Source organism: Bacteroidota bacterium (assembly GCA_040388375.1).
In the GTDB taxonomy this organism is placed as follows: domain Bacteria; phylum Bacteroidota; class Bacteroidia; order UKL13-3; family UKL13-3; genus JAAFJM01.
Genome location: JAZKBU010000003.1, coordinates 346,029 through 403,699, shown reverse-complemented (window position 1 = coordinate 403,699; position 57,671 = coordinate 346,029). Strand labels below are relative to the sequence as shown.

Genomic DNA, 57,671 nt, shown 5'->3' with positions numbered 1-57,671 from the left:
AAAAGGAAAGCCCAAAAGGCATAAAAAAACCCTATCGTTTTGATAGGGTTGGCATACTGTTTTGATAGTAAATGATTATCTACCCAATTTTAAACTCCTCTAACTTGCGGTATAAGGTAGTTAAAGCTATACCTAACAACTCCGCTGTTTTGGTTTTATTGTTATTAGTATAATTCAATATTTTTTGAATATGTATTTTTTCAGCAGAGGCCAATGAAAATGCTGACAATGCTTTTGCATTTATATCGTTACAATTTACATCCAATTGATTTAATATTTCAAAAGGCAAACTTTCTAATTTCAATTCATTGTTATCGCTTAATATCACACTGCGCTCAATTACATTTTTCAGCTCTCTAATATTACCAGGCCAATTATGTTGAATCAATGCAGCTATATAGGCATTGTTTAATACTTTAACAGCCTGATTGGTTTTGGCTGAAAACACTTCACAAAAATGCAATGCCAATGCCTGTATATCGGCTGCTCGCTCCCGCAATGCAGGCAACGGAATGGTAAAAGTAGAAAGCCTGTAAAACAAATCCTGCCTGAACTGGTTGGCCGTTATCTCTTGTTGTAAATCGCGGTTGGTAGCAGCAATTAATCGTACATTTACTTTGCTTGTTTTGCTATCGCCTACTTTAATAAATTCTCCATTTTCCAATACGCGCAACAGTTTGGCTTGGAGTTCCAATGGCATTTCGCCTACTTCATCTAAAAACAAAGTTCCCTGATGTGCTTCTTCAAACAAACCTTTCTTGTCTTTTAATGCACCCGTAAAAGCTCCTGCTTTATGTCCAAACAATTCGCTTTCTAAAAGTTCTTTGCTAAAGGCTGAACAATTAATGGCTACAAAGTTTTTATTGTTTCTATTGCTTTCTTGGTGGATGGCTTGTGCAAATACTTCTTTACCCGTTCCTGTTTCGCCTGTTAATAAAACAGTAGCCTCCGTTGTACTTACTTTTTTAGCCAAATAAATGGCTTGTTGAATAGGCTTTGACTGACCAATAATAGTATCAAATGATTGTTTAGTACCTAATTGCTTTTCTAAATGATAAACCCTTTTGGCCAAGGCTACTTTTTCCATGGCTTTATATAACAAAGGTATAATCTTGTTATTGTCATCGCCTTTGGTAATATAATCGAAAGCGCCATTTTTTATAGCTTGCACACCATCGGGAATATTGCCGTAAGCGGTTAACAGAATAACTTCTATAAAAGGGTAAACTTCTTTTATACTTTTTACAATATCAATACCACTTGCATCGGGTAATTTAACATCGCATAGCACCACGTCAACAGCAGTTTGAGCTAATTTTTTTTGTGCCGTTTTGTAATCTTCTGCTTGCAATACTTCAAAACCCTCTAAGCTAATTATTCGGGTTAGCAGTGTTCTTAGCTTCTCTTCATCGTCTATAATAAGTACTGTTTTCAAAATGTATTTAATAACGCTGGCAAATAAACATCTTATTTATTGCATAAAAAAAGCGACTACCTTTTTATGGTAGCCGCTTTTAATCTAAAACCTAAAACATGAAATTATCTTTTATGGACGTACGTATATTTTCGAAACGTCTCTGTATCCTGTACCATTGGTGTACCAATCTGCATATTGAGCTCCACCTGATTGTACCCAAGTAGCAAATTTTAAATAAGCAGTGTTAATGTCTGATCTTTCAATTGGGTAAGCAAACTTAACCGGTATGCTTATAGCCCATGGTAATCCATTACCTGTAGTAACATAATAACGGTTAGCCGTTACGTTCGAATTATCTTCTGCAGTACCAAATAAAGCTGTATTAGCTAAACTGGTTGGTACTTTACCCGGTAAATGAATTTCGTAGCCACGGCCAAAACCTGCTGTATTGTTCCATATAAATGGATTGTATTCGTTCAATCCGAATGTTGCCAATGAAGGACCTGCTGTTACATTGAAACTCATTGTATAGTTAACTGTATCTGATGCAGATGCACCCGGAACTGTATTGAAAGTAGCCATTTGTGCACGTGAGTTATTAAATAAAGTAACTACGGCTTTGATTTGCCCTGCCTCTAAAGTACCTCCTGTTAAACCTGTTGCTTTTGCTCTATCAATTGGAAATTGTACACCAAAACCGTTTTGTAAAGCACCACCTGTTGCATGTAATGTATAGTTACCTATTACTTGTGCTACATTGTTTGCAGCGTTTGTTACAATATTGTATCTGTATGTCATAACGATATCATTCATATCGTAATCACCTTTACTTGGCCATAAATCTTCGAATGAAACGGTGGCTACGCCTGTAGATGACGGGTAATAATTATTGTATGCTTTTGTTGCATCGTTAGGATAAGCATCGTTAGTGTTTGCTACGCCATCGCCATCAGTATCAACCGGAGCCGGAGCTGATCCGTTTCCTTCAGTATTACAGCTTGTAATTGGTACATATAATGAACATCCTAAAGTAGCACCGCTACCTATTGTGCCTGTATTGGTTTCAATTCCGTTTGCATCACAATATTGAATAGCGTTGATTATTTGACCACTACCATTGATTAATGTATTACCGGTTACTTTTACCAATGATGTATTGCTATAACCTTTTATTATTCCATCAACAATAATGCTTGCAGTTTTAAACATGGCACCATTGTACATACCTAACTCCGAACCGCTGTTAACTTTTGTTTCAGCATCTACACGGATGTAGCTGTAATTTTGCATTGTTTTGCTATGGTTAAAGTTTCTTTTCACCCATAATTTGCAATTATTGATAAATGTAGCCTGGCTGTTTACCTGTAAATCTGTAGCAGTAATAACAGTACCGTTATTAGTAAATATAGTAGAGCTGTTTACCTGCATTGATTGGCCAACATTAAGTGTACCATTATTGGTTTGAGTTGATGTTGTATTTAAATTATAATCACCACTGGTTGTAATTGTTCCATTATTTACACATGATCCTGCAGGAGAGAATGAACTTGAAAAATTCATGGTTCCCCAATTTTGAATTGAAGTTGAAGAGCTGTTTGTATTTAAATTTGAAAAGTTTACTGAACCTGTACTGGTAACAATTAAGGAAGCGCTATTGTTTAATGAAGCATTTGTTACTGTTACGTTGCTACCACATATTTTTAAAGTTCCGCCATTGGCATTGAAACCAATAGTAATATTGCTTCCTGTTACACAAACTACATCACCATTGTTTAAATTCAAATTGGTATTGCTTGTAGTAATAGTCGAAGTACAACCGCTACTGCAATCAGGACTTGAAGTTTTACCAAATGCACCTTTACCGGTTTTTACTACAAAGCCTAATTGTACATTTACAGTAGTTCCTTCAATTGAAACTTCTTGCGATAACTCAGAGTTATCAGGTGAAGTTTTAATAATATAAACTGATTTTAAAGTATTGGCTAAATTTAATTTAGAAGCAAAAGGAGTACTTAAAGTAGCTGAACCGCGGGCTATTAAATTTCCACCAGCCAATGGGTTAGCATCGTAAACTGAAACTACGTGCACTGCTTCCTGAAAACGGGTATCTGTAATACCAATGTTAAAATTAACATCGCGTGAGTTTTCCCATGTAAAGCCTGCAGGAACAACTAAATCATTCATATTACTGACATTGTTGTTTGGCGTAGTGTTCTGTTGTTCAGATTCTACTTTGCGGGTACAAGAAGCTAAACTTAGTAACCCAATTAAAATAAGTACGGTTTGAATTTTTTTCATTGTTTTTTTATTAGCAATACGAATATAACAAAAACTCAACCAACAAACAACATGCTGATTATCAAATATAAACAAATAAACATTGTTCAAAAAAACCTCAAAACGAAACCTTTTATTCCAATTTTGGGACACTTCCAATTGGTCAACCCTTTATACACTTGCGTTTATACTCAAATAGTAAAAAAATAAAAAAGGCGATTACCGTTTCCTGTAATCGCCTTTTTAGCTAATAAATTTCGTTTATCCTTTACGGGCGTATATATACTTTGGATACATCCCTGTATCCCGTACTATTGGTATACCAATCAGCGTATTGTGCTCCACCTGATTGTACCCAAGTAGCAAATTTTAAATACGCAGTGTTAATGTCTGATCTTTCAATTGGGTAAGCAAACTTAACTGGTATGCTGATAGCCCAAGGTAATCCATTACCTGTACTTACATAATAACGGTTAGCTGTTACGTTTGAATTATCTTCTGCAGTACCAAATAAAGCTGCATTAGCTAAATTGGTTGGTACTTTACCCGGTAAGTGAATTTCGTATCCACGACCAAAACCTGCTGTATTGTTCCAGATAAACGGATTGTATTCGTTTAAGCCAAAGGTAGCCAATGAAGGACCTGCTGTTACATTGAAACTCATTGTATAGTTAACTGTATCTGATGCAGATGCACCCGGAACTGTATTGAAAGTAGCCATTTGTGCACGTGAGTTATTAAATAAAGTAACTACGGCTTTGATTTGCCCTGCCTCTAAAGTACCTCCTGTTAAACCTGTTGCTTTTGCTCTATCAATTGGAAATTGTACACCAAAACCGTTTTGTAAAGCACCACCTGTTGCATGTAATGTATAGTTACCTATTACTTGTGCTACATTGTTTGCAGCGTTTGTTACAATATTGTATCTGTATGTCATAACGATATCATTCATATCGTAATCACCTTTACTTGGCCATAAATCTTCAAATGAAACGGTAGCCACACCAGTAGCCGAAGGATAGTAATTATTATAAGCTTTTGTAGCATCGTTAGGGTAAGCATCATTTACATCAGACACACCGTCACCGTCAGTATCTGTTGGAGCTGGAGCTGATCCATTTCCTTCTGTATTACAACTGGTAATTGGTACATATAATGTACATCCTTGAGTAGCACCGCTACCTATTGTTCCATTATTGGTTTCAATTCCGTTTGCATCGCAATATTGAATAGCATTGATAACTTCACCACCTCCGTTTATTCTTGTATCGCCATTTACTTTTACCAATGAAGTATTGCTGTAACCTTTAACTCTTCCATTAATAACGATATCTAAGGTTCTAAACATAGCTCCATTATACATACTTAATTCAGCTCCACCATTTACCTTGGTTTCTCTATCTACTCTTATATATGAGTAGTTTTGCATGGTATTACTATGGTTAAAATCTCTTTTTACCCATAATTTGCAATTATTAATAAATACACCTTGACCGTTCACTTGCAAATCTTGAGTGGTTGTAACTGAACCATTATTGGTAAAAGTAGTATTACCGTTTACTTGCATTGATTGACCAACGTTTATAATACCGTTGTTAATTTGCGATGATTGTGTATTTAAATTGTAATCACCATTGGTAGTAATTGTTCCATTGTTTAAAACTGAACCTCCCGGTGAGTATGAACTACCCATTGTTACAGTACCCCAATTTTGGAATGATGTTAATGAACCGTTTTGATTTAAATTGGAAAAACTCACCGATGCTGTGCTAGTAACAATAAGTGTAGAGCTATTATTTAGATTGGCATTGTTTACAGTTACATTGCTACCACATATTTTTAAAGTTCCACCATTGGCATTGAAACTAATACTAATGTTGCTTCCTGTTACACAAACTACATCACCTGTATTTAAGTTTAAATTGCTATTGCTGGTAGTAATAGTTGAAGTACAACCAGTGCTACAATCAGGACCTGCTGTTTTTCCAAATGCACCTTTACCTGTTTTTACAACAAAACCTAATTGTACATTTACAGTAGTTCCTTCAATAGCTACTTCCTGCGATAACTCAGAGTTATCAGGTGAGGTTTTGATAATATAAACTGATTTTAAAGTATTGGCTAAATTTAATTGAGCAGCAAAAGGAGTACTTAAAGTAGCTGAACCGCGAGCTATTAAATTTCCACCAGCTAACGGATTAGCATCATAAACTGAAACTACATGCACAGCTTCTTGAAAACGAGTATCTGTAATGCCAATGTTAAAATTAACATCGCGTGAGTTTTCCCATGTAAAGCCTGCAGGAACAACTAAATCGTTCATGTTACTTACATTGTTGTTTGGTGTAGGGATCTGTTGTTCACCAGATTCTACTTTGCGGGCACAAGAGGCTAAACTAAGTAAGCCAATTAAAATAAGTGCAGTTTGGATTTTTTTCATTGTTTTTTTATTAGCAATGCGATTACGGTTCAAGTAAGCGCTTTTTTTAAACTGAAATTTTATCTATAAGTTTATGGACGCACGTACACTTTTGAAGCATCTCTGTATCCGGTACCGTTTGTATACCAATCAGCGTATTGAGTTCCGTTTGATTGTACCCAAGTAGCAAATTTTAAATAAGCAGTATTAATATCTGATTTCTCAATTGGGTAAGCAAACTTAACTGGTATGCTGATAGCCCAAGGTAAACCATTACCCGTAGTAACATAATAACGGTTAGCTGTTACGTTTGAATTATCCTGGCTTGTTCCAAATATATTTGTATTAGCTAAACTGGTTGGCACTTTACCAGGTAAATGAATTTCGTATCCGCGGCCAAAATTAGCTGAGTTATTCCATATAAACGGATTGTATTCGTTTAATCCAAAGGTAGCCAATGATGGGCCTGCTGTTACATTAAAGCTAAAATTATAATTTACCGAATCAGAAGTCGGTAAACCCGGTTTAGTGTTCCAATTAGCCATTTGTGCACGTGAGCTGCTAAACAAAGTAACTACTGCTTTGGTTTGTCCTGCTTCTAAAGTACCACCTGTTAAACCTGTTGCTTTTGCTCTGTCAATTGGAAATTGAATACCAAAACCATTTTCAAATGAACCACCTGTAGCTTGTAAAGTAAAGTTACCTATTACTTGTGCTACGTTGTTTGAAGCATTTGTTACAATATTGTATCTGTATGTCATTACTACATCGTTCATATCGTAATCACCTTTACTTGGCCATAAATCTTCGAATGCTACTGTAGCCACACCTGTAGCTGAGGGGTAATAATTGTTGTATGCTTTTGTTGCATCGTTAGGATAAGCATCGTTAATGTTTGCTACGCCATCGCCATCAGTATCAACCGGAGCCGGAGCTGTTCCGTTTCCTTCGGTATTACAACTGGTAATCGGTACATATAATGTACATCCTAAAGTAGCACCGCTACCTATTGTTCCATTATTGGTTTCAATTCCGTTTGCATCGCAATATTGAATAGCGTTGATTACCTGACCACCACCATTTATTCTTGTTTCACCGGTTACTTTTACTAATGATGTATTGCTATAACCTTTTACTGTTCCATTCAAATCAACATCCTTGGTTTTGAACATGGCGCCATTGTACATTGACAATACTGAACCACCATTTATTTGACTTCTGTTATCAATTCTGATATAACCATAGTTTTGCATAGCACCATTTTGTTGGTAATTGTTCTTAGCCCATAATTTGCAATTGTTTACAAATGTACCTTGTCCATTTACCTGTAAGTCGCTGTTAACGGTAATTGAATTATTGTTAGTCATTGAGCAATTACCATTTACTTGCATTGATTGGCCTACGTTAATAGTACCGTTATTGGTTTGGGTTGATTGTGAGTTTAAATTATAATCACCAGTAGTAGTAATGGTTCCATTATTTAATACGGTACCTCCCGGTGAGAATGTTCCACCGATACTAACAGTACCCCAGTTTTGGAATGAGGTTGACGTTCCGTTTTGGTTTAATTGACTAAAGTTTACCGATGCAGTGCTGGTTACAATAAGTGTTGAACTGTTATTTAAAGATGCGTTGTTTACTGTTACATTGCTACCACATATTTTTAAAGTTCCGCCATTGGCATTGAAACTGATACTGATATTGTTTCCTGTTACACAAACTACATCGCCTGTGTTTATATTTAAATTACTATTGCTGGTAGTAATAGTTGAAGTACAGCCTGTGCTGCAATCAGGGCCTGCTGTTTTTCCAAATACACCTTTACCTGTTTTTACTACAAAGCCTAATTGTACGTTAACAGTAGTACCTTCAATAGCTACTTCTTGCGATAACTCTGAATTGTCAGGTGATGTTTTTACAATATAAACTGATTTTAAAGTATTGGCTAAATTTAATTGAGCCGCAAGAGGTGTGCTTAAAGTAGCTGAACCGCGGGCTATTAAATTTCCACCGACAAGTGGATTAGCATCGTAAACTGAAACTACATGTACTGCTTCCTGGAAACGGGTATCGGTAATACCAATGTTAAAATTAACATCGCGCGAGTTTTGCCATGTAAAGCCAATAGGAACAACTAAATCATTCATATTGCTTACATTGTTGTTGTTTGGTTGCTCTTTGGCTGATTCTACACTAGGTAAACAAGAAGTTAGACTTAAAAGACCAACTAAAATAAGCGCAGTTTGGATTTTTTTCATTGTTTTTTGCTTTCATGGCAAACATAACAAAAACCAAACCAACAAACAAATAGCTGATTTACAATGCCAATAAAAAACAAAAAAACAAAAATAGCCCCAATAAGGAACGCATAGTTCCAATTTTGGGATAAAGAAGTGTACTACTTAATCCTAGTATCCAGTTTCAATCATTTATCTCTTTAATTAATTGAATGGCTTTGTACTTATTTATTTATATTATCTATCCATAATCAAATTATAGAATACAAAAAACCAACCATCAAATTAAACCACTGAATAGCAGATGCTTAATTTGTTCCGCTTTAGGGAATGAAGCCCAAAATAATAAATTAAAATCATTTTGGGACAAAATAATACTTGTTTTTCGAATTCAAAGATGCAACCATTCGACATAAACATCTAATAATTTAGGTAAAGACACCTTATCAAAAAGATGATAGAGTATTACCAATAAAAAAGAGGTTAGTATATAAACAACACTAACCTCTTTCTAGTTCACGTTACATTAATTAATCGTGGTGTTCGCCACGTTTTAAATTGTACTTCTCTATTTTGTTATACAAATGGCTTCTTTGTATATCTATCTCTAACGCAGTTTTAGCCACATTCCAGCCATTTTTCTTCAGCTTTTCTTCAATAAAAATACGTTCTACATATTCTTTAAAATCTTGCAGGGTGCTAAAGCGCTCGTAAATATTTTTTTCTTCTTCGCGTGCGCTTAAGGGACTTGCAAATTTCTGAACATCTTCCACACTAATGCGTTGTTGACCTAATATAACCAATCGTTCTACTACGTTTCTTAATTCTCGTATGTTTCCATAGTAATCCAGCTTTTTCAATTCATCTAAAGCTTGTGGCAAAAACATTTTACGCGTTAAACCATTGTCTTCACATACTTCTTTTATAAATTTTTCAGCCAGTGTTGGTATATCTTCTTTCCTGTCATTTAACGAAGGAACATGAATTAATATAACACTTAAACGGTGGTACAAATCCATTCTAAAATTACCTCTTTCAATTTCCTGTAACAGGTTTTTATTGGTAGCCGCTATTACGCGTACATCTACGTCTATATCTTTATCGCCACCTACGCGGGTAATTTTACCTTCTTGCAAAGCTCTTAAAACTTTGGCTTGTGCAGCCAAACTCATATCGCCTATTTCATCTAAAAATAAAGTTCCTCCGTTGGCTTGTTCAAACTTACCAATGCGTTGTTTAATAGCCGAAGTAAAAGCCCCTTTTTCGTGCCCAAACAATTCTGACTCGATTAGCTCAGTAGGAATGGCCGCACAGTTAACCTCTATCAATTGATTCTTAGCACGGTTACTTTTTTCATGTATCCAACGTGCCACCAATTCTTTACCAGTTCCATTTTCGCCCGTAATCATTACCCTTGCATCAGTAGGAGCCACTTTTTCAATGGTGCCCATAATATTTTGAATAGCGGGACTATCGCCTATTATTTCGCGGGTTTTGGTTACTTTCCTACGTAATACTTTTGTTTCAACCGTTAGCGATTTTTTATCAATAGCATTGCGAAGGGTAATTAATAGTCGGTTTAAATCAGGTGGTTTTGAAATAAAATCGTAGGCTCCTTTTTTAGTGGCTTCTACGGCTGTTTCAATCGTACCATTTCCCGAAATCATAATAAACGGTAAGTCATCATCAATTTCATGGGCTTTACTCAATACTTCAATACCATCCATTTTAGGCATTTTTATATCACATAAAACGGCAGCATACTCATCGTTCAATATTTTTTCTAAGCCCTCTTCTCCATTTGCAGCCTCATCTACCTGATAGCTTTCATACTCTAAAATCTCTCTTAACGTATTGCGAATAGCCTTTTCATCATCAATAATTAAAATTTTACTCATCGTGTATTTCGTTATTTGCCTGCAATGTGAGCATTTTATTAGACAGTAAAAAGCGTGTTGATATTTGGTTGATTTTTTTGACCTTACAGCAAACTTTTATCCTTAATTATTTGTCTAAATACTATTCATTTTCAACCCAAACAAATGGATTGGCAGCCCAAAAGTTTTCATTAAAATTACTTTGTATTAATAAAAATGGGATTATTTTTGGTCGGCCAAAATTCATACATGCACAGTTTCAGAATTTATATATTTATATTATTGAGTGTTATAAGCAAAATATCCTACAGCCAGGGTATTAACACTACTTTTGGTCAAAACAGGGTGCAGTATGGCAACTTTGACTGGAACTACCTGCGGTCTGAAAACTTTGATGCTTACTATTACAGCGGTGGAAGGGAATTAGCTACTTTTAGCATCAAATATATTAACGAGCATATTCAGGAACTGGAGAACCGATTGGAGCATCCATTAAGTGGTAGGGTTGAGATTATTTGTTTCAATACTTTATCTGATTTGAAACAAAGCAATTTTGGATTGGAGGACTTGGCTCAGAACACCGGTGGTTACACGCAGGTAAACAATAATAAAATTTATATTTATTTTAATGGTGACCATGCTGATTTGGCGCGCCAGATTAATGAAGGCATTGCTTTGGTTTTGTTAAACGAAATTGTGTATGGCGGTACTTTACAGGAGCGTTTGCAAAATGCTGCTTTGTTAAACTTACCGGAGTGGTTTTTACGTGGCCTTACTTCTTACCTTTCTAAGGAATGGGATGCTGATATGGATAACCGCATGAAGGATGGGGTGCTGACTAAGAAATTTAAAAAATTTAATCGTCTTAATCAAAAGGATGCTGTATTTGCAGGCCACAGTATATGGAAGTATATTATTGAAACAAGTGAACGTCCTGATGATGTAATAAAGGAAGTGGTGTATGCGGTTAGGGTAACCCGAAATTACGAATACGCGCTAAGCTATGTTTGTAATAACCGTTCGTTTAAACAAATTCAAAAGGATTGGTTTGAGTATTACCAAAAACTATATATAAAGGAGGATATTGGACGCAGTATGCCTTTGGTTAACTTAAAAATTAAACGTAGGGTTGCCCAATATTTAGAGCCTCAACTGAAAGCTTCCAGCAAAGGTGATTATGTAAGTTTTACTACCAATAAAAATGGTAAATACAAAGTATGGTTGTTAAATACTAAAAACAATAAACTTAAAAAATTATTGAAAGGTGGTTTAAAATACTATCAATTGGAACTGGATCATAGTTTCCCCATTATAGCTTGGCAACAAGGTGGCGATAAACTAGCCATGGTATACGAGAAAAAAGGTAAGCTATTAATTAAAACACTTGACCTTGTTACCAAACAAAAGGAGATAGTTGAGTTTACCAAGTTTGATAAAATAACCGGTTTTGATTATAGCGATAACGGAAGAACAATTGTAGTAAGTGCCATTAGAAAAGGCCAATCGGATTTATATACTTTTGATATTCCAAGCAGAAGGGAAAAACAACTGACCAATGATATTTATGACGATGCACAACCACGCTATACCAATGGTTCTAGTCGTATTGTTTTTAGCTCCAACCGCCCTACTGATTCATTGGCAATGGGTGTTAACCCAAAATTAAGTGTAGATAACAATTATGATGTTTACTTATACGATATTGAGGAAACACCTAAAACGCGTATGTTAAAAAGGTTAACCAAAACACCTTATATAAACGAAACCAATCCTATTGAATATAACAGAACTTACTATGCTTATATAAGTGATTATAACGGTACTAAAAACAGGTATGCAACACGTTTAGAGGAAGAGTATGACTTTACTGAAATAAACATTAAATATTTAGATTATACCGAAAAGCCTAACGATACTTTGCGTTATGTAGATACGCCTAAATGGAGTGGCTCTTCTTTCGACTATTTTGGTAAAACGATTGTATTGGACTCGACCGTTGAAAAAATAGATACGATTGTACACAATAAGGATTTGGTTTATACTTACCCGCTTACCAATTTCCAAAGGGGTATTATATCGCACGATGTTTCAGCGCAAGCCAGACAGGTTTACGATTTAATGTTATTTGAAAACAAATACTATGTAAAGTTAAGTCCGCTGGAGAAAAACATTGAGGAACTAAAAAACATTGAAAGTTACCCGAATATGTTCCGGTTAAAAAGTGGTGTAACCAATAAACAATATGTGAGTGGCTTACACATTTTCAGAAGCTTTGCCGAAAGCATTAACAATACTGATTCGTTTGCCAATATTAAACCAACAACGGAACTACCTACTGAAGAAAGAATAGCGCAGGATACTAACTTGTTTTTCTTTTTAAGTGAGTTTACTGCCGAAGATTATAAACGCCCTGCTTACATTGTAGTTCCAAAAGTAAATTTAGCCACAGAAACACAAAAGCAAGGTTTAAAAATAAGCTCACCTAAGTTTTATAATGTTACCTATTTTGCTGATGAGGTGGTAACGCAGATTGACAACTCTATTATTAATAGTTATTACCAACCTATAAGCCCTGCGGCTGCTCAATTATTTAACCCGGGTTTAAATGGTATGTTTAAATTGGGTATGATTGACTTAATGGAAGACTACCGTTTTACAGGTGGCGTACGTGTAAGTTTTGATGGAAGTGGTTTTGATTATTTTGCTTCGTTTGAAACGTTAAAAAAACGTTTGGACCATAAGTTTGTTTTTTATCGCCAAAGCAGAAGCGGTGGTTCTGCTGAAAACAATTCGGCTGTTAAAAGCTTTAGCCATGAAGCCCGTTATATTTTAAAATATCCGATTAACCAGGCAAGCAGTTTAAGGTTAAACTTTTTCTACCGTCAGGACAGGGATATATTAAGAGGTTCGAACACTGCAACGTTAGAAGTACCTGACAGGGTTACTAACTGGGTGGGTGGTAAGCTGGAATATGTGTACGACAATACTACACCTAAAGGATTAAATCTTTGGAACGGTACACGTTTAAAAATATTTTACGAACGTTATGCCAGTGTAGACAATTGGGACTTACAATTAAATGCCCTTGGTTTTGACGCAAGACATTATGAAAAAATACACCGCCAGATTATTTGGTGTACGCGCTTTACAGCCAACACATCATTTGGACCCGGTAAAATTGTTTACTATTTAGGTGGGGTTGAAAACTGGATTTCGCCTAAATTCAATAATGAATTCAGTACTTCGTCAAGCGAGAATTATGTGTTTCAGGCATTGGCAGCCAACTTAAGAGGATTTGAGCAAAACATCAGAAATGGAAACAGCTTTGCTTTAATTAATACAGAAATACGTGTTCCTATTTTTCAATATGCCTTTAACCGTCCGCTGCGCAGCGAGTTTTTAAACAACTTTCAAATAGTGCCTTTCTTTGATGTTGGAACGGCATGGATTGGCTCAAACCCCTATAGCGATGACAATACTTTTAACCAGAAAACCATTAATATAACACCTGTTATAGCGCGAGTAACCAATGTACGCGACCCATTGGTAGCAGGGTTTGGTGGTGGCTTACGTACTAAACTATTGGGTTACTTTATTCGTTTTGATACGGCTTGGGGTATTCAGGATGCGGAAGTAGCATCCAAACCGATTTATTATTTTGCGCTTGGTTTAGATTTTTAAACTACATGAACGCTTACTGTTTGTTTCAAAACATAAACCTATAAAATGTATACTGAAGACACTCTTTTTGAAAACGAAAACTATACTTTAAATCCTCTTCCTAAAGGCGAATACGAGCATTGTACATTTATTAATTGTGATTTTTCGGAATCAGATTTAACACAAATGTTATTTATAGAATGTAGCTTCAGCAGTTGTAATCTAAGCTTAGCTAAATTAAATAAAACAGCTATCAGGGAGGTAAAATTTAAAGACTGTAAACTGTTAGGTTTGCGTTTTGAAAACTGTCATCCTTTTTTATTTGCCGTATCGTTTGAAAACTGTTTACTCAACTTATCATCCTTTTTCAAACTAGGTTTAAAGAAAACTCTATTTAATAATTGCAGTGTTAGAGAGGTTGATTTTACCGACTGCGATTTAAGTTTATCTGTATTTAAAAATTGTGATTTGGGTGGGGCTATTTTTGAAAACAGTGTATTGGAAAAAACCGATTTCAGAACGGCCTTTAACTACTCTTTTGACCCGGAGCTGAACAAGATAAAAAAAGCAAAGTTCTCTGTTGCAGGTATTGCAGGCCTGCTTAACAAATACCAAATAGACATTGAGCAATAATATTAATGGCTTGTATTAGCTTGTCGTAATCAGCCTATACGATTGTCGTATTTACACATTGTTGGTATTTATTTTTAACCCTATGTTTGTTTAACCAAATTAAAACAAAACTATGGCAACAAAAATTTTCATAAACTTACCCGTAAAAAACTTACAGGCTTCTATCGACTTTTTTACTCAGCTAGGCTTTACTTTTAATCCTCAGTTTACTGACGAAAAAGGTGCCTGTATGGTTATAGTAGAAAACAGTATTTATGCTATGCTTATTACCCATGATTTTTTCAGTACGTTTACTAAAAAAACCATCAGCGATGCTACTAAAACCACTGAAGTATTAATATGTATTGATGCTGAAAGCAAAGAAGCTGTACAAAACTTAGTAAAAAAAGCAGTGGCAGCAGGTGGCAGCACTTATATGGATGCACAAGACCACGGCTGGATGTATCAACACAGTTTTGCTGACATTGACGGGCACCAATGGGAAGTAGCCTATATGGACATCAGCAAATTTCCAAGCAATTAAAACCAACATAACCATATGAAAAAAGATAAAATTATTTACTGGGCAACTACCATTTTCATCTTCTTATTTGAGGGTGTAATGCCTGCGCTTACCTCGCAAACTGAATTAGCCAAACAAGGCATCAGCCATTTGGGTTATCCTGAATATTTTGGAAACACGTTGGTTGTTTTTAAAGTAATAGGTACGCTATTATTAATTATTCCTCAAGTTCCCCGCAAATTAAAAGAGTTGGCCTATGCAGGATTTGCATTCAGCTTTACTTTTGCTTTTATAAGCCATTGTGCGGTTGATGGATTTAGCGGTATGGCACTGTTTCCATTGGCAATATTAGGTATTTTAATTGTTTCGTATATTTATTACAACAAGCTAAACAAAGCCACAGTATAAGTTATAAGCAATATCTTATTTAATCACCACTATCAATCATAATTTGGTAGTGGTGATTTTTATTTAAAATCTTTTCATACAACTTTATTTTAAATGCCGTTGACTAATAAATAGAGCGCGCTATTTCCAACCATTTAAATTTTATTGTTATGAAAACTAAATATACAATCGGATTATTTTTTTTACTATTAGCGACCGTATTACAAGCGCAAAATAAAACCTATCCGGTTTCGGGGACAATAATTAGTAGTTATTATTGTTTGGGGGCTGTTGTTGGTATTGCAGATGTTACAGTTACTATAACAGGCAACTCAAAAGTTTATCAAACAAAAACAGATTCAAATGGCAATTTTCTCCTTCCCGCAATTGAAAACGGTTCATATAATTTAATTGCTAAATATGAAAACAAAAGTATTGACCTCCACTTTATTGTATTTAATCAATTTATTGCAAAGAACTTTTTAATCGATTTAAAATCAGACATTAGAGCATTTTGCATCTCCTATTCTTTAGAACAAAATTTGTTAAAAAACTTTTATCCAATTGCAACAAGTACTTTAAGCGTAAATATTAAAACCAGTGAATGTCCAAGTATCAAAAAGCTTACACAGGAAAAAACTGTAAACTATTTTGATGGAGTTAGACTTGCCGGTATAAATGAAGAGAGAATAATTGGTAAACAGCAACTATATTAAATTATGAAAACTAAATATATCATTGGCTTACTATTTATCTTTATAAGTAGTTTAGCAATAGCACAAAATCATACCATACCTAGATATAGTGTAAAAGGTTATGTTAATTACCATAGAAAAAGTGTAGACCCTACTTCTATTTACGTTACTGTTTATGGTAACAATAAATTGTTTCAAACCAATATAGATTCAAACGGGTATTTCTATTTAGAGAATATAGACTCCGGGTATTATCATGTTATTATAAGTTCAAATGATGGAGCGAAAACATTCTCTCATGTTATTATTGACCATGAAGGTACTGAAATCCATCTTAACTTACCCAAGTTACCTTATTATTGTGTTGTTCAATCTTATTCAAAAGGTAAAGTTATAAACTACCCCCCAATACAAAAAGCACCTAACCAACAAATTGAAGCATTGGCCGCTTATTCAATAATAGTTGACTACCGCTATAGCAATACTATAAACTTTGGAAATAGTAATGAAATAATAATTGGCAAGCAGTAATGAACTATTACAAATACCTATTAACTACTGTTTTGTTATTTATAACTATCATTTTGCATTCTCAAAACGACAGCATTATATCTATTCAAATAGCATCCAAAATCATTGATGCCAAAACAAAAAAGCCAATTGAATTTGCACTTATAATAATTGAGCGAGACACTTTTAAAAAACAGAAATACTCCAACCAAGATGGAGAATTTTTGTTTGATAGTATTCTACCAGGAGTCTATAGTATTAGTGTATCTTTTCCAGGATATACAAAACAGACTTATCAATGTGTTCAAATCACTAAAAAAAATATCGTTAGTTTCAATAGAATTTTGCTCTCACCAAAAGTTATCTATATAGATTTTGACATAATAGGAAGACCAAAATTAATATCAACGGACAACCCCACACATGATAATTTTAATAGCAGACAAATTATGCGTATGCCTTATTAACCTATTACTTTAAACCCAACTCTGCTTTTAGAAACGGGGCCGTATGGCTGCGTGGTTCTTTACAAACTTGTTCAGGTGTGCCTTCGCATAATACTTCGCCTCCGTATTTACCGCCTTCCGGGCCAATATCTATAATATGGTCAGCTACTTTTATAATGTCTAAATTATGCTCAATTACCAAAACGGTATTGCCTTTTTCTACCAATTTATTAATTACATCTAGCAGTACTTTTACGTCTTCAAAATGTAAACCAGTACTTGGTTCATCCAATATATAAAAGGTATTACCTGTATCGCGTTTGCTTAATTCGGTCGCCAGTTTTACGCGTTGTGCCTCTCCTCCGCTTAAGGTGGTGCTTTGTTGTCCAAGCGTTATATAACCTAAACCTACATCGTTCAAAGCTTCTATTTTACGAAGTATTTGTGGTGTGTTTTCAAAAAACTTTACGGCATCTTCAATGGACATATCTAAAATATCGTTAATGGACTTGCCTTTGAAACGCACCTCCAATGTTTCCCTGTTATAACGTTTGCCATTGCAGGTTTCGCACTTAACATATACATCGGGTAAAAAATTCATTTCAATGGTACGCATACCTGCTCCCTGACAAGTTTCGCAACGGCCGCCTTTTACATTGAATGAAAAACGTCCGGGTTTATAACCACGTATTTTTGATTCGGGCATGGCTGCAAATAAATCCCTGATGTTTGAAAATACTTCTACGTAGGTAGCAGGGTTACTGCGCGGTGTACGCCCAATTGGCGACTGATCTATTTCTATTACTTTGTCTATATGCTCAAGGCCATCAAACTTTTTATAAGGCAATGGTTTTTGATGTGAGTTATAAAAATGCTGGCGTAAAATAGGATACAGCGTTTCGTTAATCAAGGTTGATTTGCCGCTTCCGCTTACACCTGTTACGCAAATTAATTTACCCAAAGGAAACTCAACTGAAATGTTTTTCAAGTTATTGCCGGTAGCTCCTTTTAGTACTAATTTTTTGCCGTTTCCTTTTCTGCGTTGCTTAGGTACTTCAATGCTTTTAGTGCCATTTAAATACTGTGCCGTTACTGAGTTTGATTGTAATATTTCATCCCAGGTACCTTGCGCAGCTATGTGCCCGCCATGTATGCCTGCACCATAGCCAATGTCTAAAATATAATCGCTTTCAGCCATCATATCTTTATCGTGCTCCACTACTATTACACTGTTGCCTACATCGCGTAACGATTTTAAGGAGTCTATTAAACGGTTGTTATCGCGTTGGTGTAAACCTATGCTTGGCTCATCTAAAATATACAATACACCTACCAGTTGCGAACCAATTTGGGTAGCCAGCCTGATGCGTTGTGCTTCGCCCCCACTCAAGGTTTTTGATGGTGAGTTTAAAGTAAGGTAATCAATACCAACACCCACTAAAAACTGTATGCGGCTGCGTATTTCTTTTATTACTTCGCTGGCTATAATACTTTGTTTGCTGTCTAAATGTTGTTCTACTTCGTTAAACCATTTAGCCAAAGCGGTTATTTCCATTTGTGCTAAATCGGCTATGCTTTTATCACCAATTTTATAATGTAGCGCTTCTTGTTTTAAACGTGCTCCATGGCAATCAGGGCAAGGTAATATTTGCATAAACTCTTCAGCCCATTTAAATATGGCATCGTTGCTTTTTTCTAAAAAGTTTTTAGTAATAATGGGTACTAAACCATCCCAATGCGAAGTATAATTTTGGGTATAACCGCTGTTGTACTGGTAAGGGATAACCAAGGCATCATCACTTCCGTAAAGTACTACTTGTAATGCTTGCTCTGACCATTTTTCAACCGGGTCGGCAAAACTGAACTTATATTTTTTTGCTATTTCTCGTAATTGTAGAAATGTCCAGTTTTCGCGTACCTCACCCAAAGGAACTAAAGCCCCTTTGTTAATGCTTAATTTTCTATCGGGTATAATGGCATTTTCATCAATAATACTTTTTACACCTAAACCATCGCAGGTAGGACAAGCTCCGTACGGTGAGTTAAACGAAAAAGTATTGGGTTGCGGCTCATCATAACTAATACCGCTTTTGGGATCCATTAAAAACTTACTGAAATGGAATGATTTGTTACTTTCTGTATCTAACAATACCAAAGTTCCTTTGCCTATTTTCAAAGCGCTCTTTACACTTTCGGCTATCCGGAAACGGGCATCTTTTTTAGGTTCTATTCTATCTATTAAAACTTCAATATCGTGAATTTTATAACGGTCGGCCTGCATTTTGGGTGTTAAGTCAACCACTGCTCCATCTAACCTTACTTTAGTATATCCTTGCTTGCGTATTTGTTCAAACAGCTCACGGTAATGTCCTTTACGGCCTTTTACCAATGGTGCTAATATGCTTATTTTTTTATTTTCAAACTGGGTAATAATGCCACTTATAATCTGCTCCTCGGTCATCTTCACCATTTTTTCGCCCGACACATAACTATAAGCATCGGCTGCCCGCGCATAAAGCAAACGCAAGAAATCGTAAATTTCGGTAATGGTTCCAACGGTTGAGCGCGGGTTCTTATTTACTGTTTTTTGCTCAATGGCAATAACCGGTGAAAGCCCGTTTATCTTATCTACATCGGGTCTTTCCATATTGCCTATAAACTGGCGTGCATAGGCTGAAAAACTTTCCATGTACCTGCGTTGTCCTTCAGCAAAAATGGTATCAAATGCCAATGACGATTTTCCGCTTCCGCTTAAGCCGGTAATAGTAACTAATTTGTTACGCGGTATACTTACATCTATATTCTTTAAATTATGTTCTCTTGCTCCTAAAACCTCAATAAACTCATCTTCTAACATTGCGTTTATTTCCGGTGTTTTTACGTTCCCTTTTGTGCTACTCATTGCTTATTAAAACTACCCATTTGGGTAAATGTTTCATTTTTTGCAAAAATGCACATTTTTATCGGGCTTTACATGGTATTTTAAAATCAATTTGTAATTGAAACACAAAAATTTAAACCCGCAATTTGTATTGGTTGTTTATCTATTAACTCTTCCGCAAAACTGCTTTAAAACAATTTAATTAGCATCAGTCAATATTTTGTTTTATAGTTGAATCCTGTTAATTATTTAATTGGTCAAATTGGTAGCAAGGCTATTAATTATATTGAAACATTTATTTAACCTGACTATACATGTTATTTAAAAAGTTCACTTTACTACTTATATTAATCGGGTTTAACCTACTGTTACCAGGGCAACAGGTAACATTTAAAAAGCTGGGCATTGACAATGGCCTTTCTCAAAGTTCGGTATATACTATTTTTCAGGACTCTAAAGGCTTTATGTGGTTTGGTACGGGTGATGGGCTAAACCGATATGATGGCAACCAGATAAAAACATATAAATTTGACTACAACCCCAGAATGACGGGAAATGGTAACTTTTATGGTCTGCACGCCAAAGAGGATACTAGTAACAATATTTGGTTCAGTAACCGATCGGGATTGGTTATGTACGATGTAAAAAGCAACACGCTAAAACGTATTTTCCCCAATAACGATACCACACAATTTACCACTTTATTGGAAGTAATCAGCATTAGTAAAAACAATGAGCTTTGGTTTTCTAACTGCCACAACTCCATTTTCAAATACAATATCAACTCAAAGAAAATGGATACTTACAAAATATTAGATCGGTCAATGGGTGAGAAAAAATCGCATTTCAGACAAGTAGCTGTTGATGACGAAAACAATATTTGGTACTCATTACGGTTTGGTATTGGCCGCTTCAATATGCAAACTTATCAAATGTATAATTATTTAATACCTGAATACAAACTGGATGGTATTGAAGCAACGGGTGATTTTATAACAACAGCTAAAAACACTTTATTGGTTGCCAATTATAAAAACGTATTTCAATTTAATTACATAACCAACTCGTATAAAATTTTACTGCATTCGCCCAAGCTTGATTTATACCACCAACTAGCTAAGGACAAGCAGGGACGTATATGGGTAGGTAATTTACAAAACGGCTTGTTTGTAATTGATACCAACGGACATATTTATAATTACCGTGCAAACAAACTAGACAAAGATGGCATAAGTACCAATATTATTACTGCTTTATACATTGATGCTTCACAAAACTTATGGCTTGGCTGTGATGGATTTGGATTGTGTAAAGCCAATTTATTGCCTCCTAAATTCAGAACTTACAAACCAATTAATGAATCAAGTACAGGCTTGCTTCCTAATTTTATAAAAGCTTTTTATGTTGACTCCAGTGATAAACTCTGGATAGGTACGCATGAGGATGGCATACAAATTATTGACCGCAAAACGGGCTTGCTGAAAGTGATTAAGCAAAACAAAACCGGGGCAAACTTAGTGGGCTGTTTTGTGGGCGCTGATAACCATAAAATATATGTAGGAAGTGGTGCGGGTGTTTACACCATACACGATAAAAATTATAATATACAGCACATTCCCATTGCTGATAAACTGTATTATTTTAATGGTATTAACTTAATCAGTAAATTAATTGTTTGCCCAAACAACAAAGTAATTGTTGCCAGTAAAGAAGGACTTTTTGAAAGTTTATTAAAAACCAATGGCAGCCCCTATTTTAAAAAGTTTGAAGCCATTGGTACTCCTTATCTGATATCTATTTATCAAACCAGCGATTCTGCTATTTATACATCGGAAATAGATGATGGTTTTGTATATAAATTTAAGCTGGTAAATAATAAACTGGAGCTGCAGGAACAAATACTGGAAGGCTTTAATGTACGTTGTATGTACGAGGACAAAAACAAAAAAACACTTTGGCTAGCCAGTGAAAAGGGATTAATTAAATATAATTTACATACGAAACAGTACCGGGTTATTACTACCAATAATGGCCTATCGAACAATTATTTATATGCTGTAGTACCTGGCAATAATGACGAATTATGGTTGAGCAGTAACTTTGGTATTATGTGTTACCACACTCAAAGTGAAAAGGTAATCAGTTACGACAAGGATGATGGTTTGCAGTCGAACGAGTTTAATACCGGGGCTTATTATAAAAGTAATGATGGTGAAATATTTTTTGGCGGTATCAATGGTTTCAACAGCTTCTTTCCTGACCAGATAAAAACAAATCCATTTGTGCCTAACGTGGTATTGACCAACTTAAAGGTAAACGACATGGATTATAATAATTTCAATTATGGCCATGTTAAAAATATTAGCTTAACGCACTCACAAAACACCCTGTCGTTTGAGTTTTCAGCTCTTGAATTTACCAATCCGGAAAAGAACAAATACCAGTATAAACTAGAAGGCGTTGACAAGGGTTGGGTGCAGGCGGGTAAAGAACATTTTGCACGTTACCCTTCTTTAAAATCGGGTAGCTATGTATTTAAAGTAAGGGCTTGTAACAACGATGAAAAATGGAGTAACGAAATAGTTTTACTGGACATTGTTATTCTTGCTCCCTGGTGGCAAACATGGTGGGCTATCGGCTTGTTTGCATTTGTCTTAATCAGCTTATTTATTGCTACTATCCGGTATTTATCAACCCGGAAGTTAAAACAGCAATTACAGGAGCTGGAAAAGCAACAAGCGGTTAATCAGGAACGCACGCGTATTTCAAAAGACATGCATGATGATTTAGGGAGTGGCTTATCAAAAATTGCTATCATGACTGAATTACTTAAATCGCGGGTAAAGCAAGATGATGAGTTGACCAAACAAGTGGAGAAAATATCGTTTGCTGCAGGTGAGCTGGTTGACAATATGGGACAAATTGTTTGGACCATGAACATGAACAACGATACGCTCGAAAACATGCTGGCTTATGTAAGAGAATACGCAGTAGACTTTTTTGAAGATACAAGCGTAGCCTGTGAAATTAATTTTGAAGATGTAGCTGATGACATTATAATGAGTCAGCAACTGCGCAGGAATATTTTTTTGGTGATAAAGGAAACTTTAAACAACAGCTTAAAACATGCACATGCACACAAAGTAACCATTACTTTTACATGCCAAACAAAAATAGCATCTATTGTTATTACTGATGATGGTGTAGGCTTTAACATAAACGATACGCGAAAATTTGGCAATGGCTTAATCAATATGCGTAAAAGAATGGAAGCCGCCAAAGGTTCTTACCACATTACCTCCACACCACAAAATGGAACACAAAGCACTATTATATGGTTAATATAAATGTACGTACAAATACGTATTTGATGCGATAACCAAATTGAAAATTTAGTTGTTCATTTACAAAATAAATTATGTCAAAAATTCAAATTGCAATAGTGGAAGATAACCACGATATCAGAACAGGATTAATGATGATAGTAAATGGCACGGATGATTTGGAATGTCGCCAGACTTTTTCATCGGCCGAAGAAGCTATTAAAATACTTCCGTTAAATTGTCCTGATGTGGTGTTAATGGATATTGATTTGCCTGGTATAAATGGTATTGAATGCATTAAATTCTTGAAGGAAACCTGTGATGTTACCCAATACATGATGTTAACGGTGTACGAAGATGATGAGAAAATATTTCGCTCGTTAGAAGCTGGTGCTACCGGTTATATGCTCAAAAAAACACCTCCATTGCAATTGGTTGAAGCCATCAAGGATGTGAGCAGTGGAGGTTCACCCATGAATGCACAAATAGCCCGAAAAGTAGTAGCCTCTTTTAATAAACCAAAACCAAACAAAGCGGCCGAAGAACTAACCAAACGTGAACTGGAATTACTGGAGCTTTTATCGAAAGGATACCGCTATAAAGAAATTGCCGATAAGTTATTTATAAGCCAGGATACGGTACGTACACATATAAGAAACATTTATATAAAACTACAGGTAAACTCAAAAATTGAAGCTATCAATAAAGTTTTTAAATCTTAAGCTATTCCGCATTTCTTTCTAAATAGGTATTGATTCGTTTGGATGAATAAACAGAATCTATTTTTATTAAATGATTATTTAACCATTTGTATTTAACCCGGGCATCCCAGGTATTGGTGAAGGTATCGTCCACAGCTTCTGAATACCACATATCTTTAATAAACATATTCTTTTCACCTAAACTATCTGCAGGGAATAAATAGGAATAACCTTCATGGTATATATCGGCATCACCAACACTTCCTTCTTCTAATTCCTTTATTACTCTATTATCTCTCAGCAATAATATTTTTGTTCCGTTCCAATAACCACAAGCATCTATTCCTCCACTTACTTTTATTATATGTTCTACACTATCCAACCCTTTATTATTGAATAAACTTAGTTCTAAATACCCTGATAAGGCTTTTCCAATAGTATCTGTTTCAACAGGTGAATAGTGCTCATTAGCAGGTGCTTTAAACGTGTGCTCCGAAACGAGGTTAAACTTATTTAATACTTTAAGCGAAAAAAGAAATGTTCCTTTTTGATACTTTTCAATAAACACCAAATAAGTTTTCGTGCCCTGTTTTATCTGTAAAGGTGCTAAAAACTGACTGGGTACATAACCAAAAAATCTTTTACCTTTTAAAGGGAAAGTAACTTTGCACCACTGGCCATATACATTTTTGAATTTTGAATATTTCCCTGCTAATACTTCTACTACTTTTAATGAATCGGCAAAAGATTGTGTTTTCGTAAATACTTTTGATTGCACATCGGGTCGGCTGTAAACATTAATATAACGGTAAGCTGGCAAGTAATACTGATTCACTTCCAAACTCATCGGATTTCCAATAGTGCTATTGGTTATAAATCCACGCTCCGAATCCTGAGCACATAGTTGATTGCAGAAACACAATAAAAGAAATAATAATACCGGCATTTATGTATGAACCATTGAATGATTATACAAGGATACGTATTAATACAAAAAAATAAAATTTGCATTTATTATTCTAATACATAGATTTGCGATGTATTACAAATCTACTTATCATGTCATTTACACAAAAAGAACTGTTAAAAGGAACGCTGGGTCCTATTATTTTAAAGCTACTGAGTGAAAATAAAAAAATGTATGGTTACGAAATAACCCAACATATAAAAGAAACCAGTGCGGGTAAAATTTTAATAAAAGAAGGCTCTTTATACCCAGCTTTACACAAACTGGAAGCGGATGGTTTAGTAACCAGCGAAGAATTAGCGGTAGGTGGTCGTACCCGCAAATACTATAAACTTACTAAAAAAGGAAAGCAGGAATCAATAAGCGCATCGCAGGAACTGCTTAGCTTTTTGCAAACTATACATAGCATTATTAACCCCGATAATACTTTAGCACATGGAGCTATTTAACAAAACACATGTAATACGTGTAGAAGAACGTTTACGCCAATCAGGCTTAAGAAGTGAATCAATGCTTAATGATTTACTGGACCATTACTGCTGCATTATAGAAGCTGAAATGGAAAAAGGTATGGACTTTGAAACTGCTTACAAAAAAGCATGGAGCACTATTAGCCCCAATGGGCTGGTAGAAATAGAAGAAGAGTTATTTTTTATGTTAAACTTTAATAAACAAACTACAATGAAAAAAATCGTTTATGCATGTGGCTTTTGTGCCGCAACCTTTATTTCTGGCGGATTATTATTCCGTGTTTTTCACTGGGCCGGCACCCCAGCAATTGGCATTTTAGGTTTTGCCTTTTTAATTATTACCTGCTTGCTGGTATTAATTAGCAGCACAAAAAAAATCAGTCAATTAAATCTACAGGGAATGGTCAGGCTTTTATCAGGTAATACAGCTGCTATTTTAATTGCCATCGGTTCTATTTTTAAAACCCTTTCGTTTCCTTACGCTAATTTAATTACGCTGATCGGGTTTTTATTCCTTATCTTTTTATACATCCCGACTTTCTTTTACCATTTATACCAACAGTCGCTTAGCGAAGCTTAAAAGCTTATAACTACTTGCAGGTATGGGTTACAACCTGCATTATCTTCATATAAAAAACACCCGCAACAGCCGGCAATTCATCATGGATTAGCCGGCTTTTTGTTTGTATCACTAACAAACAAAATACGTATTTCATGCTATATGAACCCATTTTTATTAGTCCACCTTTGATGCTTATGAAAAAACTTACAAAAGCTTACACAACCCTGATGATTAGTTTCATCAGCCTTTTTTCTTTAGCTCAGCCCACTATGGTGAAAGATATTTTTGAAGGCACAAACGGAGCAAGCCCTACTAACTTTACCACACACAACAATAAGCTGTACTTTTCGGTTCGCGATACTTTAAATCCAACTTATTCTAATTTTCTATATGAGAGCGATGGCACTAGCAACGGAACAAACAAACTTCCAAACACGGGTTACATGACTAATATAACCACCTTTGGAAACAAAATACTTTTTTCGGGAGACCCAACAGGCGGAAACAACCACGAACCATGGATTACAGATGGTACCACTGCGGGTACAGTATTGCTTAAAGAAATAAATCCGGGTTTTAATGGAAGCAGCCCTAATTTTATAGCACTTAATAACCAAACTGCATTTATTTATAATGGATATGGCATTTTTAAAACCAACGGAACTGCAGCAGGTACTTCATTACTTTTACCCATCATCTTAAGTAATAAAGTCATTGCATTTAAAAATAAAATTTATTTCTGGGGAACTTATAATAGTGTACAAGGCTTGTGGTCGTTTGATGAAAACTCAACAGCTCCTACACTGATGGCGCAACACACCAACTCTACTTACAACTTTGCTTTAAGCGTTGGAGCCAATTCTTTTTATTATGTTGCTACCGATGCTGAACATGGCTACGAGCCTTGGGTAAGCGATGGAACAGCAGCAGGAACTCATTTATTGAAAGACATAAGACCGGGTACTGCAAGCAGCTGTGATGATGGCAGCTCATCAAGCTACACAAGTTTTGCCATAGTGAATGATAAAGTATATTTTAATCCGGTTGACAATACTTATGGAAGAGAATTATGGGTAAGTAATGGAACAGAAGCCGGAACCAATTTATTTTTTGAGCTAACACCGGGCGCTACTTCGGGCAATCCACGCAAGCTGATTAGTGTTGGCAACCAGTTTTATTTTGCGGCACGTTACCCTGGTTACAATACTGACTTTGTTTGGGTAAGTGATTTAACTGCAGCAGGCACTAAAATAGTAACTGATAAAAATGATTCTTATATAGAAGAAGGAGGCATGTTTGCTTTAAACAATAAATTATTTGTAAAAGGCCGTGACAGATCAAATCAAATATTGGGATTTGAACCTTTTATAACGGATGGAAGTAAAGCAGGTACTTATATGTTAGCGGATATTGACAGTACTCCATTTGCTGAAAGCATTTCAAGTACATTTAATCAATTACCCTTTGTAGTTGGTAATACTATTTATTTTGTAGCTGATGATGCTAAACATGGTAATGAGCTTTGGAAATATACTGACAATGGTAACGGAGGTACACAGGTAAAAGAAGTAAAAGCTACTTATAACAATAATAATATTAGTGTATACCCTAATCCGGCCCACAGCCAATTAACGATAACAAGCCTTATAGCTATTGATAAAACTGAGCTTTACAACGTAACAGGTTCATTGGTATTATCAACAGCGGAAACAACTATTGATATAAGCACTCTTACCAATGGTGTTTATTTTACCAGAGTATATACAGCGCAAGGAATTACTACACAAAAAACAATCAAAAACTAATTAAATACAGGTATAAAAAAGCCGTTTATTTTTCAGTAAGCGGCTTTTTTAAAATACGCATTTCATGCGATAACAAAAAAGTAAGCCCGTATAATTTTGTACATACAAAACACTTATAATTATGAAAAAACATGTTACTCTTTTTTGTGCTATGGTTACATTTATAACATTACATGCACAAACAACCATTACCAGCACAAGTGCTATTGGTTACACCGCACCTTTAATGATAGCATCGGCAAGTACGGCTGCTACCGTACCTGTTAATACCAGTGGCGCAGCAGTAACTTGGAACTGTGCCAATTTACAACAGGAAGCAGGCACACCCATTATTAACTACACAGTCAGCTCCCCAACGGGAACAGCTTATGCAAGCGATTACCCAAAAGCTAACTGGTATTTTACTGATCCAGCTCTTACTGCTGTATTCGGACATCATTATTATAGCTTAACAGCAGATAGCCTTGTACTATGGGGCGAACATACTGCCGGTAAAGATTATGATATTTACGATGACCCTCAAATTGATTTAAAGCTTCCTTTCAGTTATAACAACACTTATGCAAACACTTACAGCAAAACAAGCTACAAAGCAAATGGCAGTGTAAGCAGCAGCCAGACAGGAACAGTTACTTTAACTTACGATAGTTATGGTACATTAATTTTACCCAACGGCACCTTTACGAATGTAGCCCGTATAAAAAAAGAAAGAACCAACTCACTTGGCCCTACTACTGTTTCTTATACCTGGTATTCTACAGCTACCGGAGCTCAATTAATGAATTATGGAACCAATGGTGGCATACAGGTCGTGTACAACAATGTTGCATCGACAGGTATTAATACCATACAAAACAATGACTACGCTATTCAGTTATTTCCCAATCCATTCCATGATTATACCACTTTAAAAATTACAGGTACCAATACTATTAACAATGGACAGCTTGTTATTTTTAATATATTAGGTCAGTCTATTAAAACATTGAACGTGATAAATAACGAAGTGAAAATTGAGCGCAATAACCTGTTAACAGGAGTTTATTTTTACAGCTTAATTGATAACAGCCAGATTATTTATAGTCACAAACTTGTTATAGAATAAAACATACAAAGCCTGCAGAAAAGCAAACATACTTATGGTGTGTTTGCTTTTCTGTTTTAACATCATTTCACTATGCCAATACCTCAACTAAGGGATTTACGGTATATGAAAAATACGTAGTACTGCGTATAGTATTCAATTAAAGCATAGAATATGTTTGTCTACCTAAAACAAACTGTCTATGAAAAAAACAATACTCACATTATTGATTGCCTTAGCAACGGTAAATCTTTTTGCACAAAATGGCGAAAAGTACTTTAAAGACAAGGATTATGCACGTGCTCAATTCGCTTATGAGCGGGAAGTGCAAACCAATCCATCGTTATATTTAAACTTAGCTAAAAGTTATTTTGCTCAGCAAAAATTTGATGAAGCCATACAAGCTTTAAAACTATACAAAGAAAAATACAGCGGTGCTGATAAAGCAGAGGCTGATAAGTTGATTGGCTTATTGGAACGCAAAGATGAAATGGTAAAAGTAGAAAACTTAGGTGCTACTATTAATAGCAGCGATGAAGATTTTTTACCTCGTATTTTACAAGATGGAAAAACACTTTACTTCATTTCGGATAACAGGCCGGGAGCAAGTGGTAAAGAAGATGTTTTTGTAAGTAAGCTGGACGATAAAGGCATTTGGAAAGCGCCTGAACAGGTTTACCAGTTCAATACCAAAAGCAACGAAGGCTTATTATCTATTTCGCCTGATGAAAAAGTAGCTATACTATTTGGTAACTATCCCGGTAGTTTTGGTGGTGGTGATTTATTTTATAGTGTAAAAACAGAATCAGGCTGGAGTACACCTTGTAATATTGGAGGTAGTATTAATACCAAAATATGGGAGTCGTTAGCCTGTGTTGGGCCTGATGGAAAAACACTTATTTATTGTACAGATGTAACCGGTAGAGGCAGTGAAATGTTTATGACCACACTAACTGAAAATGGTTGGGCAAAACCCATTTCATTAGGAACAACCGTGAATACGACCCAGAGTGAAAAGTTTCCGTTTTTAGCTGCCGATGGTAAAACACTTTATTTCTCATCAAACGGTTTACCCGGCTTTGGTGAAGAAGATATTTTTGTAAGCCGCAGGCTTGATGATACCTGGACCAACTGGAGTACACCTGTTAATTTAGGTAAATACATCAATACTTTGGATGGTGATATGGATTTATCAATTCCTGCTTCGGGTAAGTTAGCTTATGTAGTACGCAGCGATGCACCCGATGGTTATGGAAAAGCGGATATATACAAATTTCTAATGCCTTTTAGTTTACGTCCGGAACAACTATTTAAACTTTTCGGAAATGTTTACAACGAAAAAGACAGTGCCGCACAGGTAAACATTAAATTTATTGATATGGCTACCAATACCGTTGTAACCAAAGCTACCAGTAACGATAGTACCGGGTATTATTCAGCAGCCTTGCCATTGAATAAAAAATACTTAGCCGTTATTGATATGAAAGGTTATTTATACTACAGCGAAGTAATTGATTTAACCAATCCTGACAAGTACCGTAAACGTTTTACTTTTCAGCAGAAAATAACTTTACAACGCAGCAGACTAGATGCCCTTAAAATTAAAATGGATAGTTTAAACTACCAGTTGGGTGTGCTTAACCAAACCAACACAGAAAAAATAAGAGAAACTTTTGATGCCTACGAAAAACAAACCCATGCATACAAAGCTGCTGTGGAGGAAATGGAAAACTTGCTTTACCAAGCCAAATACGACTGGATGACGGAAAACACGGAAGACCTGCAATTGCAAAAAGACTTCCAGGTTAAACGCGCGCAAATTGGTGTAACCTTTGAGCTAAAAAATATATTCTTCGACTTGGGTAAAGCAACGTTACGCGATGACTCTAAAAAGGAATTAGATAAGCTATATGAAATATTAAGCAATAGCGATATAGTAATAGAGTTAGGCGGCCATACGGATAGTATCGGTAAAGACGAAGCTAATCAGATTCTATCGCAGGAAAGGGTAAACAGTGTAAAAACATATTTAACCAATAAAGGTATTAACGGCAACAGAATTATGGCAGTTGGTTATGGCGAAAAGACACCCATTGCCAACAATGCAACTGACGAAGGCCGACAACTAAACCGAAGGGTTGAGGCTAAAATTTTAAAACTACAACAAGACAAAGAAGGTGCTGATGTAGCAACTGAAGATGATAAAAAGAAAAAAGAAGATCCGATAGCTGCAGCCGCTATTAAAAAAGGTGAGATGCTACCTTTACTACAAGCCGCTGCACGCAAAGGAGGTTTACCAAGCGGAAGCGAATGTAACACGGTTTACAAACCTATTAGTAACAATATACCTTATACACCTAATAAATATAACGGCTCATTTAACGGTACTGCTTTAAATATTGATGACAATATTTTAAAACGTTTCAACATTAGTTTGCTTAACCATGGCTACGAAATAAAAGGTATAAGCCAAGGTGTATCTATAACCTTTGTACGCGATGCAAAAAACTTAGCCGAAAACCATTTAGAATATTATTACAATAATCCGGATAGTATTGACTGGGGTGCAGGTTATACCAATATCAGGAACATTCAATTAAAACCACTTATCAAACTACCGTTAAATATTTTATGGGGTTGGGAAATAAAATACTTTGCCAGTAAAGGAACCGATGGTTTATACAACATAAACATTCCTTTAGGCTTAAGATATATTGCCAAAGTAAAACAATTTATAGTTGGGCCTGAGTTTATTTACAGCATAGGCGCACTGCGCAACGATAAAATAATGGATAATGTAAACCACACACGCATTGGTGTAAACGCCAGATGGAAGTTTATACAAGGTGGTTTATACAAAGCCTCAGGTAGTGAAATTAACTATTGGGGTTACAGAGTAGGATTAAGCTTCTAAAAACTGTTTTATATGCACTAAAAAGCTGTTTCATTGAACCGAAACAGCTTTTGGTGTTTTATAAGGTTTCCATAACACACTTATTACGTACTACAAAATACGTATTTCATGCGATAGATAGCTTATACATTTCATGCAATTTTGAAATACAAAATTTCCTTATTCATCATGAAAAAATTATTGATTATTTGTTGCGTTTTTGCACTCACTGCAAACCAATATGCACATGCGCAAAAAACCTTTCCTCAAATTTTAACTGCCAAATTTACCCTCAATGCCGAATGGAAAACCATTAGCGATGATGTAAGTAAAGTACTGGCCGGTGACTTAGAAGATATTGGTATGTTTAGTTGTGTAGATGGCAAAGAGCTTTGGAAACTGAACATGAAAGCAAAGTTTGGCAAGAAAAAATGTACCGACTGGCGCTGGTTAGAATCAAAAGCTCTGGTGAAAATTGAATTCAAAGGTGAAAAGAAAGGCGATGTTGTTACTTACTTCATAGATGATAAAACGATGGAAGTAGTTGCTGATGCTAATTCACGTACTGAAAAAACAAAACCAAATTCAAAATGGCAAGACAAAGGAACGCTTTCACTGAGTAATCCAAATGTAATTATTAATGCCAGTTACGAAAAAAGCTGGGGTGGTTCAGCCATGAGTTCATCAAAACGCAAAGTAAACTTAACCTGTGCAGGTGATATTAACTGGACACTTACTTTTGATGCCAGCCTCGTAGCCAGCTTATGTGGTAATACCAGTTCAAGTTATTTTGACAACCAATTGAGTTTAATGGCGCAGGACAATAAAGTATTTGCCATTTACGAAGGCATTACTTGTATTGATTTACAGTCAGGCAAAATACTGTGGCAAACCACTTTCGATAATTCACAATTTAACTTTGGTCTTTTTAAATCAACACAAACAGTAGGCCGTGCCGATTTTCCATTATTGGTTGGTAACGCCATATACATTGCCGACTTATCAAAAAACAATTACTGTATCAAAAAGCTAAATGCAGAGAACGGGAGTGTATTATGGAAATCAGAACCTATTGATAAAAATGCAGTAGTACCACAATTAATGATTGTAAATAATACATTGATAGCCCGTTTTGGTGGCGACATCATTACCCAATCGTACATTCCTAACCCAAACAGTTCAACACTTGATGTATGCAAAACCGAGTTTAAAATGATTGGCGATTTCGGCTTAAAAGCCTATGATTTAAATACTGGAAAACTGATTTGGGAAACGGAGAAAACAAAACCTGCCGGTGATAAATTTAGCAGCAGCATTAGCAATATTATTACCGATGATAAAAACATTTACGTAGCCTCTAATAAAAATGTTTTTGCTTTTGAGCCAAGTACAGGGAAAGTAATATTTAATGTAGAGAACAAAGGTCTGGATATAGGAGAGCCTATTAATTTACAATTCTTTAAAAACGATATACTGATTGAAGGACGTGAAGGTGTAGCCCGTTTAAGCAAAGCTGATGGTAAAAAAATATTTGGCACCAACACGGGTAATTGTTTCAGAACACAATTTGTAAGCGATGCCTTTTTTGTATGGACAGGTAAAGAGCCCGGTGACTTGAAAAAGTTTATCAGACTAGATATAGAAACTGGAGCTATACTGGGTAAAATAGACGACACCTATCGCCCTTGGTTTACAGAGGATGGAGAAGAGTTTGTAAAATTTGATGGTGGTAAAATATTACGCTTTAAAACAAAATAACAATACCTATGAAAACAGTAAAAAAACTAAGCATCACTATTGTATTGATAAACTTAACTGCTTTTTGCTGGGCACAGGAATATATTTATTTAAGCAGAGAAGGTATAAGAGACGTAATGAGAGTAAATATAGGTTATAGCAATTGGACATTAACACCTAAAGACAGCAACAGCGGCCATTCAGCTAACGGCATACATTTATCAAACGAAGTAAAAATAGTATCGGCCCTTTGGGATAAGAAAAGTGCATTCACCGTGCATGATGCTTTTTATTTCGATATTAACTTGGGTCTTTTACAAGGTGATGCACGCAAACCAACTGCCGGTGCTTCTGACAAGGAGAAAACATTCAGCATGAACACCAACTTCGGTTATTTGCTTTTAGCGGGCTACCGCAACAAAAAATGGGGTGCTTTGGCAGGTTTTGATTTCAGGTGGCAAACTTGCAATGCGGGGGGCTTTGGCACACCTAATTTAGATGGCGATTTATTTAACTTTACAAGACCTTTTGTAGTCCGAGGCGAATATTGTATTTCCGAATCGGTAGCCGATAAACGAGCCATTGGAACCATTTGGTACGACAGCGGCACCGATAATTACAGCAGGGCAACTTACTTTAGCTTCAGGGGAGAATATCCAATAGGTTCGCAAGGGCGTTGGTGGCTTTTAGGGCAATACACTTTTATGCAAAGCATAGGTGATGATAAATTTTATAGTGGCTCTGCTCCTTTTGTCAGCAACATGAATCAATTTATTATTGGTTTTAGGATACAAAATGCCTTGTTGTAAAAACAAAAAAGAGGTTGTTTATGGCAACCTCTTTTTATATCATTTTATACGCTTGTAAATTTAGCATGGTATAGAAAAATAAAAACAACTTCCTTTTCCTAACTCACTCTCCACCCAAATATTTCCATTGTTTTTAGCCAGTAAATCTTTACATAATTGCAAACCAATTCCGGTACCTTTTTCGTTTTTAGTACCGTATGTGCTTAAGTGGGTAGTAGCCGAGAACAATTTTTCAATATCACCAGCCGCTATCCCTGTTCCATTATCTGCTACACATACAATGGCTTCATTACCTTCCACAACAGCTTTAAGCGTAATCTTTCCATTGGGATTACTAAACTTAATGGCATTATTAATTAAATTACGGAATACTATTTTAAGCATTTCTATATCTGCTTTCACATTGATTGATTGGGCTATGTCAACTTCAAAAGAAATACCTTTATCTTCTGCAACGGATTTAAATAAGCCTACTTTATTTTCAACCAGTTCAAGCAAATTAACTTCTTGGAAAAATGCCTCCGTATTATTGATCTGGGTTTTAGCCCAACTCAATAAGTTATCAATCATATCGGCCGTTTCTCTTACTTTATGACTTAACGATTTAATAAATTCGGCTGCTTCATCTTCTGAAATATCGCCATCTTTATACATTTCTAAAATAGAGTTTATATTACGCAAAGGTGAGCGTAAATCATGTGCCACAATACTAAAAATTTTATCTTTTACTTTATTGGCTTCTTTTAACTCAACAGTAGTATTTTCAAGCTGCTTACTGGTTTCTTTTTCTCTTAAAACACTCAATTTCAACTCCAACAATTTTATAACCTGTTTGGCTATTATTTTCAAAGCTTCTTGTTGGTGATGGTTTAATATACGGGGCTCTCTGTCTATTACACAAATAGTACCCAAATTATATCCATCTTCAGTAGTTAAAGGCATACCCGCATAAAACCCTATATTGGGGTCTCCGGTAACTAAAGGATTGCTAGCGTATCGTTTATCATGCACAGCATCTTCAATAATATACAACTCATTGGTTAAAATAGCATTTTGGCAAAATGATATTTCTCTTGCCGTTTCTCTTACGGATAATCCAATATGCGCTTTAAACCATTGTCGCTTATCGTCAATCAATGAAACTAAAGAAATAGGTGTATTACATATACTTGATGCTAATTTAACGAGTTCATCAAAATCCGCTTCTTCTGGGGTATCAAGAATCTGATATTCCAGCAGTTTTTTCAATCTATCTTGCTCCACGTTTTTAGTCATAATGCTTGGTTTTGAGCAAATTTAACAATATAAAACTTTTTAGCAAGTCCAAAAAGTTTTACCTAATACTTGTTAAAATTCCTTCTAATTTTATTAATAAAGTATTGAAAAACAGCAAGCCATCTGCTATCTTATTTATATTAACCAATTGAAGTTGTAAAACTTTACCCGTTTGTTTCAATTTACTGCTCGAACCATTTTGTTGGATGAATTGTAGCAGTTGGCTGAACAACTCTGACTGATAATAAGCTTTGTTATTCTCGTTAGGAAAAGTGGCTATCAAAAGCTTATTTTTCAAAACCAGTTTCTCAAAACCAATGCGTTTAGCATACTCACGTAATTCTATAATTTTAATTAAATCAACTACCTGCTTAGGTAAAGGTCCAAACCTGTCCACCAAATCGTTGGCAAATTTTTCCAGTTCGCTACTTTCATTAATAGACGACAACTGGTTGTATAAACTTAAACGTTCGCCAATATTGCGCACATACTCATCCGGAATCAATGCCTCAAAATCAGTTTCAATTACACAGTCTTTGGCTTCTATTTTATGTATTTGCTGATCTTGAAATACATCGGCAAATTCATCTTCTTTTAATTCCTGAATGGCTTCGTCTAAAATTTTATGGTACATTTCAAAACCTATTTCCGAAATAAAGCCACTCTGCTCACCCCCCAGTAAATTACCCGAACCACGTATATCCAAATCGCGCATGGCCACATTAAAGCCACTGCCCAAATCGCTAAACTCTTCAATAGCATGCAACCTGCGTCTGGCATCAGCACTTAAAGTAGCCACACTTGGCACTAACAAATAGCAAAACGCTTTTTTATTATTACGCCCTACCCTTCCACGCATTTGGTGTAAATCACTTAAGCCAAACATTTGTGCATTGTTAATAATAATGGTATTGGCGTTGGATATATCTAAACCCGATTCAATAATGGTAGTAGCCACCAACACATCATACTCACCTTCAATAAAACGGACCATTACATCTTCCAGCTTATCGCCTTCCATTTGTCCGTGGGCCACACATACTTTTACCCCCGGGCATAAAAACTCAATTCTATTGGCTATATCATAAATATCCTTTACCCTGTGGTGTACTAAAAAAACCTGCCCTCCCCGTTCTACTTCGGTAAGCACCGCATCACGTAACAGCTCATCGTTATAAGAATGCAACTCCGTATTTACAGGCTGCCTGTTAGGTGGAGGTGTGTTAATAATTGATAAATCGCGGGCACCCATTAAACTAAAATTCAGGGTACGCGGAATAGGTGTAGCGGTAAGTGTTAAGGTATCAACATTTACTTTGATGCTTTTTAGTTTTTCCTTAGCAGCTACACCAAATTTTTGCTCTTCATCTATAATCATTAAGCCTAAGTTTTTAAACTTAATATCCTTACTTAAAATTTTATGCGTACCAATCAGTACATCTACTTTTCCCTCTGCAGTTCTCTTTAAAACATCCTTTTGTTCACTAGCTGTTTTAAACCTGTTTATATAATCAACCGTACAAGGAAAGTCTTTAAACCTTTCTTTAAAACTACGGTAATGTTGGTTAGCCAAAATGGTAGTAGGAACCAATATAGCTACTTGCTTACTATCACTTACGGCTTTAAAGGCCGCACGCATAGCTATTTCTGTTTTACCAAAACCCACATCACCACAAACCAATCTATCCATTGGGTGTGGGCTTTCCATGTCTTTTTTCACATCGGCAGTAGCTTTGGCCTGGTCAGGCGTATCTTCATACATAAAGCTCGCTTCTAACTCTACTTGCAAGTATGTATCTTCACTAAACTGAAACCCGCTTTGTGCTTTTCTTTTAGCGTATAATTGAATTAAATCTCGGGCTATATCTTTTACTTTCTTTTTAGTGGCTGTTTTTAATTTTTCCCATGCATCGCTACCCAGTTTATTTAAACGAGGCTCAGTGCCCTCTTTACCCGTAAATTTAGTTATTTTATGTAGCGAGTTAATGCTCACATATAACAAATCTTCGTTTTTATAAATAAGCCTCACCGCTTCCTGCACACGTCCGCTTACTTCTATTTTTTCCAAGCCGGCAAACTTGCCTATTCCGTGGTCAACATGCACTACAAAATCACCGGGCTTTAACTCCCTTAATTCTTTCAGTGTTATAATTTTCGAATTGTTATAACGTGTTTTTGATTTGCCTCTGTAAAACCTGTCAAACACCTGATGTTCCGTATAGCAGGCCAGTTTTAAATCATGGTCAATAAACCCTTTTGATATACCGTGGTAAACAGGATTAAACTCAATGGTTTTATCCAAATCGTTAAAAATAGTATATAACCTTTCTATCTGTTTACTGGTATCGCTAAATATTAAATTACTTAATTTTTGTTGTTGATTTTGTTTTAAATTTTCAATCAACATTTTAAAGTTTTTATGGAAAGTAGGTTGTGGTGAACAATTAAACTGCACCACTTCATCGTGGTCAAAGCCACCCTTTACCCCCATTTCAATACAGGCATAATTAACCAAACTACCTACCAGCTTCTCTCCACTTATCAGTACATCGTAAACAGATTCATATGCTATGGCATTCTCTGTATCCTTTTGCTCTTTTATACGTGCCAGGCCTAATTCAGCACGTTCTATTCCCGTAGATAATATCTCTGCACTCAGTCTTATATTTTCGGTAAAAAAAATAGTATCATCAGGCAAATAATCAAAAAAAGTCTGGCGTTGTTTTTCAGCCTGCTTTTGTACGTTGGGAATAATAAAAAATCGATCTACTTTGGTAACCGATAGCTGATCAACCGGGTTAAACACGCGAATACTTTCTATTATATCATCATTAAGCTCAATACGGTAGGGCATATCGTTGCTAAACGAAAATACATCAACAATACCACCACGAATACTGAAATGACCTGCTTCATAAACAAAGTCGCTTCTTTCAAAATGATGTTCCGTTAAAAAATCAATAAAAAATTCTAAGTCAAAAGTAGAACCTGCTTTTATCTCAAAAGTATTTTGTGTTAACTCCGTTTCGTTAATTACCAGCTCAGCCAAGGCATCAATGGTAGTAACTATTAAATCTCCCTTGCTCAACCTTTGGTTTAGCCTGTTTAATACTTCAGCCCGTTCCAATACCTGGTTGTTTTCAAGCATATCTATTTGAAAACTTCTTTTGTAGGAAGCAGGGAAATACAATACCGTTTTCCCTTCCATTAAACTTTCTAAATCAGCATAAAAATATTTGGCTTCATCAACATTGTTAAATACAAATACCTGTGTTCTGAAATTAAACTGATATATACAAGTGGCAACAATAGCATCAATACTACCTACCATTCCTTTTGCATGTACTTTAGCCTGTTTAGTTTTGTTTAAACTTTTAGCTATTTTATTTACACTTTCGCTTTGGCTGTAAAGCCCTATTAATTCTTGAATTTTCAATTATAAAATAAATAACAAAAACCCGAATAAAACTTATCCGGGTTTTTAAAATTAAAAATATACTTGCTTTAATTGCTTAAAGCTTTAAATAAATTATTTGGCTACTGCCATTCCATGTATAGCTTCAGCTAATGCCAAAATTAAACCCGGATTTTCTTCAAAAGCATTTCCCACCACTACCACATCAGCACCGGCATTTGCGGTTGCTATGGCTTGTTCAGCTGTTTTGATACCACCACCTACAAACAAAGGTAAACTGATACTCTTTTTCACTTCACTGATCATGCTGGCAGATATTGGGCGATGAGCTCCACTACCCGCATCCATATACATTACCTGTAAACCCAACATTTCGCCAGCCATAGCTGTACAAGCTGCAATACTATCTTTATCGTGCGGAATAGGCATGGTATTACTCATGTACATTACACTAGTTATATTACCTCCATCCACTATCATATAACCCGTAGGCATTACTTCTATGCCAGATTTTTTTAAACCCGGAGCAGCCAATACATGTTTACCAATTAATAAGTCTGGGTTTCTGCCACTAATCATACTTAAAAAAAGTATGGCATCGGCTTCATCGTGCACTTGCATAATATTACCCGGAAATAATACCACAGGAATTTTGGTATGTGCTTTTATAAGACTTACACATTTACTCCAAAAACCATTTGTAATTAAACTGCCACCCACTAAAATCAAATCGACATTTGCCTTGTTGCATAACTCGCAGGTAGTAAGCAATTGCGCTTCACTAGCTACACTATCAGGGTCAATTAAAACAGCCAATTGCTTGGTTCCTTTAGTCTTTTTTTGTTTTAATGCATTTAGTATAGTCAATGTCAAAATTTTGAATGGGCTTAAAAATAAATTTGCAAGGCAAATAAAGGCTAATTTTTTAATTTAATAATAATGCCTTTCGGTAAATTTATAGAATAGTAAATAAATTAAGGTTAGAATAATATTCTTAACTAAGCCATTACACAAACAAACAGTGCTGTTTAGCTAAAATAGTAATTCATATTACTTTGTTTTATTTTATACTATTCAACCATAAAACAAACTATAAACCAGTAGAATAAATAAACAAAAAAGCATAAAATAAATTTTACAAAAACTTAATCTGCCGTTTTCAAGTGATTGCCTTTTTCGTGCCATGCACTAAAAATTTAACACCGCAAAATTTATATTATTTGCCAAACCCACAGAAAAACACCTAGGTAATACTGGGTTTTTCAATCATTCTCAATTTGGTGTTGAAAAGTTTATCAATTAAAAAAAATTAGAAAAAAAACCGTGGATTACTTGTCATAAAAATTAGACAAACCACTGAAAACGTGTGTAGTTATACAAGCCGCTAAAGCCTTACCAACACTCACTTCGTTTTTGTGTAAAACTAGCTTATTAACACCCCATTTCTCAATATTTACTATATACTGGACACCCTTCTATTATACATTGTGGAAACACGAATTTGATTTAACACATTTTCGAGTGCACTTTTGGGAGACAAGTAAACAAGATTTCTATCGAAACTTTTAACAGATAAAACCTCGTCTATTTGAAACATAAAATAATTAATACCCTTATAACAATAAAATTACCAATATAAATGAGTAAAGCCAGCAAAAAAACCACCGATGCTAAAGGTCTTAAAATTGAAAGACACTTTACCAAAGAAGGTGTAAGTCCTTACGACATGTTTGAGTATGACTATCGCACCTCAATTATTAAAAATCCAAACGGAAGCGTTGTTTTTGAAATGAACAATGTAGAGGTCCCGAAGAGTTGGAGTCAGGTTGCTACCGATGTGTTAGCTCAAAAATATTTCCGTAAGGCTGGCGTTCCGCAACCCGATGGAACTATAGGTCGCGAAACAAGTATTAAACAGGTTGCTCACCGCATGGCTCATTGCTGGATGAAGTGGGGTGAAGACTATGGTTACTTCGATTCGCGCGAAGATGCTCAGATATTTTATGAAGAAATGGCTTACATGATTGTAGGACAATATGCAGCACCTAATTCACCACAATGGTTTAATACAGGTTTGCATAGTTCATACGGCATTACAGGTAAACCACAAGGACATTATTTTGTAAACCCAAAAACAGGCCAGTTAGAAAAATCAACTTCGGCTTACGAACGCCCGCAACCACACGCTTGCTTTATCCTTTCAGTAGATGATGATTTGGTAAACGATGGCGGTATTATGGATTTATGGGTTCGTGAAGCACGTATATTCAAATATGGTTCAGGTGTTGGTACCAACTTCTCACGCATTAGAGGTGCCAATGAAAAACTATCAGGTGGAGGTTCATCATCAGGTTTAATGAGTTTCCTTAAAATTGGAGACCGTTCAGCCGGTGCTATTAAATCAGGTGGCACTACAAGACGTGCTGCTAAAATGGTTTGTTTAGATTTAGACCATCCTGAGATTATTGAATTCATCAATTGGAAAAAGAACGAAGAACGTAAAGTAGCTGCTTTAATAGCTGCGGGTTATGCCAGCGATTATGAAGGCGAAGCTTATGCAACCGTTTCAGGTCAAAACTCAAATAACTCAGTTCGTATTCCGCACGAATTTTTCGAAGCATTAAACGAAGGAAAAAACTGGGATTTAAAAGCCCGTACCGATGGCCGTGTAATGAAATCAGTTCCTGCACAGGATATGTGGGATATGATTGCCAATGCAGCCTGGTCATGTGCCGATCCCGGTGTACAATACGATAGTACCATTAACGAGTGGCATACATGCCCAGAAGGTGGCCGTATCAATGCATCAAACCCTTGTTCAGAATACATGTTCTTAGATAATACTGCTTGTAATTTAGCTTCGTTAAACTTAATGAAGTATTTCAATGCAGAAACATTAGAGTTTGATGTAAAAGGATTTGAACACAGCAGTCGTCTTTGGACAATGGTGTTGGAGATTTCTGTATTGATGGCTCAGTTCCCATCAAAAGAAGTAGCTCAATTATCTTACGAATACCGCACCTTAGGTTTAGGTTATGCTAACTTAGGTTCATTGTTAATGATTTCGGGTATTCCTTACGACTCACCAAAAGCATTTGCTATTTGTGGAGCTATCACCGCCATTTTAAATGGAGTAGCTTACCAAACCTCAGCAGAAATGGCTAAATACCTTGGACCATTTGCTAAATACCAAGAAAACAAAAAACACATGTTGCGCGTAATGAGAAATCACCGCTACGCAGCATATAACGCTACCGATGCATACGAAGGTTTATCAGTTAAACCGGTAGGTATTGATCCTAAATATTGCCCTGATTATTTATTAACCGCTGCTACCAATGCTTGGGACAAAGCAGTACAAATGGGCGAAGAATACGGTTACCGCAATGCACAAGCTACAGTTATTGCGCCAACAGGAACCATTGGTTTAGTAATGGATTGCGATACAACAGGTATTGAGCCAGATTTTGCTTTGGTTAAATTCAAAAAATTATCAGGTGGTGGTTACTTTAAAATCATCAACATGGGTGTGCCTGCAGCTTTAAAAAGCTTAGGTTACAGCGAATCAGAAATAGATGCCATTATTAAATATGCTACAGGACATGCTACTTTAAAAGGTGCTCCACATATTAACCCTGAAAGTTTAACATTCCGTGGTTTCAACGAAGATGAAATTGCTAAATTAGACAAAGCTGCTGCTGGTGCATTTGAAATTGGCTTTGCATTTAACCAATGGACATTAGGCGAAGATTGTTTACTACGTTTAGGCTTTACCAGTGAAGAATACAACCACCCTAACTTTAACTTATTACGTAAATTAGGCTTTACCAAATCAGAAATTGAAGAGGCCAACGATTACATATGTGGTACCATGACTGTAGAAGGTGCGCCTTACTTAAAAGACGAACATTTACCAGTATTTGATTGTGCTAACAAATGTGGTAGCAAAGGCGAAAGATACATTGCTGCAACAGGTCATATCCGTATGATGGCAGCAGCACAACCATTTTTAAGTGGTGCTATTTCAAAAACCATTAACGTTCCAAACGAAGCAACCGAAGGCGATATTAAAGAATGTTATTACCTAAGCTGGAGTTTAGGCTTAAAAGCAAATGCTATTTACCGCGATGGCAGTAAATTAAGTCAACCACTTTCAAACAAATCAGATGTGAAAGATGAGGAAGACATCCAGGAAACAGTTGAATCAGTATTAGGCGAAGATGCTAACAAACCAGTTAGTGAGTTAAGCCCTGAGCAAGTATTGGAAGCAGCTACAGCTATATTAAACCGCACACACGATACAGCCTTTAAACATAAATTAGCAGGCGTTGTAGCCCGCAAAGCATTACCGGGTAAACGTGGTGGCTTTACACAAAAAGCTACCGTTGGCGGACAAACTATATTTGTACGTACAGGTGAATATGAAGATGGAACATTGGGTGAAATATTTGTTGACTTACACAAAGAAGGAGCAACTCTTCGTAGTTTAATGAACTGTTTCTCTATTGCTGTTTCATTAGGTTTACAATACGGTGTACCGTTAGATGAATACGTAGATAAATTTACCTTTACCCGCTTTGAACCTGCAGGTATGGTAAGCGGACATGATAATATTAAGAGCGCAACCTCTATTATTGATTACATGTTCCGTATGTTAGGATTTGAATACTTAGGCAGAGAAGACTTTATTCAAGTACCGCCAACTGAAACACAACGTAGTCATTTGGCAGTAAATCAACATAAAAACATTACGCCTTCGTCAGTACTTGTAAATCCAATTTACAATAGTAACGAAAGCCATATAACAGCCAAAGTAGAAACAGCTGCACCTACCATTGGTTTTGTTAGAGTTGAACCAATGCAACACGAAAAATTAAGTCCTGTTACCGATACATTGATAGCTCCAACAAAAGCAAAAACAGGTAATTTATTTGGCGACAGTTCAGCACCGGCATGTAGAGCTTGTGGTAACATGACCATGAGAGCAGGTACTTGCTACACATGTATGACTTGTGGTACAACCACAGGTTGCAGCTAAGCCACAATTAACGAGTCCGATGTGGGGACAAATTTATATATACATCAAATCCCTCTGTTGCAAAACAGGGGGATTTTTTTTGTATTTTGTTAAAGTGATTTTATCATTAGCTTCGCGCCTATTTTTAGAATTAACAAAATGATTAATTTCCTTAAACACTATAAAATAATACTCTATAGGTTCATTATAGTATTTATTCTTATTATAAATACTACCTTTTTATTTTCACAAATACCAATTATTAATTCATTTTCTCCTGAAAAAGGAAAATATTATGATTGGGATACAATAACCGGAACTGGATTTCATACAAATCCAGATAGCAATTTTGTGTTTTTTGGTAGTATAAAAGCTACTGTTTTTTCTTCAAGTACGACTCAACTTATTGTTAAAGTTCCAAGATCGGCACAATCAGGACCCATTACTATAACAAAAAGTGGTTTAAGCACTAAATCTTCTACCCCATTTATAATCTATAAAAATGGCGGAAGCTATGCAGACAGTTCAGTAATTTTATTTGGTTCATTTACCGGCTATGTTGATTACAGTCAAATAGTTCAAGAAAATCAAATTGCAAGTGGTGATTTTAATTTGGACAATGAAATAGACTTTGTTGAAACCAATTCCTCGGGCGGGTCAAGAGTTTTTTTAAATAGTAAGACATACCAAATTGCAAATTCTTTTCAGTCATATATTAGCCTGTCTGATAGTACCGGAAACAAAATTTTAGGCGTTGCTGATATTAATAATGATGGAAAAGATGACATTATAAGTATTAATAAAACATTCAAAAAAATCTACTACTTTAAAAACAATTCTACGGCTAACGTATTTAGTTTAAGTAGTCCTTTAATATTCAATCTAACAAACTCACCAAGAGATTTTAATATTAATGATTTTAACAACGATGGCAAGTTGGACTTAGCCATAACCTTTGACACAGTATATTCGAATACGCAAGGAACAGTTATATTATTAAATACATCGACCAATTCGAATACGTTGTTACTTTCTACACCATGGACAGTAAATACCCTTTTAGGCTCAAAAATTTTAAATGGCGATTTTAACCTAGATGGCAAACAGGATTTAATTGTATGCCCTGCAACCGGATCTGCATCCAATACCATTTTTTTAAATAATAGTACAACTAGTAATATTTCCTTTATTCCCTTCAGTTTCGGTTTCTCAGCAAGTAATAAATTCCAAATAGGTGACTTTACTTTAGATGGCAAAATAGATTTCATTTTACATACTGATATGAATACATATCTTTTTGAAAACAGAATAACCGGATTCAGCGGATCCATTGTAACTTATGGCAGTCCTATTTTTCTTATGAATAGTAGTAACAGCAACAGTAAGTTTGTCGATATAAATATGGATGGATTTAGTGATTTTATTGTTAGCAACTTCCAAACGGGTCTCTCTAAAATTTATTTACAAAATAAAGAACCTGACTCACTCAACAGAAGGCAATTTTCATTTTCAGTAAATATAAATAGTCCTTATACCACCAATAGCCTAATTTTAGCTGACTTAGATACCAATTATTCTCAAGATATGATTTCTTATTGGAATGGATTATGGATAAAAGAAAATAATTTTTTAAAGCCACAACCAACCATTAAATCATCTAATGTGAATATAATTTCTATTGAAAGCTTCAAAGCTAAGTTCAATGTAAATAAAGGCAATGGCAGTCAAAGACTTGTTGTTTTAAAAAAAGGAAGTCCAATTACACAACTGCCCGTAGACTATTCAAATTATCTGGCTAAAGATTCTTTTGGTTTAGGCACATCATTAGAGACCAATGGCTATATAATGTATATTGGCAATAAGGATACTTTTACCTTTAATAACTTAAGACGAAATACCACCTATTATGCAGCGGTAATAGAAGCTCATGGTCTAGGACTAGGCGCTAATTTTATGGACTCTGCTTATTATTGGAATTTTAGAACTGAAGATCAGATTTCTGTTCAAGTTTCAAATGTAACAGTTAGCAATATAAGTGATTCTAGTGCCAAAATAAGTTGGACAAAAGGTGACGGAAATAATCGGTTGGTTATGGCTTTACGCGATAATAAACCAAACGTGCGTCCCATTCAAAATAAAATATATTTAGCAGATGATAAATATGGAGATGGAGATACCATTAAAGAAACAAACGGAAATATTAATTACATTATTTATAGTGATAGCGGCTCTTATGTTTATATAAACGGGCTTTCCAGCAGTACCACTTATAATATAAGGATGTTAGAATATGAAGTAAAAGCCGATAGCGTAAACTATGCTCCTAAGCTTGCACCTATTGATATAGTAATTAAAACGCTAGTAAAAATACCTCGAATTGATTCCATAGTTCCTCTAAAAGCTAAACCAGGAGATAAAGTAGTTATCTATGGTGATTATTTTGACTATGATTTAATGATGAACAAAGTAAGTTATTTGGTTGATAATGCAAACATTTCAACGACTACTTCGGTTACATTTGGAACAGTAAAAGCATCCCAGTTTAATATAATAAACAAAAGAACTATTGAAGTTATAGTCCCTTTTGGCGCAACAAATGATTTTATAAGAGTAACAAGGAAATCATTAGGGGACTCCTACTCTCCTAAAAAATTTCAACCCTATTTTTTAAGTAAGGATTCTTTTGGGACTGGAACTTATACATTTAACAGTAATCATTTTTCTTACAATAATGGAAGTATTACAATAAATGGTATAGCATCAGGTGATTTAAACTTAGATGGTAGACCAGATAACTATTCATCTCATATGAATGGTATTGCATATGCATTATCACCGGCCTATCCAAATTATAGCATAGAACTTGCTTTCCGGTCTTGGTCTATAGCTATGACTAGCCAAACTTCATATAGAACCTTACAAACTAATTTTGATGTTGATCGTGACTTAAGAATGGATTTGCTATCATCTTCATTAACAGCAACGGGCTCTTTTGGTTGTTCTAATTTTAGTTGCGATGGTGGAGCTAACCCAGTTGGATTTTCTCCCGGATTAACACTAGGATTAACTGATTTTAATAAGGATGGTGTATTTGACCGATTAGTAACCCGAAATAATTTCAACAATAATTATAGCATTTTTGCATTGGGAATTTTAGAATATAATAAACCATTTTTGGGGTGGTCAAGTGGAAATCAAAATTTAACTGCTGCAACTATTAATGATTTTAATAATGATGGCAAGCCGGATATTTTATTTGCTAACAAAAATACAGGTGCAATTCGAATATATAGAAATACATATGATACAGGTTTCTTTAACACAAGTTCTTTTGACACAACTTTAGCAATTAGCGGACCATCAGGGTGGGAAAATATCGAAAGTGCCGACATCAATGAAGATGGAAAAGAAGATTTTGCAATTATCAATTCACTAAATAATAAACTATATATCTATAAAAACATATCAACAGGAATTATATTAGATTCTAATTCATTTGTACTTACTGCTGTTTTTTCACTACCTAACAAACCAAATAAAATTAGACTACAAGATGTTTCGGGAGATGGTAAAATTGATTTAATAGTATCTGGACCAAGTACTAATGAAACCGGACTAATGATTTACAAAAACAATATGGTAAATCAAAATATAGACACCAACAATTTCAAGCTATATTTAAATGCTTCTAATGCCATTGATGGTGAACTTAAAATAGCTGATCTAAATTTGGATGGTAAACCAGAAATTATAGTAAATTATGGTCCCACTAATTATTACGAAATAATGCAGAATAGTCAAAAACTATTCAAAATTAATCCATTAAAAAAATATGTTTATTCTCACGGTGATAGCCTTTATTTACCTTACAATACCTATGGGCGAACTTTTAATAGTGGTAATTTATTTAAAGTTCAATTACTAGATTCCATAGGTAGTACAATAATTAATGCAAATATTGGGCAGAAAACAAGTAGCTTGAGTATAGACACTTTATTATGTGTTTTACCTGCTAACACTGCAATAGGAAGTTATAAATTAAGAATAATTTCAACCTCACCAAAGGATACCGCTATCACAACTGATTTCAATATAAGTATATGTCAAAATGGACAAACAATATTATTATCCAGTACAAAAGGCTTTAGTATATGCAATTATGATAGTTTAAATTTAACGGCAGGAGTAAATAATTTAACAGGACTTTACAATTGGTATAGGAATAATACCTTATTAACCAGTACCAATGTCAACTCTCTTACAATAAAAACAGCGGGTCAGTATAAAGTTGTTTACAAAAGCAGCATTGGATGTTCCGTAGAATCGCAAACAAAACAAATAAACACATTTAATAATTCATTTTCAGGCTATTCATACACCGGAAACACAATCTTTTGCAACGGTGATAGCGTTTTGGTGACCGTAAACTCAACTCATAGCAAATTCAAAACTTATTGGAATCTAAATAACAACCCTTTGCCTTCAGACTCCTTTAACAGTATTAAAATAACGCAATCTGGAAATTATAATGCAATTATAATAGATTCAAATTATTGTAAATGGTCAGCTCCTTTGTTTAGTACAAATAGTAACAATTATGCTATAGCTTTAAAAGCAAATAGACCATTAATTTTTTGTAAAGGTGACAGTACTTTGCTAATAGCTGACTCATTAAACAATGCAGATTTAAGATGGAGATGGTATGTAAATAATATATTACTGCAGGATTCCAATAACACTTTAAAAATAACATCCTCCGCAACTGTTAAACTTAAATCAACTAATGCTAATGGGTGCATAAAATACTCAAACGATACACAAGTAATTGTAAATTCTTTACCCACAGGTACACTTACTGGAAATAAAGGTTTTAGAAATATTTGCAGCTATGATAGCCTTCAACTTGAAGTAACTACCTCTGCCAATAAATTTCAATGGTACAAAAACGGTATTACCTTAACCTTAGACACTACATCAAAATTAAAAATAAAAACAACCGGCACTTATAAAATTAAATTAATTGATTCTAACCTTTGCAGTAATTTTTTATTAGATACATTAATAACATTTGTACCTAATAAATCACCTGCAATAATTTTCAATAAATTACCTGTAATATGTGAAGGCGATAGCGTAGTAGCATCGTCTAGCATTATAAATGGTTTGAAAAGCTTTAACTGGTATTATGAAGGTATCTCTCAAGTAAAAGATACTTTACCCAACTTAATGATAAAACAACATGGAACATATGCCTTCATTATTAAAGATACATTTAATTGCTATTATAAATCAAATGATAGTATATTAAGTGTTAACTTAAAACCTAATATACAAAGAGTTGTATCCTCTTCAAATGGAAAGTGCCTTGGTGATAGTTGCATACTTATAGCGCAATCGCTAGATACCATTCAATCATACAACTGGCAAAGAAATGGAGTTGATTTGAATAAAAACAATAAAACTATTACTGTAAAAAATAATGGCGTTTACAATTTAAAAATAATAAATAACAAAGGTTGTTATTCAAATTCTTTCGATACCAGCATCACTTTTTATTCATTACCAAAAGTTGGATTTACAACTAACCGGGTTTCGCAATGTTTAACAAATAACAACTTTGTTTTTACCGATACTACTCTGAATACGACTAGCATTTGGAATACTGGTATTGGAAATACACAAACTTCCAAAATTGCCAATCAAACTTACGCCAATGCAGGTTTATACTCAGTTAAGTTAAAATCAATTACCACCGATGGCTGTATTGATTCGGTAACAAAAACAATAACCGTTTTAACTCAACCGATAGTGGGAATTATTATTAATAAGGATAGTCAATGTTTAATTAACAATAATTTTATTTTTACAGATACTACATCAAATACAACTAGTATTTGGAATACAGGTATTGGAAATATACAAACCTCTAAAATAGCCAATCAAACATACGTTAGTGCCGGTTTATATACAATTAAGTTAAAATCACTTACTACCAATGGTTGTAGAGATTCAGCAACAAAAACAGTAACCGTTTTAACTCAACCAATAGCAGGATTTATTATTAATAAAGATAGCCAATGTTTAATTAACAATAACTTTATTTTTACAGACACTACATCAAATACAACTAGTACCTGGAACACCGGCATTGGAAATATACAGACCGCTAAAACTGCCTATCAAAGTTACACCAATAGCGGTAACTATCCAGTTAAACTAATTGTAAAATCAAACAATAACTGTTTAGATAGTATTAGTAAAAACATAACTATAAATGCCTCACCAATAATAGGAAATATTAAAGGTCCAACATCTGGAATAGGATTAATTAACCCTATAATTTATTCAATAAATAAACAAGTTAATCATACCTATAAATGGATAGCAACGAATGGAGATATTGTTTCAGGTCAAGGTACCGATTCTGTTACCATATTATGGAAAAGCTTAGGAACCGGAAAAGTATATACCGAAATAAAAAACACTCAAGACTGCTCTGATACCACTTCGTTAAATGTAAATATTACTAATTTGAGTCTGCATAACATAAGCAACAACACCCTTGATTGGCAAATTTACCCTAATCCAAATAATGGCCATTTTACTTTAAAACTAAACAATAAAAACCTGACTAACATACAATTAAAACTAATCAATATGCTTGGGCAAGAAGTATGGAGTATTAATAAATTAATTATAGATAGTATGCAAGAACTAGAATTCGATGCCAATTTGAGTAAAGGAGTCTATTTGATTCAGTTACAAACCGAAAATGGCTCGGCCTTTAAAAATATTATTATCCAATAGAATTAACCCAAAATAAAAAACCTTGCTTTGAATCAGCAAGGTTTTTTTATTTCAAGTAGTTTAGTCAGAGACCCTTTTATTCCTTAATTATTCAATCTCAACCAAAACCCCTTTATGATCAGATAGCTTGCTATAAAACCAATCAGTTACCAATACCTTTCGTTTATTTAAAAAAAAAATTGACATAGCTATATGGTCAATACAAGCAGGCATTTGAGACGTTATCAATTCGATATTATGCTTATTAAAACTATCTAGTAATTGTTCTCTTCCCCAATTGGTAAAGTAATAATTATCGTTAAAACTTATATTGTAATCACCTACAATACACAAATTATTATGCGTAGAGAATTTATCAAAATCTATTATTTGTTGGGCTAAGTCAGTTTTAAAATCAGCATGCCTATTACCATAAACACCCATTATGGTTCCATAAACCACCAAATCACCTTGTTCCGTTTTAAGTGTTACACACAAACTAGTGTATTCGTTGAAAGTAGCATATTGATTCACTATTTCATATTTGCTATAAATAGTTACTCTATTCTCAGTAGGAAGATAATTTTGAGGTTCATCACTAATTAATGCAGGAGTTGAAATGCAATATGGATAATTACTTAACACTACTTGTTTATCCGTTTCAGTTAGCACCAAAATATCAGCCTGCAAACCATTTAAAATACTGGTTATGGTTGCCAAATTAGTTTTATGCTTTAAGCGTTCAATATTCCAGGTAGCAATTTTCATGTATAAGTCCGCGTATCAATGCACCACAATACCGCCTTCTCTAAAAAAGTGCATACGCAATGTTTCACTTGATGTATCGCTGGTATAAACGCCTTGGTTAAATACCAAATCATCGTAACGCATTTTTACATCAAACTTACCACGTAAATGGTTAGCTGAATCAGCACTAAAAAAATCAAATTCAATAAAATATTTATTGTTAATGCTCCACGTACCTCTACCTGCCGGGTTTTGCGTAACAATACTGCTATCAGCATAAAAGTTTAAGGTAAACAAATTACTCTCATTTATATATTGGCGACTATTGTCAAAAACCATTCTTTGCTTATTAAACTTTCGGTTTTCATACTCAAAAATTTGCCACGGACCTTTACATAATTGTTGTACCAACGAATCCGAAATCCTATCGCGTTTGGTTAAAAAATAATGGTATTTAGTGGTATAGGTTGACTCTTGTTTCCAATTACAAGCAGCCAAACAACATACTACAGACAATAGAACTAAACTTTGTTTTAACATGCTGAAATAATAAAGGCAGGCAATATATAATTGCTTAATTATTATTCCGCTCAATCCACACCAGTTTGTTAATTTATTTCTTATAAAAAAAACAAGCTTAGCTTAAAATAGCCCTTTAAGCGACTTACTTTGCAAACTGTTTCAAATACACTTCATGGACGGTCAACTCAGGCAAAAAATATTATTAGGGGTCTTTATTTTTATAGCATTGGTATATGTTATACGCTTGCTAACACTCCAGATTTTTGACGATAGTTATATACGTTACGCCCAAAACAATGTATTACAGGAACAAACCATTTACCCTGCGCGTGGCTTACTTTCTGACAGAAACAATGAATTGTTGGTATACAACGATGCCATTTATGATTTGTTTGTTATTCCCGAACAAGTAAAAGAGTTAGATACCGTAACTTTTTGCGAAGTATTAGGCATAAGCAAACAAGATTTTATTGACCGATTTGAGCGCATTAAACGCCAAAAAGGATACGCTATTTATAAACCTTCCGTTTTCGAAAAACAATTAACCATTACCACCTACGCCAGGTTCCAGGAAATGCTTTTCGATTTCCAGGGTTTTTATGTAGATGTAAGAACCGATAGAAAATACAAACACAGCAATGCCGCCCACATTATGGGTTATATTGGAGAGGTAACCGAAAAAATGATAGAGCAATCAAACGGTTATTATCGTATGGGCGATTTTATTGGTATTAGCGGAGTAGAGCGTACTTACGAAAAAGAACTAGGCGGAACCAAAGGCGTACGCTACGTTTTGGTAGATAGCAAAAGCCGTACACAAGGACGCTACAAAGAAGGCGAATTTGATACCGCAGCAGTAGCAGGTAAAAAAATAAACTTAACGCTCGACTATAAATTACAAGAATTAGGCGAAGCTTTAATGCAAAACAAAATAGGCAGTATAGTAGCTATTGAACCAGCAACAGGCGAAATACTATCTATGGTGAGCAGCCCCACTTATGACCCTAATTTATTTGTAGGCCGCGAAAGAGGAAACCATTACATGGAATTATTACGCGACCAAAGTAAACCGTTATTTAACCGACCTATAGCAGCACCTTATCCTCCGGGCTCTATTTTTAAAGTTATAATGAGTTTAATAGGCCAGCAGGAACAAGTATTAACACCCAGTACAGCCTATGGTTGTTCACGAGGTTTTTTTTATGGAGGCTTACATGTAGGTTGCCATCCACATGGCTCACCGTTACCACTCAGAGCTGCAATAGCTGTAAGTTGCAATGCCTATTTCTGCCATGTATACAGAACCGTAGTAAACAATCCACGCTATAAATATGCAGAGGATGCCTACAACAAATTATACGAACATTTAGCCAGTTTTGGTATGGGTCATAGATTAGGTGTTGACTTATATGGCGAAGGAAGCGGTTTTGTACCCAAAGCTACCTACTACGATAAAATATATGGACGCCACCGCTGGCAGGCACTTACCACTATTTCGTTAGGAATAGGACAAGGAGAATTAGGTATTACCCCATTACAAATGGCCAATGCCACCGCATTAGTAGCCAACAGAGGTTACTACATTACACCACATATTGTAAAAAGTATCGATGGCAAAAAAAACCCGAATCCTGAATACAACAATAAACATTGGTGTACAGTAGATACAAGTTATTTTCCGGTAGTAATTGATGGAATGGAAGATGTGGTAAATCATGGAACAGCTTATGTGGCACGTATTCCAGGTATAACCATTTGTGGTAAAACTGGAACAGCACAAAATCCACATGGTAAAGATCACTCCATCTTTTTTGCTTTTGCTCCAAAAGACAATCCTAAAATAGCCATAGCAGTAGTAGTAGAGAATGCAGGCTTTGGAGCCACATGGGCTGCGCCAATTGCCAGTTTAATGATAGAACAATATTTAACAAAAAAACATGATACACGAACTTACTTAGTAGAGCGTATGATGAAAGGGAACTTAACCAATAAACCAAAACCTAATGACTCAACAGCAACCAAAACCGGCAAGCATTGATTGGATTTGTTTAGTCCTATATTTTGTATTTGTATTTGCAGGCTTATTGTGCATTTATGCTTCCGTGTATAAAGACACAAATCCCCTTATTTATGATATGAGCCAAAACTATGGCAGACAATTATTATGGATAGGTATTTCATCATTTGTAGGGCTTCTTATTTTACTGGTGGATGAAAAACTCTTTTATGCTTTTGCTTATGGTTTCTTTGGTTTATCAATATTACTACTCTTAGCCACCTTTGCCGTTGGAACCGAAATTAAAGGTTCAAGCAGTTGGATTAGAATTGGAGGATTTCAATTACAACCAGCCGAGTTCGCCAAATTTGGTACTGCCCTGGCTTTAGCTAAATACCTAAGTGGTTATAATATAGATTTCGATAAATGGCAAACCAAAGTAGTGGCCATTGGTATTATTGTATTGCCCATGATTATTATCCTGTTACAAAACGAAACAGGTTCAGCATTGGTATTCGGTTCGTTCTTTTTAGTATTGTATCGCGAAGGTTTACCGGGTTGGATATTAGTAATTGGCGTATTAATGGCTGTGTTAAGCATATTGGCTTTATTGTTTCCTCCCATATACATTATTATTGGCTTAGTAGTTATTGGTGTTGCATTCCTGTTATTAGTAAAACGTACCATGCTACTGATATACCTATGTGCAGGGATTCTCATTTTTGCAAGTGCCTACGTAAGCGTGGTGAATTATGCATTCGAAAATATTTTACAGGCACATCAAAAAACACGTATCAATGTGCTTTTAGGTAAAGAAGTAGACTTAAAAGGTGCCGGCTATAATGTTCAACAATCAAAAATAGCCATTGGCTCAGGAGGGTTTTTAGGCAAAGGATTTTTAGAAGGCACGCAAAACAAATTCCGATTTGTGCCGGAACAAAGTACCGATTTTATATTCTGTACCATTGGCGAAGAATACGGCTTTGTAGGTTCACTTGTATTTATAATACTATACATGCTTTTACTATGGCGTTTATTGGTAATGGCCGAACGCCAACGAAGCAAATTCAATAGAATTTATGGCTATAGTGTAGCGGCTATTTTATTCTTCCATTTTTTTGTAAACGTAGGCATGACATTAGGTTTAATGCCTGTTATTGGTATTCCACTTCCATTCTTTAGTTATGGAGGTTCGGCCTTGTTAAGTTTTACTATTTTGTTATTTATTTTTATCCGTTTAGATGCAAATAGAGTAAATGAATTACGGGGAGCGTTTGAATAAAATAAATGGTATAAGGACGTTAAAAAATCTTTTTAAGCACCACCAAATTTTTCACGCCATAATTGGTTAAACGACTTATCCTCTATTTTAGGAAACTCACGTTCATTACCCCACTCCGATTTATATAGTTGCTTAAAAGTAAAGTTTTTAAGCGTAGTAGATTTATTTAAATTTTTGCGACTCAACATGGCTTTAGTCCAAGTATACCAAGCCAGTTTATTACCGGCTGATTCTTTGCCTAAATTAACAACATCGCGCCTGTTTCTGATAATATGGTTACTGATATCAATATTAACAGGGCAAACATCATTACACTTTCCGCAACTTGTGCTTGCCTCCGCTAAATGCCTGTTTTCACTTAAGCCTTGCGCCAAAGGTTCAGTTACCATACCAATAGGGCCTGTATAATTACTTTCGTAAGCATGCCCTCCAATATTTTTAAATATAGGGCATACAAAATGACAGGCGCCACACTTTATACAACTTAAGGCCTCGCGCTGATCCTGTGCAGCTAAAATATTACTCCTGCCATTATCAACCAGTACAACAATAAATTCATTGGGGCCATCAAACTCATCGTTATTTTTAGGACCAACTATAGTATTGTATGCTGTTAAATATTGACCCGTTCCATAACTGGCTAATAGCGAAAAAAACAAATCAACATCGCCCAGCGTAGGAATAATTTTATCAATGCCAGCTATAATAATATGCGTTTTAACAAACGTGCTACAAAGCCTTACATTACCTTCGTTTTCCGTAATGCAAGCCATGCCACTATCAGCTATTAAAAAATTAGCCCCGGTTATACCAATATCAGCTTTATAATACTTTTCGCGTAAGTGTTCACGCACATCACTGGTCATTTGCTCAGGCTCAATATCAAGCGAAGAACTAATGGTCTGATTCAGTAAATTATTAATTTCCTCTTTGCTTTTATGCATAGCAGGAAGTATAGTATGAAAAGGTTTTTCGTTAAAACCATCAACTATAAAATCGCCTAAATCCGTTTCGTGTAATTTATATCCTTTAGCCCTTACAAATTCATTAAGCCCAATTTCATTGCAAATAGATGATTTGGATTTTACAATGCTTTTAGCATTGTTACGCTTAATAATTTGCTCAATTTCATTCAGGGCAGTAGCAGCAGAATCAGCCCAAATAACTTTGCCTCCTTTGCGCATTAAGCTACCTTCAAAGTCAACCAGGTACTTATCTAAATTTTCGTTCACACGCCATTTAATATAAGCAGCCCGTTTACGTGCCAACTCCAAATCAGCAAACTGACCCAAAGCACTTTTCATAGCAAGCTGGTGCTTTACCGAAGCATTTTGCGTTCGGTTTTGCAGTTCCTTGTTTTGCAAGGATTTTTTTACACCTTGATGAAATGATTGTTCTGAGCCCATCTACTAGCTACGAATTAAGCAAAATCTATTCAAACCAAAAAAATTTTGTTGTGAACACCTTATTTGATATTGCTCATTTTAATGGGTATTCCACTTTTAAACTTTGCCTTCACATAAGTATTTATATTTTTGTTAACTCAAAAACATAAATAACCAAACCATGTATAAAACATTACAACCCTTGTTGCAAGCCGAATTAAGCGAAATTGAAAACGCTGGTCTTTATAAACGCGAACGTATTATTACAAGCCCACAAGCCGCATCTATAAAAGTAAGTACAGGAGCAGAAGTATTAAATTTTTGTGCAAATAATTATTTAGGCTTATCAAGCCATCCAAAAGTATTAGCAGCAGCAAAAAACGCTATTGATAGCCATGGTTTTGGTTTAAGCAGTGTCCGTTTTATATGCGGGACACAGGATATTCATAAAACATTAGAAGCTAAACTTTCAGAATTTTTAGGTACAGAAGATACCATTTTATATGCAGCCGCTTTTGATGCCAATGGCGGTGTTTTTGAACCTTTGTTTAACGAACAAGATGCTATTATCAGTGATGCTTTAAACCATGCAAGTATTATTGATGGCGTGCGTTTATGCAAAGCAGAACGCCACCGTTACGAGCATAACAACATGGCTGACTTAGAGACCAAACTACAAGAAACCAAACATTGCCGCAACAGAATTATTGTTACCGATAGCGTTTTCAGTATGGATGGAACCATTGCACAACTAGACAAAATTGTAGAATTGGCAGATAAATACGAAGCCCTGATTATGATTGATGAATGTCATTCAAGCGGCTTTATGGGTAAAACAGGAAGAGGAACTCATGAGCATTGCGGAGTAATGGGTAAAATAGATATTATTACCGGTACGTTAGGAAAAGCTTTAGGTGGTGCCAGTGGCGGTTTTACAAGCGGCCGTAAAGAAAT

General features: G+C 35.2%; 34 protein-coding genes (1 of these 34 only partly in view). 21 read left to right on the top strand and 13 right to left on the bottom strand.

From position 1 onward, the window contains the following. Positions 1–79: 79 nt before the first annotated feature. The 5 genes from V4538_04665 to V4538_04645 form a co-directional block, all read right to left on the bottom strand. Positions 80–1,435, bottom strand: coding sequence for a sigma-54 dependent transcriptional regulator (locus tag V4538_04665; protein ID MES2380310.1), 1,356 nt, complete (start codon positions 1,433–1,435; stop codon positions 80–82). Positions 1,436–1,546: 111 nt separating this feature from the next. Beyond that, complete coding sequence (locus tag V4538_04660) at positions 1,547–3,715, bottom strand: LruC domain-containing protein (protein MES2380309.1); 2,169 nt, start codon at positions 3,713–3,715, stop codon at positions 1,547–1,549. A 247-nt stretch (positions 3,716–3,962) separates the two neighbouring features. Further along, positions 3,963–6,134, bottom strand: a complete 2,172-nt coding sequence (locus V4538_04655; protein ID MES2380308.1) for an LruC domain-containing protein — start codon at positions 6,132–6,134, stop codon at positions 3,963–3,965. Positions 6,135–6,205: 71 nt separating this feature from the next. Beyond that, a complete protein-coding gene (locus V4538_04650) occupies positions 6,206–8,371 on the bottom strand; it encodes an LruC domain-containing protein (GenBank protein ID MES2380307.1) in 2,166 nt (721 codons plus the stop codon). A gap of 509 nt (positions 8,372–8,880) precedes the next feature. Continuing rightward, positions 8,881–10,248, bottom strand: coding sequence for a sigma-54 dependent transcriptional regulator (locus V4538_04645; protein MES2380306.1), 1,368 nt, complete (start codon positions 10,246–10,248; stop codon positions 8,881–8,883). Positions 10,249–10,476: 228 nt separating this feature from the next. Here V4538_04645 and V4538_04640 point away from each other — a divergent pair, with 228 nt between their 5' ends. The 7 genes from V4538_04640 to V4538_04610 all read left to right on the top strand — a co-directional run bounded on the left by V4538_04640 (position 10,477) and on the right by V4538_04610 (position 17,081). Then, a complete protein-coding gene (locus V4538_04640; GenBank protein ID MES2380305.1) occupies positions 10,477–13,908 on the top strand; it encodes a hypothetical protein in 3,432 nt (1,143 codons plus the stop codon). 45 nt (positions 13,909–13,953) lie between these two features. Beyond that, the gene (locus tag V4538_04635; GenBank protein ID MES2380304.1) at positions 13,954–14,520 is read left to right on the top strand and encodes a pentapeptide repeat-containing protein; all 567 of its coding nucleotides are present in this window, start codon (positions 13,954–13,956) and stop codon (positions 14,518–14,520) included. Positions 14,521–14,632: 112 nt separating this feature from the next. Next, positions 14,633–15,043, top strand: coding sequence for a VOC family protein (locus tag V4538_04630; protein ID MES2380303.1), 411 nt, complete (start codon positions 14,633–14,635; stop codon positions 15,041–15,043). Positions 15,044–15,058: 15 nt separating this feature from the next. Beyond that, positions 15,059–15,430 (top strand): DoxX family protein, encoded by a 372-nt coding sequence (locus V4538_04625; GenBank protein ID MES2380302.1) that lies wholly within the window; start codon positions 15,059–15,061, stop codon positions 15,428–15,430. Between the two features lie 149 nt (positions 15,431–15,579). Further along, positions 15,580–16,125 (top strand): carboxypeptidase-like regulatory domain-containing protein, encoded by a 546-nt coding sequence (locus V4538_04620; GenBank protein MES2380301.1) that lies wholly within the window; start codon positions 15,580–15,582, stop codon positions 16,123–16,125. Between the two features lie 3 nt (positions 16,126–16,128). Next, positions 16,129–16,635, top strand: coding sequence for a hypothetical protein (locus V4538_04615; GenBank protein MES2380300.1), 507 nt, complete (start codon positions 16,129–16,131; stop codon positions 16,633–16,635). Further along, positions 16,635–17,081: a carboxypeptidase regulatory-like domain-containing protein gene (locus V4538_04610; GenBank protein ID MES2380299.1), complete on the top strand. Its 447-nt coding sequence runs from the start codon at positions 16,635–16,637 to the stop codon at positions 17,079–17,081. The genes V4538_04615 and V4538_04610 overlap by 1 nt, the downstream gene beginning before the upstream one ends. A gap of 4 nt (positions 17,082–17,085) precedes the next feature. Here V4538_04610 and uvrA read toward each other — a convergent pair whose 3' ends face one another. Continuing rightward, on the bottom strand, positions 17,086–19,917 hold the full coding sequence (gene uvrA / locus V4538_04605; protein ID MES2380298.1) for an excinuclease ABC subunit UvrA: 2,832 nt from the start codon (positions 19,915–19,917) through the stop codon (positions 17,086–17,088). Between the two features lie 338 nt (positions 19,918–20,255). On the opposite strand from uvrA, the gene V4538_04600 reads away from it, so the two are divergent. Together V4538_04600 and V4538_04595 are read left to right on the top strand one after the other, a co-directional pair. Continuing rightward, the gene (locus V4538_04600; protein MES2380297.1) at positions 20,256–23,288 is read left to right on the top strand and encodes a two-component regulator propeller domain-containing protein; all 3,033 of its coding nucleotides are present in this window, start codon (positions 20,256–20,258) and stop codon (positions 23,286–23,288) included. Between the two features lie 71 nt (positions 23,289–23,359). Beyond that, positions 23,360–23,986 carry a response regulator transcription factor gene (locus V4538_04595; protein MES2380296.1) on the top strand — a complete coding sequence of 209 codons (627 nt, stop codon included), beginning with the start codon at positions 23,360–23,362 and terminating at the stop codon, positions 23,984–23,986. Between the two features lies 1 nt (position 23,987). Here the strand turns inward: V4538_04595 and V4538_04590 are convergent, their stop codons facing one another. After that, positions 23,988–24,911: a hypothetical protein gene (locus V4538_04590; GenBank protein MES2380295.1), complete on the bottom strand. Its 924-nt coding sequence runs from the start codon at positions 24,909–24,911 to the stop codon at positions 23,988–23,990. A gap of 113 nt (positions 24,912–25,024) precedes the next feature. Here V4538_04590 and V4538_04585 point away from each other — a divergent pair, with 113 nt between their 5' ends. The 7 genes from V4538_04585 (at position 25,025) to V4538_04555 (ending at position 34,292) form a co-directional block, all read left to right on the top strand. Next, a complete protein-coding gene (locus V4538_04585) occupies positions 25,025–25,381 on the top strand; it encodes a PadR family transcriptional regulator (GenBank protein MES2380294.1) in 357 nt (118 codons plus the stop codon). Beyond that, positions 25,368–25,982 (top strand): hypothetical protein, encoded by a 615-nt coding sequence (locus V4538_04580; protein MES2380293.1) that lies wholly within the window; start codon positions 25,368–25,370, stop codon positions 25,980–25,982. Before V4538_04585 ends, V4538_04580 begins: the two co-directional genes overlap by 14 nt. Before the next feature lie 176 nt (positions 25,983–26,158). Beyond that, entirely contained in the window at positions 26,159–27,769 is a 1,611-nt protein-coding gene (locus tag V4538_04575; protein MES2380292.1) for a T9SS type A sorting domain-containing protein, read from the top strand. 121 nt (positions 27,770–27,890) lie between these two features. Further along, positions 27,891–28,874: a T9SS type A sorting domain-containing protein gene (locus V4538_04570; protein ID MES2380291.1), complete on the top strand. Its 984-nt coding sequence runs from the start codon at positions 27,891–27,893 to the stop codon at positions 28,872–28,874. Between the two features lie 181 nt (positions 28,875–29,055). Continuing rightward, positions 29,056–31,767 carry an OmpA family protein gene (locus V4538_04565; protein ID MES2380290.1) on the top strand — a complete coding sequence of 904 codons (2,712 nt, stop codon included), beginning with the start codon at positions 29,056–29,058 and terminating at the stop codon, positions 31,765–31,767. A 168-nt stretch (positions 31,768–31,935) separates the two neighbouring features. Then, positions 31,936–33,504 (top strand): PQQ-binding-like beta-propeller repeat protein, encoded by a 1,569-nt coding sequence (locus V4538_04560; protein ID MES2380289.1) that lies wholly within the window; start codon positions 31,936–31,938, stop codon positions 33,502–33,504. 8 nt (positions 33,505–33,512) lie between these two features. After that, entirely contained in the window at positions 33,513–34,292 is a 780-nt protein-coding gene (locus V4538_04555; GenBank protein ID MES2380288.1) for a hypothetical protein, read from the top strand. Positions 34,293–34,352: 60 nt separating this feature from the next. On the opposite strand, the gene V4538_04550 is transcribed toward V4538_04555, so the two are convergent. The 3 genes from V4538_04550 to V4538_04540 form a co-directional block, all read right to left on the bottom strand. Beyond that, positions 34,353–35,567, bottom strand: a complete 1,215-nt coding sequence (locus tag V4538_04550; protein MES2380287.1) for a HAMP domain-containing sensor histidine kinase — start codon at positions 35,565–35,567, stop codon at positions 34,353–34,355. A 58-nt stretch (positions 35,568–35,625) separates the two neighbouring features. Beyond that, complete coding sequence (gene mfd / locus V4538_04545) at positions 35,626–39,003, bottom strand: transcription-repair coupling factor (GenBank protein ID MES2380286.1); 3,378 nt, start codon at positions 39,001–39,003, stop codon at positions 35,626–35,628. A gap of 93 nt (positions 39,004–39,096) precedes the next feature. After that, positions 39,097–39,849, bottom strand: a complete 753-nt coding sequence (locus tag V4538_04540) for a geranylgeranylglyceryl/heptaprenylglyceryl phosphate synthase (GenBank protein MES2380285.1) — start codon at positions 39,847–39,849, stop codon at positions 39,097–39,099. 772 nt (positions 39,850–40,621) lie between these two features. On the opposite strand from V4538_04540, the gene V4538_04535 reads away from it, so the two are divergent. Beyond that, positions 40,622–44,020, top strand: a complete 3,399-nt coding sequence (locus V4538_04535) for a vitamin B12-dependent ribonucleotide reductase (protein ID MES2380284.1) — start codon at positions 40,622–40,624, stop codon at positions 44,018–44,020. A 138-nt stretch (positions 44,021–44,158) separates the two neighbouring features. Next, the gene (locus tag V4538_04530; protein ID MES2380283.1) at positions 44,159–50,806 is read left to right on the top strand and encodes an FG-GAP-like repeat-containing protein; all 6,648 of its coding nucleotides are present in this window, start codon (positions 44,159–44,161) and stop codon (positions 50,804–50,806) included. 87 nt (positions 50,807–50,893) lie between these two features. Here V4538_04530 and V4538_04525 read toward each other — a convergent pair whose 3' ends face one another. Beyond that, positions 50,894–51,553: an endonuclease/exonuclease/phosphatase family protein gene (locus V4538_04525; protein ID MES2380282.1), complete on the bottom strand. Its 660-nt coding sequence runs from the start codon at positions 51,551–51,553 to the stop codon at positions 50,894–50,896. A gap of 15 nt (positions 51,554–51,568) precedes the next feature. Next, positions 51,569–52,072, bottom strand: coding sequence for a hypothetical protein (locus V4538_04520; protein ID MES2380281.1), 504 nt, complete (start codon positions 52,070–52,072; stop codon positions 51,569–51,571). Between the two features lie 154 nt (positions 52,073–52,226). On the opposite strand from V4538_04520, the gene mrdA reads away from it, so the two are divergent. Continuing rightward, on the top strand, positions 52,227–54,092 hold the full coding sequence (gene mrdA, locus V4538_04515) for a penicillin-binding protein 2 (protein MES2380280.1): 1,866 nt from the start codon (positions 52,227–52,229) through the stop codon (positions 54,090–54,092). Continuing rightward, entirely contained in the window at positions 54,058–55,332 is a 1,275-nt protein-coding gene (gene rodA / locus V4538_04510; GenBank protein ID MES2380279.1) for a rod shape-determining protein RodA, read from the top strand. Before mrdA ends, rodA begins: the two co-directional genes overlap by 35 nt. 32 nt (positions 55,333–55,364) lie before the next feature. Here rodA and V4538_04505 read toward each other — a convergent pair whose 3' ends face one another. Beyond that, positions 55,365–56,738, bottom strand: a complete 1,374-nt coding sequence (locus V4538_04505) for an LUD domain-containing protein (protein ID MES2380278.1) — start codon at positions 56,736–56,738, stop codon at positions 55,365–55,367. Positions 56,739–56,898: 160 nt separating this feature from the next. Between V4538_04505 and kbl the strand changes: the two genes are divergently transcribed. Next, positions 56,899–57,671, top strand: the 5' portion of a protein-coding gene (gene kbl / locus V4538_04500; GenBank protein MES2380277.1) for a glycine C-acetyltransferase. Its footprint extends 418 nt past the window's final position; the window shows 773 of its 1,191 coding nt (coding positions 1–773); the start codon lies at positions 56,899–56,901; the stop codon falls past the right edge of the window.

Excerpts from the sequence above, each read along its gene's own strand:
- V4538_04660 (MES2380309.1), bottom strand. The coding sequence starts at position 3,715 with ATGAAAAAAATTCAAACCGTACTTATTTTAATTGGGTTACTAAGTTTA.
- V4538_04655 (MES2380308.1), bottom strand. The coding sequence starts at position 6,134 with ATGAAAAAAATCCAAACTGCACTTATTTTAATTGGCTTACTTAGTTTA.
- V4538_04650 (MES2380307.1), bottom strand. The coding sequence starts at position 8,371 with ATGAAAAAAATCCAAACTGCGCTTATTTTAGTTGGTCTTTTAAGTCTA.
- V4538_04645 (MES2380306.1), bottom strand. The coding sequence starts at position 10,248 with ATGAGTAAAATTTTAATTATTGATGATGAAAAGGCTATTCGCAATACG.
- V4538_04640 (MES2380305.1), top strand. The coding sequence starts at position 10,477 with ATGCACAGTTTCAGAATTTATATATTTATATTATTGAGTGTTATAAGC.
- V4538_04635 (MES2380304.1), top strand. The coding sequence starts at position 13,954 with ATGTATACTGAAGACACTCTTTTTGAAAACGAAAACTATACTTTAAAT.
- V4538_04630 (MES2380303.1), top strand. The coding sequence starts at position 14,633 with ATGGCAACAAAAATTTTCATAAACTTACCCGTAAAAAACTTACAGGCT.
- V4538_04625 (MES2380302.1), top strand. The coding sequence starts at position 15,059 with ATGAAAAAAGATAAAATTATTTACTGGGCAACTACCATTTTCATCTTC.
- V4538_04620 (MES2380301.1), top strand. The coding sequence starts at position 15,580 with ATGAAAACTAAATATACAATCGGATTATTTTTTTTACTATTAGCGACC.
- V4538_04615 (MES2380300.1), top strand. The coding sequence starts at position 16,129 with ATGAAAACTAAATATATCATTGGCTTACTATTTATCTTTATAAGTAGT.
- V4538_04610 (MES2380299.1), top strand. The coding sequence starts at position 16,635 with ATGAACTATTACAAATACCTATTAACTACTGTTTTGTTATTTATAACT.
- uvrA (MES2380298.1), bottom strand. The coding sequence starts at position 19,917 with ATGTTAGAAGATGAGTTTATTGAGGTTTTAGGAGCAAGAGAACATAAT.
- V4538_04600 (MES2380297.1), top strand. The coding sequence starts at position 20,256 with ATGTTATTTAAAAAGTTCACTTTACTACTTATATTAATCGGGTTTAAC.
- V4538_04595 (MES2380296.1), top strand. The coding sequence starts at position 23,360 with ATGTCAAAAATTCAAATTGCAATAGTGGAAGATAACCACGATATCAGA.
- V4538_04590 (MES2380295.1), bottom strand. The coding sequence starts at position 24,911 with ATGCCGGTATTATTATTTCTTTTATTGTGTTTCTGCAATCAACTATGT.
- V4538_04585 (MES2380294.1), top strand. The coding sequence starts at position 25,025 with ATGTCATTTACACAAAAAGAACTGTTAAAAGGAACGCTGGGTCCTATT.
- V4538_04580 (MES2380293.1), top strand. The coding sequence starts at position 25,368 with ATGGAGCTATTTAACAAAACACATGTAATACGTGTAGAAGAACGTTTA.
- V4538_04575 (MES2380292.1), top strand. The coding sequence starts at position 26,159 with ATGAAAAAACTTACAAAAGCTTACACAACCCTGATGATTAGTTTCATC.
- V4538_04570 (MES2380291.1), top strand. The coding sequence starts at position 27,891 with ATGAAAAAACATGTTACTCTTTTTTGTGCTATGGTTACATTTATAACA.
- V4538_04565 (MES2380290.1), top strand. The coding sequence starts at position 29,056 with ATGAAAAAAACAATACTCACATTATTGATTGCCTTAGCAACGGTAAAT.
- V4538_04560 (MES2380289.1), top strand. The coding sequence starts at position 31,936 with ATGAAAAAATTATTGATTATTTGTTGCGTTTTTGCACTCACTGCAAAC.
- V4538_04555 (MES2380288.1), top strand. The coding sequence starts at position 33,513 with ATGAAAACAGTAAAAAAACTAAGCATCACTATTGTATTGATAAACTTA.
- V4538_04550 (MES2380287.1), bottom strand. The coding sequence starts at position 35,567 with ATGACTAAAAACGTGGAGCAAGATAGATTGAAAAAACTGCTGGAATAT.
- V4538_04535 (MES2380284.1), top strand. The coding sequence starts at position 40,622 with ATGAGTAAAGCCAGCAAAAAAACCACCGATGCTAAAGGTCTTAAAATT.
- V4538_04530 (MES2380283.1), top strand. The coding sequence starts at position 44,159 with ATGATTAATTTCCTTAAACACTATAAAATAATACTCTATAGGTTCATT.
- V4538_04525 (MES2380282.1), bottom strand. The coding sequence starts at position 51,553 with ATGAAAATTGCTACCTGGAATATTGAACGCTTAAAGCATAAAACTAAT.
- V4538_04520 (MES2380281.1), bottom strand. The coding sequence starts at position 52,072 with ATGTTAAAACAAAGTTTAGTTCTATTGTCTGTAGTATGTTGTTTGGCT.
- mrdA (MES2380280.1), top strand. The coding sequence starts at position 52,227 with ATGGACGGTCAACTCAGGCAAAAAATATTATTAGGGGTCTTTATTTTT.
- rodA (MES2380279.1), top strand. The coding sequence starts at position 54,058 with ATGACTCAACAGCAACCAAAACCGGCAAGCATTGATTGGATTTGTTTA.
- V4538_04505 (MES2380278.1), bottom strand. The coding sequence starts at position 56,738 with ATGGGCTCAGAACAATCATTTCATCAAGGTGTAAAAAAATCCTTGCAA.